Origin of the sequence: Streptomyces hydrogenans (assembly GCF_014656075.1) — a bacterium.
In the GTDB taxonomy this organism is placed as follows: Bacteria; Actinomycetota; Actinomycetes; order Streptomycetales; family Streptomycetaceae; genus Streptomyces; species Streptomyces hydrogenans.
This window is the reverse complement of record NZ_BNBS01000015.1, coordinates 1-56411: the sequence shown is the minus strand read 5'-3', so window position 1 is coordinate 56411 and position 56411 is coordinate 1. Positions and strand designations below refer to the sequence as shown.

Annotated in this window: 53 protein-coding genes and 6 pseudogenes (1 of these 59 running past the window's edge); 26 read left to right on the top strand and 33 right to left on the bottom strand. The window is 72.7% G+C overall.

The features are described 5' to 3' along the window. Together IE321_RS09425 and IE321_RS09420 are read left to right on the top strand one after the other, a co-directional pair. Positions 1-408 carry the 3' end of a S1 family peptidase gene (locus IE321_RS09425; protein ID WP_226652997.1) on the top strand. 453 nt of this gene lie to the left of the window's left edge, so only the last 408 of its 861 coding nucleotides appear in the window; its start codon lies off the left edge, out of view; its stop codon occupies positions 406-408. A 209-nt stretch (positions 409-617) separates the two neighbouring features. Further along, a complete protein-coding gene (locus IE321_RS09420) occupies positions 618-842 on the top strand; it encodes a DUF6458 family protein (protein ID WP_190222461.1) in 225 nt (74 codons plus the stop codon). Between the two features lie 51 nt (positions 843-893). On the opposite strand, the gene IE321_RS09415 is transcribed toward IE321_RS09420, so the two are convergent. The 3 genes from IE321_RS09415 to IE321_RS09405 form a co-directional block, all read right to left on the bottom strand. Next, positions 894-1880, bottom strand: a complete 987-nt coding sequence (locus tag IE321_RS09415) for a glutathione S-transferase family protein (protein WP_190222460.1) — start codon at positions 1878-1880, stop codon at positions 894-896. A 145-nt stretch (positions 1881-2025) separates the two neighbouring features. Next, positions 2026-2856 carry a DUF3050 domain-containing protein gene (locus IE321_RS09410; protein WP_190222459.1) on the bottom strand — a complete coding sequence of 277 codons (831 nt, stop codon included), beginning with the start codon at positions 2854-2856 and terminating at the stop codon, positions 2026-2028. Positions 2857-3263: 407 nt separating this feature from the next. Beyond that, entirely contained in the window at positions 3264-4097 is an 834-nt protein-coding gene (locus IE321_RS09405; protein ID WP_190222458.1) for a DUF2207 domain-containing protein, read from the bottom strand. Between the two features lie 414 nt (positions 4098-4511). On the opposite strand from IE321_RS09405, the gene IE321_RS09400 reads away from it, so the two are divergent. Next, positions 4512-5633 carry a hypothetical protein gene (locus tag IE321_RS09400; RefSeq protein ID WP_190222457.1) on the top strand — a complete coding sequence of 374 codons (1122 nt, stop codon included), beginning with the start codon at positions 4512-4514 and terminating at the stop codon, positions 5631-5633. A gap of 18 nt (positions 5634-5651) precedes the next feature. Here IE321_RS09400 and IE321_RS09395 read toward each other — a convergent pair whose 3' ends face one another. From IE321_RS09395 to IE321_RS09375, 5 genes are read right to left on the bottom strand one after another with little or no spacing between them, the layout of a single operon-like run. Further along, positions 5652-5822: a hypothetical protein gene (locus IE321_RS09395; RefSeq protein WP_158983523.1), complete on the bottom strand. Its 171-nt coding sequence runs from the start codon at positions 5820-5822 to the stop codon at positions 5652-5654. Continuing rightward, entirely contained in the window at positions 5819-7312 is a 1494-nt protein-coding gene (locus tag IE321_RS09390; protein ID WP_226652951.1) for a glycosyltransferase family 2 protein, read from the bottom strand. Before IE321_RS09390 ends, IE321_RS09395 begins: the two co-directional genes overlap by 4 nt. Then, complete coding sequence (locus IE321_RS09385) at positions 7300-7542, bottom strand: hypothetical protein (protein ID WP_190222456.1); 243 nt, start codon at positions 7540-7542, stop codon at positions 7300-7302. The genes IE321_RS09390 and IE321_RS09385 overlap by 13 nt, the downstream gene beginning before the upstream one ends. Then, complete coding sequence (locus IE321_RS09380) at positions 7539-8630, bottom strand: ATP-grasp domain-containing protein (RefSeq protein WP_190222455.1); 1092 nt, start codon at positions 8628-8630, stop codon at positions 7539-7541. The genes IE321_RS09385 and IE321_RS09380 overlap by 4 nt, the downstream gene beginning before the upstream one ends. Next, positions 8605-9678, bottom strand: coding sequence for a PIG-L family deacetylase (locus IE321_RS09375; RefSeq protein ID WP_190222454.1), 1074 nt, complete (start codon positions 9676-9678; stop codon positions 8605-8607). Before IE321_RS09375 ends, IE321_RS09380 begins: the two co-directional genes overlap by 26 nt. A gap of 161 nt (positions 9679-9839) precedes the next feature. Between IE321_RS09375 and IE321_RS09370 the strand changes: the two genes are divergently transcribed. From IE321_RS09370 to IE321_RS09355, 4 genes are all read left to right on the top strand, one after another. Next, positions 9840-11660 (top strand): PP2C family protein-serine/threonine phosphatase, encoded by a 1821-nt coding sequence (locus tag IE321_RS09370; RefSeq protein WP_190222453.1) that lies wholly within the window; start codon positions 9840-9842, stop codon positions 11658-11660. A 215-nt stretch (positions 11661-11875) separates the two neighbouring features. Next, a complete protein-coding gene (locus tag IE321_RS09365; RefSeq protein WP_226652950.1) occupies positions 11876-13585 on the top strand; it encodes an amidohydrolase in 1710 nt (569 codons plus the stop codon). Positions 13586-13659: 74 nt separating this feature from the next. Then, positions 13660-14418, top strand: a complete 759-nt coding sequence (locus tag IE321_RS09360) for a helix-turn-helix transcriptional regulator (RefSeq protein WP_190222451.1) — start codon at positions 13660-13662, stop codon at positions 14416-14418. A 184-nt stretch (positions 14419-14602) separates the two neighbouring features. Then, entirely contained in the window at positions 14603-15388 is a 786-nt protein-coding gene (locus IE321_RS09355; RefSeq protein WP_190222450.1) for a sulfite exporter TauE/SafE family protein, read from the top strand. 29 nt (positions 15389-15417) lie between these two features. Here the strand turns inward: IE321_RS09355 and IE321_RS09350 are convergent, their stop codons facing one another. Beyond that, on the bottom strand, positions 15418-16314 hold the full coding sequence (locus IE321_RS09350; protein ID WP_107063364.1) for an NAD-dependent protein deacetylase: 897 nt from the start codon (positions 16312-16314) through the stop codon (positions 15418-15420). Positions 16315-16539: 225 nt separating this feature from the next. Next, positions 16540-16950, bottom strand: coding sequence for a VOC family protein (locus IE321_RS09345; RefSeq protein ID WP_190222449.1), 411 nt, complete (start codon positions 16948-16950; stop codon positions 16540-16542). Positions 16951-17221: 271 nt separating this feature from the next. Here IE321_RS09345 and IE321_RS09340 point away from each other — a divergent pair, with 271 nt between their 5' ends. Beyond that, entirely contained in the window at positions 17222-18064 is an 843-nt protein-coding gene (locus IE321_RS09340) for a class I SAM-dependent methyltransferase (RefSeq protein WP_229916352.1), read from the top strand. 30 nt (positions 18065-18094) lie between these two features. On the opposite strand, the gene IE321_RS09335 is transcribed toward IE321_RS09340, so the two are convergent. Continuing rightward, positions 18095-18496, bottom strand: a complete 402-nt coding sequence (locus tag IE321_RS09335) for a hypothetical protein (RefSeq protein ID WP_043229926.1) — start codon at positions 18494-18496, stop codon at positions 18095-18097. 174 nt (positions 18497-18670) lie between these two features. Here IE321_RS09335 and IE321_RS09330 point away from each other — a divergent pair, with 174 nt between their 5' ends. Next, positions 18671-20302 carry a carboxylesterase/lipase family protein gene (locus tag IE321_RS09330; protein WP_190222447.1) on the top strand — a complete coding sequence of 544 codons (1632 nt, stop codon included), beginning with the start codon at positions 18671-18673 and terminating at the stop codon, positions 20300-20302. A gap of 183 nt (positions 20303-20485) precedes the next feature. Beyond that, positions 20486-21625, top strand: coding sequence for an MFS transporter (locus tag IE321_RS09325; RefSeq protein WP_190222487.1), 1140 nt, complete (start codon positions 20486-20488; stop codon positions 21623-21625). Between the two features lie 9 nt (positions 21626-21634). Here the strand turns inward: IE321_RS09325 and IE321_RS09320 are convergent. From IE321_RS09320 to IE321_RS09305, 4 genes and pseudogenes are all read right to left on the bottom strand, one after another. Beyond that, positions 21635-22243: pseudogene (locus tag IE321_RS09320) on the bottom strand (transposase). 9 nt (positions 22244-22252) lie between these two features. After that, positions 22253-22720, bottom strand: a complete 468-nt coding sequence (locus IE321_RS09315) for a hypothetical protein (protein WP_190222446.1) — start codon at positions 22718-22720, stop codon at positions 22253-22255. Between the two features lie 217 nt (positions 22721-22937). Beyond that, the gene (locus IE321_RS09310; RefSeq protein ID WP_190222445.1) at positions 22938-23240 is read right to left on the bottom strand and encodes a hypothetical protein; all 303 of its coding nucleotides are present in this window, start codon (positions 23238-23240) and stop codon (positions 22938-22940) included. 265 nt (positions 23241-23505) lie between these two features. Next, positions 23506-25503, bottom strand: coding sequence for an FG-GAP-like repeat-containing protein (locus tag IE321_RS09305; RefSeq protein WP_226652949.1), 1998 nt, complete (start codon positions 25501-25503; stop codon positions 23506-23508). A gap of 494 nt (positions 25504-25997) precedes the next feature. On the opposite strand from IE321_RS09305, the gene IE321_RS09300 reads away from it, so the two are divergent. From IE321_RS09300 to IE321_RS09275, 6 genes and pseudogenes are all read left to right on the top strand, one after another. Beyond that, positions 25998-26696: an alpha/beta fold hydrolase gene (locus IE321_RS09300; RefSeq protein ID WP_190222443.1), complete on the top strand. Its 699-nt coding sequence runs from the start codon at positions 25998-26000 to the stop codon at positions 26694-26696. 542 nt (positions 26697-27238) lie between these two features. Continuing rightward, a complete protein-coding gene (locus IE321_RS09295; RefSeq protein ID WP_226652948.1) occupies positions 27239-27631 on the top strand; it encodes a hypothetical protein in 393 nt (130 codons plus the stop codon). A gap of 89 nt (positions 27632-27720) precedes the next feature. Continuing rightward, positions 27721-27813, top strand: a pseudogene (locus IE321_RS09290) (IS5/IS1182 family transposase); the annotation flags it as partial. A 112-nt stretch (positions 27814-27925) separates the two neighbouring features. Beyond that, complete coding sequence (locus tag IE321_RS09285; RefSeq protein WP_190222486.1) at positions 27926-28648, top strand: hypothetical protein; 723 nt, start codon at positions 27926-27928, stop codon at positions 28646-28648. A gap of 529 nt (positions 28649-29177) precedes the next feature. Next, positions 29178-30317, top strand: a pseudogene (locus IE321_RS09280) (IS110 family RNA-guided transposase); the annotation flags it as partial. 128 nt (positions 30318-30445) lie between these two features. After that, positions 30446-32074, top strand: coding sequence for an IS4 family transposase (locus IE321_RS09275; protein WP_308076846.1), 1629 nt, complete (start codon positions 30446-30448; stop codon positions 32072-32074). Between the two features lie 184 nt (positions 32075-32258). On the opposite strand, the gene IE321_RS09270 is transcribed toward IE321_RS09275, so the two are convergent. Continuing rightward, positions 32259-32810, bottom strand: coding sequence for a hypothetical protein (locus IE321_RS09270; RefSeq protein WP_226652947.1), 552 nt, complete (start codon positions 32808-32810; stop codon positions 32259-32261). Between the two features lie 91 nt (positions 32811-32901). On the opposite strand from IE321_RS09270, the gene IE321_RS09265 reads away from it, so the two are divergent. Continuing rightward, a complete protein-coding gene (locus IE321_RS09265; protein WP_190222484.1) occupies positions 32902-33633 on the top strand; it encodes a transposase in 732 nt (243 codons plus the stop codon). 190 nt (positions 33634-33823) lie between these two features. Here the strand turns inward: IE321_RS09265 and IE321_RS09260 are convergent, their stop codons facing one another. The 4 genes and pseudogenes from IE321_RS09260 to IE321_RS09245 form a co-directional block, all read right to left on the bottom strand. Next, positions 33824-33985: a hypothetical protein gene (locus tag IE321_RS09260; protein ID WP_190222440.1), complete on the bottom strand. Its 162-nt coding sequence runs from the start codon at positions 33983-33985 to the stop codon at positions 33824-33826. Positions 33986-34091: 106 nt separating this feature from the next. Next, positions 34092-34887: pseudogene (locus IE321_RS09255) on the bottom strand (IS5 family transposase). A 65-nt stretch (positions 34888-34952) separates the two neighbouring features. Beyond that, positions 34953-35372, bottom strand: coding sequence for a hypothetical protein (locus IE321_RS09250; RefSeq protein ID WP_190222439.1), 420 nt, complete (start codon positions 35370-35372; stop codon positions 34953-34955). A 159-nt stretch (positions 35373-35531) separates the two neighbouring features. Continuing rightward, positions 35532-35636: pseudogene (locus tag IE321_RS09245) on the bottom strand (IS5/IS1182 family transposase); the annotation flags it as partial. Between the two features lie 83 nt (positions 35637-35719). On the opposite strand from IE321_RS09245, the gene IE321_RS09240 reads away from it, so the two are divergent. Next, a complete protein-coding gene (locus IE321_RS09240; protein ID WP_190222438.1) occupies positions 35720-36097 on the top strand; it encodes a hypothetical protein in 378 nt (125 codons plus the stop codon). Between the two features lie 152 nt (positions 36098-36249). Here the strand turns inward: IE321_RS09240 and IE321_RS09235 are convergent, their stop codons facing one another. Further along, on the bottom strand, positions 36250-36675 hold the full coding sequence (locus IE321_RS09235; RefSeq protein WP_043229913.1) for a hypothetical protein: 426 nt from the start codon (positions 36673-36675) through the stop codon (positions 36250-36252). A gap of 391 nt (positions 36676-37066) precedes the next feature. Between IE321_RS09235 and IE321_RS09230 the strand changes: the two genes are divergently transcribed. The 3 genes from IE321_RS09230 to IE321_RS09220 all read left to right on the top strand — a co-directional run bounded on the left by IE321_RS09230 (position 37067) and on the right by IE321_RS09220 (position 39484). After that, a complete protein-coding gene (locus tag IE321_RS09230) occupies positions 37067-37240 on the top strand; it encodes a hypothetical protein (protein ID WP_190222437.1) in 174 nt (57 codons plus the stop codon). A 1306-nt stretch (positions 37241-38546) separates the two neighbouring features. Further along, positions 38547-38987, top strand: a complete 441-nt coding sequence (locus tag IE321_RS09225; RefSeq protein WP_190222436.1) for a YunG family protein — start codon at positions 38547-38549, stop codon at positions 38985-38987. Continuing rightward, a complete protein-coding gene (locus IE321_RS09220; protein WP_190222435.1) occupies positions 38984-39484 on the top strand; it encodes a hypothetical protein in 501 nt (166 codons plus the stop codon). Before IE321_RS09225 ends, IE321_RS09220 begins: the two co-directional genes overlap by 4 nt. Positions 39485-39724: 240 nt before the next feature. Here IE321_RS09220 and IE321_RS09215 read toward each other — a convergent pair whose 3' ends face one another. Next, positions 39725-40774, bottom strand: a complete 1050-nt coding sequence (locus IE321_RS09215) for a TetR/AcrR family transcriptional regulator C-terminal domain-containing protein (protein ID WP_190222434.1) — start codon at positions 40772-40774, stop codon at positions 39725-39727. Positions 40775-40951: 177 nt separating this feature from the next. On the opposite strand from IE321_RS09215, the gene IE321_RS09210 reads away from it, so the two are divergent. Then, positions 40952-42193 (top strand): FAD-dependent monooxygenase, encoded by a 1242-nt coding sequence (locus IE321_RS09210; RefSeq protein WP_190222433.1) that lies wholly within the window; start codon positions 40952-40954, stop codon positions 42191-42193. A gap of 34 nt (positions 42194-42227) precedes the next feature. On the opposite strand, the gene IE321_RS09205 is transcribed toward IE321_RS09210, so the two are convergent. Further along, positions 42228-43268, bottom strand: a complete 1041-nt coding sequence (locus IE321_RS09205; protein ID WP_190222432.1) for a vWA domain-containing protein — start codon at positions 43266-43268, stop codon at positions 42228-42230. A gap of 189 nt (positions 43269-43457) precedes the next feature. Between IE321_RS09205 and IE321_RS09200 the strand changes: the two genes are divergently transcribed. After that, positions 43458-43871 (top strand): hypothetical protein, encoded by a 414-nt coding sequence (locus tag IE321_RS09200; protein ID WP_043228544.1) that lies wholly within the window; start codon positions 43458-43460, stop codon positions 43869-43871. Positions 43872-43916: 45 nt separating this feature from the next. On the opposite strand, the gene IE321_RS09195 is transcribed toward IE321_RS09200, so the two are convergent. The 5 genes from IE321_RS09195 to IE321_RS09175 form a co-directional block, all read right to left on the bottom strand. Beyond that, on the bottom strand, positions 43917-44528 hold the full coding sequence (locus IE321_RS09195; protein ID WP_190222431.1) for an HD domain-containing protein: 612 nt from the start codon (positions 44526-44528) through the stop codon (positions 43917-43919). Between the two features lie 253 nt (positions 44529-44781). Beyond that, the gene (locus IE321_RS09190) at positions 44782-45153 is read right to left on the bottom strand and encodes a hypothetical protein (RefSeq protein WP_226652944.1); all 372 of its coding nucleotides are present in this window, start codon (positions 45151-45153) and stop codon (positions 44782-44784) included. 73 nt (positions 45154-45226) lie between these two features. Next, the gene (locus tag IE321_RS09185; RefSeq protein WP_190222430.1) at positions 45227-45757 is read right to left on the bottom strand and encodes a P-loop NTPase family protein; all 531 of its coding nucleotides are present in this window, start codon (positions 45755-45757) and stop codon (positions 45227-45229) included. A 68-nt stretch (positions 45758-45825) separates the two neighbouring features. Further along, entirely contained in the window at positions 45826-47109 is a 1284-nt protein-coding gene (gene thrS, locus IE321_RS09180) for a threonine--tRNA ligase (protein ID WP_190222429.1), read from the bottom strand. Between the two features lie 186 nt (positions 47110-47295). After that, positions 47296-48117: a hypothetical protein gene (locus IE321_RS09175; protein ID WP_308076844.1), complete on the bottom strand. Its 822-nt coding sequence runs from the start codon at positions 48115-48117 to the stop codon at positions 47296-47298. Here IE321_RS09175 and IE321_RS43015 point away from each other — a divergent pair. Further along, positions 48094-48429 carry a hypothetical protein gene (locus IE321_RS43015; RefSeq protein WP_308076843.1) on the top strand — a complete coding sequence of 112 codons (336 nt, stop codon included), beginning with the start codon at positions 48094-48096 and terminating at the stop codon, positions 48427-48429. The two genes, IE321_RS09175 and IE321_RS43015, sit on opposite strands and share 24 nt — an antisense overlap. Before the next feature lie 166 nt (positions 48430-48595). Here IE321_RS43015 and IE321_RS09170 read toward each other — a convergent pair whose 3' ends face one another. After that, entirely contained in the window at positions 48596-49144 is a 549-nt protein-coding gene (locus IE321_RS09170; protein ID WP_190222428.1) for a GNAT family N-acetyltransferase, read from the bottom strand. Between the two features lie 156 nt (positions 49145-49300). On the opposite strand from IE321_RS09170, the gene IE321_RS09165 reads away from it, so the two are divergent. Further along, a complete protein-coding gene (locus IE321_RS09165) occupies positions 49301-50827 on the top strand; it encodes a serine/threonine-protein kinase (RefSeq protein WP_190222427.1) in 1527 nt (508 codons plus the stop codon). A 21-nt stretch (positions 50828-50848) separates the two neighbouring features. Here IE321_RS09165 and IE321_RS09160 read toward each other — a convergent pair whose 3' ends face one another. The 3 genes from IE321_RS09160 to IE321_RS09150 all read right to left on the bottom strand — a co-directional run bounded on the left by IE321_RS09160 (position 50849) and on the right by IE321_RS09150 (position 53723). Continuing rightward, positions 50849-51769, bottom strand: a complete 921-nt coding sequence (locus tag IE321_RS09160; RefSeq protein ID WP_190222426.1) for a hypothetical protein — start codon at positions 51767-51769, stop codon at positions 50849-50851. Positions 51770-51877: 108 nt separating this feature from the next. Beyond that, a complete protein-coding gene (locus IE321_RS09155) occupies positions 51878-53308 on the bottom strand; it encodes a polysaccharide lyase 6 family protein (RefSeq protein ID WP_190222425.1) in 1431 nt (476 codons plus the stop codon). Between the two features lie 79 nt (positions 53309-53387). Further along, positions 53388-53723 carry a hypothetical protein gene (locus IE321_RS09150; protein WP_190222424.1) on the bottom strand — a complete coding sequence of 112 codons (336 nt, stop codon included), beginning with the start codon at positions 53721-53723 and terminating at the stop codon, positions 53388-53390. Positions 53724-53937: 214 nt separating this feature from the next. On the opposite strand from IE321_RS09150, the gene IE321_RS09145 reads away from it, so the two are divergent. Next, complete coding sequence (locus IE321_RS09145; protein ID WP_190222423.1) at positions 53938-55218, top strand: hypothetical protein; 1281 nt, start codon at positions 53938-53940, stop codon at positions 55216-55218. Positions 55219-55237: 19 nt separating this feature from the next. Here the strand turns inward: IE321_RS09145 and IE321_RS09140 are convergent. Next, positions 55238-56411, bottom strand: a pseudogene (locus IE321_RS09140) (hypothetical protein); the annotation flags it as partial.

The window sequence follows — 56411 nt, the reverse complement described above, 5'->3', positions numbered from 1 at the left end:
GCCGGCACCAGCTTCCCCACCAACGACTACGGCATCATCCGCCACTCCAACGCCTCCGCCGCCGACGGGCGCGTCTACCTCTACAACGGCAGCTACCGCGACATCACGGCCGCCGGAAACGCCTACGTCGGCCAGTCCGTCCAGCGCAGCGGCAGCACCACGGGCCTGCGCGGCGGCACCGTCACCGGCCTCAACGCCACCGTCAACTACGGCAACGGCGACATCGTCTACGGCCTGATCCAGACCAACGTCTGCGCCGAGCCCGGCGACAGCGGCGGTGCGATGTTCTCCGGGACGACCGCCCTCGGCCTCACCTCCGGCGGCAGCGGCAACTGCTCCTCCGGCGGCACCACCTTCTTCCAGCCCGTGACCGAGGCCCTCAGCGCCTACGGCGTCAGCGTCTTCTGACCGGCCCGCTCCCACCCGCACGTCTCCCACGCGCCCACGCCGGAACCTCCGGCGTGGGCGCGCCCCTTGTCGGGCCACGGCGTGAACACGCCCTCTCACAAAAACCGGTGACGGACCGTGCGACGACCACCGATGACCGGTCGGCCGGATTGATCGCGGGACGCGGGGGTACGCGGAGCGCATCCAACCCACACGGGAGGAGAACCATCATGGGTCTGGGCATATGCATCATCCTGATCGCGGTCGGAGCCATCCTCACCTTCGCGACCGACTGGCAGGCGGAGTCGGTGAACGTCGATCTGGTCGGGCTGATCCTCATGGCCGTCGGCATCGTCGGAACCGCCGTCTACACCAGCATCCTGCGCCGCCGCCGGATGGTCGTCCCGCCCGTCGCCCCCACGGTCACCGAGGACGATCGGCGGGACCTGCTCTGACGTGCCCCCACCCGGAACCGACGGCCCGCCGGCGGCCCGACGGCCAAGCCGTCAGACGAGCGGCGGCACCGCCTCGGAGACGGGCGGAGGTCTGGGCGGAGTGCCCTCGCCGAAGGGCCGCCCGCCGAGCGCCTCCCGCCCGTGCGGCGAGAGCCAGCCGCGCGGGTCCGGGCCGCGCGGCACGATCCCGGTCGGGTTGATGGCGTGGTGGACGACGTAGTAGTGGGCCTTGATCTGCGCGAAGTCGATGGTGTCGCCGAAGCCGGGCGTCTGGAACAGGTCGCGCGCGTAGCCCCACAGCGCGGGCAGCTCGGTCAGCTTCTGCCGGTTGCACTTGAAGTGCCCGTGGTAGACGGCGTCGAAGCGCACGAGCGTGGGGAAGAGCCGGACGTCGGCCTCGGTGATGCGGTCGCCGACCAGATAGCGCCGCCCCCGGAGCCGCTCCTCCAGACGGTCCAGCCGCCCCCACAGTCGCGCGTACGCCTCGTCGTACGCGTCCTGCCCCCGGGCGAACCCGCACTGGTACACCCCGTCGTTGACGTCCCGGTACACGGAGTCGGCGACCTCGTCGATCTCGTCGCGCCACCGCTCCGGATACAGGTCCGGCGCGCCCTCCCGCTGGTGGGCCCGCCACTGGCTGCCCAGGTCGAGCGTGATCCGCTCGAAGTCGTTGGTGACCGCCTGGCCGCTCGGTACGTCGACGATCGTCGGCACGGTGACGCCGTTCGGGTACCCCGGCTCGCGCCGCTCGAAGGCCTCCCGCAGCCGCTCGATGCCGAGGACCGGGTCCCGGCCGCCCGGGTCCAGGTGGAAGGACCAGCTGCGCTCGTCGTGCAGCGGCCCCGCCACCCCCAGCGACAGCACGCCCTCCAGGCCCATCAGCCGCCGGACGATCGCGGCCCGGTTCGCCCACGGGCAGGCCCGGGCGATGACCAGCCGGTAGCGCCCGGGCTCCACGGGCCACCCGTCGCGCCCGTCCGCCGTGACGCGGCTGGTGAGATAGGTCCGGTCACGCTCGAACGCGCCCTCGCCGGCCATGGTCCGTCCTTCCTCGCGGGCGCCGCACGAACCTCACGCGGGCCCCGTTTCCAGCCCCCCGGTAGCGCGTACGCGCCGTACGCCGCGCCCCGCTGCTACCCGCGCCCGACCGGTGTACGCCTCGCGGCACCCGGTGATCGGGAGGTCAGGGAACGGGGGCCGGCCGCGGGGGAGCGGACGCGGGCCGGCTGTCGCAGTCCGCGAGGATCCCGTCCCAGAGCGCGACCCGGGCCGAGAGCGCGCGGCGGACCGTGTCGGCGCACTGGGCCCATCGCGCGGGGTCCTCACCGCACAGATCGATCAGCATCTGCATGGCCATGGGCGTGTGCTGCTCGCCGTCGACCTCGATGTGGCGGGCCAAGTAGTCCTTGAACAGGGCGAGTCGGTCGTTCGCGTCCTCGATCCGGACCACCTGCCCGAACATCTCGGGGATCAGGTCCTCACGGCCGAACGCGAAGGCCGCGGCCTGGCAGTGCACGGGCTCGTCCTCGATGATGCTCCAGGTCACGGCCATGAAATCGGTGGCCGCGGAAGGGACGTCGGCCGACTTCGCCGCCTCGGCGACACCGGTCCCGGTGCCGAGCGACCGCAGGAACCGGCTCACCGGACCGGTGTCGGCTCCGCTCCGGGCCATGCCGTCGAGATACAGCTCGAAGTGGCTGGTGTAGCCGTCGCCGAACGCGTCGCTCTCCTCGACCAGGACGATCTCGTTGATGAGCCGACGGCTCGCGGTCGGCCCGTTCGGCAGCCACGGGAGGTCCACACAGGTCAGCCGCCGCTGCAGAGACGTGAGCAGCGACATGAAGTCCCAGACCGCGAACACATGGCGTTCCTGGAACGTCCGCACCCGCTCAAGGGAGTTCAGCTCCCGGTAGACGGGGTGGCCGACGACCTCCCGGCGCACGGGCTCGATCGCCTCGCGCAGCGAGGTCAGGCCCGGGTGCGAGCGATCCCAGTGGTAACGGTCGGAACTCATGACGGCTCCAGAGAAACGGGGCGGCGTAGGGGCGTCCGCCGGGGTGCGACTCTCACGCTCCGACGGAGTGGCTCACGCTATGTGACGGCCGACCCGATCCGACGCCGTGGACCACGGGACCCCGCGAAGCCGCGCCAGCCCGGTGGCCGCATCCGAACGGTCCGGTCCCGCGCCCGGCAGAGGAGCGGCACGTGCCCCGGCCCGCCCGGTCTGCCCGAACGGTACGGGCCTGCCGGCGACGGTCCGGTCTCCTCGACCTCCTCGCGCCGCGACGCCGGCACCATAGGGTTCGGCCGCTTCCCTCCGTCGGACCGAAGCACCTCTTCGAGGGAGCCCGTCAACGGAGCATCGCTCGTGACACCTTCGGGGGAAGCCGCTCGCCTGTGGCTCGGGCGCGCGGGCGCCGGTCATTCGCCCCCGCAGCCGCCGCACCCTCCGCAGGAGTCGACGACGTCGTCCACCCAGGAGCCGTCCGGCCGGCTGCCGGTCCTGCGGGGCCGCGGCGCGGGGCGCGGCCGGTGCTTCGAGGCGAGCACCGCGCGGCGCGTGCTCTCCGGAACGGCGGCCCGCGCGCTCTCCACCCGCGCCCGGCAGTGCGCGTCGAGCGACGGCCATCGGCGTCGGTCGTCCCCGGGCCACAGCGCCGTCACCGCCGACAGGGCCATCCAGACGATCAGACACACGAGCAGCCACCCGGCCTGCCGCGCGTCCTCGTCGAACGGCACGGGTGCCTCGGTCACCACGACGTGCAGCCCCATGAAGAAGGCCGACAGGGCGGCGAAGGCCGCGATCAGGGGCCTGCTGAGACCGGTCGTCATCGACAGCCCCGCATACGGCTCCCGTTCCCGCAGGAGCGTGCGGAACGCCTCGAACCGGGGATGGTCGGGGATCTCGTGGACCTTCACACCGGGGGCGCCCCCGGCCCCCTGGACGAACGCGGTGAGCAGCGGGTCGCGCGGCATCCTGCCCGGGGAGGCGAGCCGCAGGCCGCCGTCGTCCGCGACCCCGAGGAAGCCGTCGGCGGCCAGGACGAACACCGCCGCCTCCGCCGCGTCCCGCGCGTCACCGGTCAGATACGCCGCACGGACCGGATCCACGCCCCGTTCCGTCATGGCACGCACCCTGCGCCGCGCTCTGCGGTCACGGGCGAGACAGTAGACGCCGCGCAGGACGTTGCAGGCGCCGAACACCAGCACCCAGAAGGTCAGGATTCCTTCGCCGTCGGTCAGCAGCCACTCCACCGTGTGCCCCCCAGCTCCCGGTGCGCGGCTCCCTGGCCGACCCGGCGGCGGTCGGCCGCACGGTGGCGTCCAGCGTAGCCGTGCGGCACTCGCCCGGGCAGAGGGGGCGTCCACCCGGTCGACGCTTCGGCCCTGGTGCGAGCGCGGTCCGACTCCGCGCGCGACCCGGCCCCGCCCCACCCCGCGACGGTCGGACAGTCGCCGCCCGTCCCGCGTGTCCGCGCCGGGGAAGAGGCAGGATGGCTTATGTGGTGATCTATGGGTACTTCGGAGATTCGGTGTGGAGCGGTGAGCCGTCGCGCGTTCGCGGCGGCGGTCATGGGGGGCACGGCGGGGCTGTTGCTCGGCGGCTGCTCGTCGGGTGCGACGGGGCCGTCGAGCCCGACGAGTCCTTCGGGGACGGGGGGCGGCGGCGTGGATGAGGAGGAGGCGCTGGCGCGTGCGTACACCTTCCTCGACCGTCGGGTCGAGGAGGCGGCGGGCGGCACCCGGCAGGGCCTGCCGCGCAGTTACACCGGCGGCTGGATGGAGACCCACCACTCCACCGTGGCCTTCACCTACGACGTCGCGCTCACCGCGATCGCCTACTGCGCGCGCGGGACGGACGCCGACCTGAGGCGGGCCGGAGCCCTCGCCGGGACCCTGCTCGCCCTCCAGGAGGGTGATGCCGCCGGTGACGGCCGGGTCCGCCAGTCGTACGTCTCGGGGAAGGTCACCGCGGCGGACGGACTGCCGGCCGTCGCCGCCGCCGACTCCTTCACCGGCGCGCAGGCATGGACCGGCCTGGCCCTCCTCCACGTCCACCGGGCGACGGACGGCGCCGCGTACCGGTCCGGCGCGCTGCGGCTCGCCGAGTGGATCCAGGACCACACGGCCTCCACGACCGGCACCCCGGGCCACACCGGTGGCGTCCCCGCCTCCGGTTCGCCCCTGACCTGGAAGTCCACCGAGCACAACGTCGACGTCGCCGCCTTCTTCCGCGGTCTCGCGGACGTCACCGGCGACCGGGCCTGGGCCGACCGGTCGGCGGTCGCGACGGGTTTCGTCGACGCCCTGTGGGACGCGGACGCCGGCGCCTTCTGGACCGGCACCGGCACCGACGGCGCCACCGTCAACCGCTCGCCCGTTCCGGAGGACCCGCAGAGCTGGTCCTACCTGGCGACCGCCGACGCCCGGCACGCCGGGTCCCTGGACTGGGCCCTCACCCATCTGGCCGCCGAGGACGGCGGGTTCAGCGGGGTGTCGGTCAGCGACGCCGACACCTCCAAGGTCTGGTTCGAGGGCACCGCCCACATGGCGGCCGCCCTCCGCCGCCGCGACGGCGAAGGCGACGCCGCGCGGGCCGGCGACCTCCTCGCCACCCTCCGCTCGGCCCAGGCCCACGCCCCGAACGCCGACGGCCACGGCATCGTCGCCGCCTCCTCGGACGGGCTGCGCACCGGTGACGGCGACACGCTGTACGCCAGCCTCCACACCGGGACCACGGCCTGGTTCGCGCTCGCCGCGCAGGGGGCCGACCCGTTCCTCCTGGAGTGAACCCGAGGGAATCCGGGGTCAGGTCAGCCAGAGGGCGCGGGCCGTCAGCAGGGCGGCGACGAGCAGCACCGCCAGCAGCTCCCACCAGAAGAGCCGCCGGTCGTGCCGCCGGTCCTCGCCGGTCAGCCCCGCCACGTGCCGCGCCAGATCCTCGTCCGCCCCCGGCCTCCCGGGTTCCGCCGCCGTCATCGTCCCGCCGCCACCTTCCCGGTCTTCTCGGTCTTGTCCCACTTCAGTTCCGCGTTCCGCCGCTCCTGCACCCAGGCCGCCACCAGGCAGGCCGCGAGCAGCGACCCGTACCCCACCAGGTGCAGCAGCACCGGCGCGAGGAACCGCGCCCGGGTTCCGGTGAGCAGTTTCGCGAGCCAGGCGAGGGGCAGGGCGAGGCCCATCCAGGCATAGACCACGATCATCAGGAGCTGGGGCGACCCGTCGTCCGTGAACAGTCCGGCCTTCTCCAGGAGCGGCAGGAAGACCGCGGGCAGCGCGGTGATCACGAGGATGCAGGTGGAGACGACGCCGGGGTAGAACAGCGCCTCCCGCCAGCACCGCCGGAAGGTGCCCGGGTCGACGGCCGCCGCCATCAGGATGATCAGCAGGTAGCAGACGAGGTTGATCACCCACAGCCAGTGGAAGAGCTGCCACGAGCGGTCCGAGTCGGTGAAGTAGAGGTAGAGCAGCGAGGCCGAGCAGACCGTCAGGAGCACCGGGGTCGCGAGGAGCGAGTACCAGATCAGTCCGAAGAGGACCGAGCCGAGCCGGTGCCCCTCCCGCCGCTTCCACGGCCGGAACCACAGGTGGCGGTAGCGGTGGGTCACCTGGAGGTTGCCCCGGGCCCAGCGCAGCCGCTGCTTCCACAGCCCGGTCAGGTCGCCCGGCTCCTCCGCCAGCACGGTGGCGTACCCGTCGAAGACGACCCGCCGCCCGGTCAGCTGGGTCTCGAAGGTGGTGACGGTGTCCTCGGCCAGCGTGGACGTGTCGATCCGGCCGCCGATCGCCTCCAGGCTCTCCCGGGTGTGCAGCTGCGCCCCGCCGGCCAGGCAGGCGAGGACGCCGAGGACGTTCTGCGCGCGCCGGGCGGCGGCCTGGGCGGTGATGTACTCGAAGGCGATGTAGCGGGTCAGGTAGTTGCCCTGCTTCCCGCTGCCCTCCTTGATGTACGCGGTGACGGTGCCGACCTCGGGGTCGGCGAGGTGGCGGGTCATCCGCAGCAGGGCGTCGCGGTCGAAGACGACGTCGGCGTCCATCACGAGGACGGCCTCGGCCCAGTCGTCGTCGAGGACGTGCGCGAGGCCGTGGTTCAGGGTGTGGGCCTTGCCCTGGCCGCCGTTCTCCCGGCGCAGGTGCACCACCTGTCCGGGGTGCCCGGCCATCAGTTCCCGCATGACCTCCGGGGTCGCGTCGGTGCTGGCGTCGTCGACGACCACCACCCGGACGCGGTCCGGCGGGTAGCGCATCCGGAGCAGCCCCTCGACGGAGGAGGTGAGCACCGGGGCCTCGTTCCAGGCCGGGATGAGGACGGCGGTACGGGGCGTGTGGAGCGGCCGGTCCTCGTACAGGTGCCGGAAGCGCTGGAGACCGACCAGCAGGAACTGGACGACGGCGACCACCAGCGGCACCGCCCCGAGGAGGACGAGGACGGTCGTGACGACGTGCAGGATCTGGCTCAGCGTGTGCACCGTTCCTCCGGTGTGGACCGTACGAGCGCCTCCGGGCCCGAGGGGAAGCGGCCCGCGGCCCGCGCCCGGTGGACGCCGCCGCCGGCCCGGACCAGGGGCGCGAGCGGAGCCGCGCCGACGCCGTCCTCGTCGAGCGGGGCCCGTACGGAGCCGTGCCCGTCGGAGTGGTCGGTGGGGGCGGGGAGGCCGGTGCGCGGCGGGGCCTCCGCCGCAGCCGCCCGGCCGGTCACGCCGCCGCCTCCCGGTCTCCTTCGACGGCCGGCGGGGCGGACTCGGTGACGTCGCCCATGTCGCCGAGTTCGCGCGGGGCGAGGACGACGTCCTGCCAGTGGCGGACGACCGCGGTCTCGCGCTGGAGGACGCGGTCCGGCAGCTCCATGCCGAGGAGCGAGGCGACCGCCCACTTCGGCATGTCCACTCCGGCGGCCACGGTCAGCGACATGCCGCCGGGCGGGCGGGGGTTGACCTCCAGGAGGGCGGCCTTCCCGGCCCGGTCCTCGCGGACCTGGACGTTGAGGACGCCGCGCAGCCCGAGGGTGCGGACCGTGTCCTCGGCGATCCCGGACAGCTCCGGCAGGTCCAGCACGCGCCCGGCCACGACGATGCCCGAGTCCGTCTTGTCCCGGGCGCGCGGCACGGCCGCGACCACCCGCCCCGCCGCGTCCGTCAGCACGTCGACCGAGTACTCGGTGCCCGGCAGGAACTCCTGGAGCAGGTACGAGCCGTCCTGCGGCAGCCCGGCCAGCTCCCCGGCCGAGCGGACGAGGACGATCCCGCGCGACCCGGAGCCGGTGCGCGGCTTGGCGATCGCGGGGAAGCCTCCCGCGGGCTCCGCCGCGCCCGGCGCGCCGACGAGCCGGGTGTCCGGCAGCCGTACCGCGCCCTGGCACGCCTCGGCGAGCCGCCACTTGTCCAGGCAGGTCTCCAGGGCCTCGGCGGAGGAGACCAGCACCCGCACGCCCGCGGCTTCGAAGGCGCGGGCCGCGTGGGCCAGCGCCACCAGCTCGGCGTCCACGGTCGGCACCAGGACGTCGATCTCGTGCCGCGCGCACAGCCGCAGCAGCGCCTCGGCGTAGCCGGGGGCGGCGCCGGGCGGCACCAGCATCCGGTAGGCGCGCGGGACGAGGTACAGCCCCGCGCCGTTGGGGTCCAGGTCCGCCGCGTACCGCTCGGCCGCGCCGTCCAGGGCGCGCAGGAAGCACACGCCGGACGGCCCGCCCGCCCCCGTGACCAGGACCCGGGGCGGTCTGCCCAGCGGCAGCGTCAGGTCGGGCACCGGGGCGGGCGCGGGGTCAGAGGAGGACGGGGTTGCGCTCATGGACGAGCTCCAGGGGTTCGGCGTAGCGGGTCTGGGAGAAGCGGCCCCAGTAGCGGGCGGTGGAGCGCAGCAGGTCCTCGTCGAGGTACCAGCGGCTGGACGCCTGCGAGTCGTGCGCCGCGATCGCGGCGAGCTTGGCCGCGACGTCGACCTCGCTCAGTTCGATGAAGCGGTTCGGCCGGTAGGACACGGTGGCCGACGGCGACTGGTAACAGGCGAGCCGGGCCACCTTGCGGCAGGCCACGAGGGTGGCCCGGTGCACGGCACGGTGGTCCTGGTGGGTGTCGCTCTCGGAATGCACGACGACGACGTCCGGGGAGACGTCGGCGACCGCGCGCTCGACCGCCTCCACGGTGGACCGGTCGTCCACCATGGAGCCGTCGGGGAGGTCCTCCATGCGGAGCCGGGCGCCCAGCGTCTCGGCGGCGCGGTGCGCCTCCTTCCGGCGCCGGGCGGGATCGCCCCCGTTTCCGCCGCCGGACATGGTGAGGACGGTGACGTCCCAGCCGCTGTGCGCGCGGCGGTGGATGGTGCCGCCCATGCCGATCTCGACGTCGTCCGGATGGGCGCCGACCACCAGCATCCGCAGTTGCCCCTGTCCGGAGCCCTCGACGCCGAGCGGGTCCGCCCGTTCCGCGACGGCCCGGGCGACGGCCACCGCCAGTCCCTCCGGGTCGGAGCGTTCGACCAGGTCGGCGGCGCGGCCGCGCAGGGCGGCGACCGCCAGCCGGGCGCTGGGGGCGTCGTCGGTGACGATCACGGGGATCCCGGGATGCTGGGCCCGCCAGTCCTCCAGGAACCGCCCCAGCGAGCCGTCGTCCCCGCCGAATCCGGTGTGCCAGACGGCCGCGTCCCAGAACCGTACGGGGGCGGGCGGGGCACCGCCGGCCCGCAGGAACTCCTCCGGCGAGCCGACGGTGTGCACCGAGGCGGCGCCGTGCTCGCGCAGGGTCCGGGTGAAGCGCGCGGCGGTCTCCGCGTTCCGTTCGCCGAGGAGGATGTGCGTTCCGGCGAGAGGGGAGGGCCCGGCGCCGCTCAGACCAGTCACATCCGAAGAATCGAACATTTCGGGCATATGGTGCACATTACAGTGTGAGGTCGATCTCTCCACCGGGACGAAGGCCCTGACCGGCGCGGCCCTCCGACCCCGGGCGACGAGACGGCGACCGAGCCCCGTCCCCTCGGCGGCCCACGGAAAGGTCCTGCCCCATGGAGCCCGTCCCCACCGGCCAGGACCCCCGATCGGCCCTGGACCGCCAGGCCCTCCGCGCCCTCCTCGACGCCCAGCGCGACCGCATCGGGGTCTACGCCCGGACCCGCCCCTCCAGGCCGCACGCCCCCGCCGACCCGTCCGCCGATCCGCCCCCACCCGTCCCCGCCCCCGTGCAGGAACTCCTCGACGCCTTCCCGGCGGCCGCGCTCCTCGTCGCCCCCCTCCTCGGCGCCGACGGCCGGATCACCGACTTCCTCTACCTCACCCAGAACACCCGCGCCGTCGCCTACTCCCGCACCCACGTCCCCGCCGCGTCGGTGTCCCACTGGTCCGGCCCGGTCCGCCTCTTCGACCGCTTCCCCGTCCTGGAGGACACCGGCCTGCCCCGCATGCTCGCCGACGCCCACCACGAACGCGCGCCCCAGGGCCCCGAGATCGTGGAGTGGTTCATCCCCCGGGCCGAAGGCCCCCCGGCCCGGCTCAGCAACGACGTCGTCGTCGCACCCTGCGGCGACCACCTGCTCGTCACCTGGGAGCCCGGCCACCGCGTCCGGATGGCCGTCGCCGCGCAGAAGCTCGTCCGCACCTGCTGGGCGGAGTGGAACGTCGCCGACGGCACCGTCGCCCCCTCCCTCGGCTTCGGCCACGTCCTCGGCCTCGCCCCCGGCGTCCCCGTCCCCGCCGACCTCCTCGCCCTCGCCGACCTCGCCGTCCCCGCGAGCCTCCCCGAGCTCTACCGCCTCCTCTACGACGTCTTCCTCCGCAAGCGCCGCTCCGAGTGCGCCCTGCGCCTGAAAGGCGGCTACGAGCGCGTCATCCGGGTCGTCGCCGAACCGGCACGGCCCCGCGGCGGACCGGTCTGGGCCGTCCGCGCCGTCCTCGTCGACATCACCGACGACACCCGCCGCCGCGCCCTCGCCGAAGCCGCCGGCACGGAGGCCCGCCGCCAGCGCGCCCGCGCCGAGGCCCTCGCCGAGGTCGCCGACTCCCTCCGCGAGGCCGTCCTGCCCCGCTCCCCGGGCGGACTCGCCTCCTCCGGCATCGACACCGCCGTCGTCTACCGGCCCGACTCCACCGGCTCGGGCGTCGGCGGCGACTGGTACAAGGCCCGCAAACTTCCCGACGGCCGACTCCTGCTGGCCCTCGGCGACGCCCGGGGCCACGGACTGGACGCGGTCACCCTCATGGCCAAGCTCCGCTACGCCCTGGCCGGACTCGTCTACACCGACGCCCCCGTCGAACAACTCACCCACTGGCTCAACGACATGGCCTGCGACGACGGCGTCGAATCCACCGCCACCGCCGTCATCGCCCGCTACCACCCCGAGCGCGGCCTGCTCCGCTGGACCTGCGCGGGCCACCCCCTCCCCGTCCTCCTCAGGGACGGCCGCGCCACCCTCCTGCCCGCCCCGCCCGGAGGCCCCGGACTCACCCTCGGCGTCCTCCCCGACCAGCCCTACTCCGCCTCGGAGACCCCGCTGGCCGAGGACGACGTCGTCCTGCTCTACTCCGACGGCCTGATCGAACGCCGCGCCACCGACCCCGACGAGGACACCACCCGTCTCCTCGACGCCGCCGGAGACCTCCTGCGCACCCGCCCCGCCCTCCGCGACCACGCCGGCCTCCAGGCGTACGCCGACGCCTTGGTGGCCCGCCTCGACGGCCCCCACCGCTCCGACGACGTCACCCTCCTCGCCCTCCGCCACACCACCCACCGCCCCTCCCCGGAAACCGACGAGCCGGAAACCGACGAGCCGGACACCGACGAGCCGGACACCGACGAGCCGGGAACCGACGAGCCGGAAACCGGCCGATAGCCCCGGCCGCGTCCGGCGTCCGGCGGAACCGGCAGGCCCGGTCGCACCGGGCGGTCCCGGGTGCGGACGCCCTGCCGAGGACAGGTGCACGGAGCCCGGCCGGGGCACCCGTATCGGTGGAATGACCGATGTGCGGCGGAGGCCCGCCCGGAGAGAGTCCTCGGAGATCGTTCACGGGTGCCCAGGGGGCGCCCGGTCTTCGAAAGGACCCTGCTGTGGGTACGTATGCGGATCTGGTCTTCGTCGGCGGACGGGTGGTCACCGTCGACGCGGAGTTCTCGGTGGTCGAGGCGCTGGCGGTGACCGGCTCGGTCATCAGCGCCGTGGGCACCCGGGAGGACGTCGCCGCGCTCATCGGCCCCGACACCCGGGTCGTCGACCTGGAGGGCGCGACGCTGCTGCCCGGCATCAACGACTCCCACCTGCACGGCTGCGCCTTCGGCATGGCGAGCCCGCCGCTCTCGGTGGAGGTCGGCCACTCCGCCGTCTCCTCGCTCGCCGAGGTCGCCGGGGCGGTGCGCGAGGCCGTCGGACGGGCCTCCGCGGGGCAGTGGATCACCGGACACGGCTGGGACACCGGCTATCTCGCCGAGTGCGTCGCCGACCCGTCCCGGCACCCCGCGCGCGGCGACCTCGACGCCGTCAGCCCCGACCACCCCGTCGTCCTGTACTCCTTCTCCGGCCACGCCACCTGGGTCAACTCCAAGGCCCTGGAGCTGATCGGCATCGACCGGCACACCGTCGCGCCGCCCGGCGGGGCCGTCGTCACGGACGAAGCAGGGGAACCGACCGGCCTGCTCCACGAGGGCGCGCAGGCCCTCGTGCAGAACGCCCTGCCGCCGCTCGACCGCCAGGAACGGACCGACGCGATCAAGTCCGCCCTCGCCACGCTCGCCCGGCTCGGCGTCACCAGCTACACCGAGCCCGGCCTCGGCCCCGGCGGCGACGGCATCATGCGCGGCGCCCTCGGCACGGAGACCCTGGAGGTCTACCGTCGGCTCCTCGCCGACGGCGAACTGACCGCCCGCGTCGGCGTCCTGCTCCTGCCCACCGGCATGGCCGGCACCGCCGAGGAGTTCGCCCGCACCCTCGACGCCCTCGACGTCGCGGGGGAGGACGACCCGCGCCGCCTCGCGATCCACGGCGTGAAGGTCTTCGCCGACGGCATCGTCCCCAACAAGACGGCCTGGATGCACGAGCCGTACGTCGGCGGCGGCTGCGGCTCCCTCTGCGTCGGCGGCGACCTCGACGACGACCGGATCGCGGAGATCGGCGCGATGATCCGGCACGCCCACGCAGCGGGACACCAGCTCGGCGTCCACGCCACCGGCGACCGGGCCATCGACACCGTCACGGACGCCTTCGCCGCCGCCGCGGCCGCGCACCCGCGCGACGACGCCCGCCACTACGTCATCCACGGCGACTTCCTCACCCCGCACGCCATGAAGGTGCTCGCCGCCCACGACTACGGCGTCAACATGAACCCCACCATCAAGTGGACCGTCGCCGACATGGAGGAGGAGTTCGTCGGCGCCGGCCGGGCCGCCTACGCCTGGCCCTACCGCGACGCCCTCGACGCCGGCGTCCGCGTCGCCAGCGGCTCCGACGCCCCCGTCACCCACCCGGACTGGCGCCAGGGCGTCGCCACGATGGTGCTGCGCGAGTCCAAGGCCGCCGGCCGGGTCAGCGGTCCGGAGCAGCGCATCGCGCTGGCCGAGGCGATCCGCACGTACACGATCGACGCGGCCTGGCAGGACTTCGCCGACGACTGGAAAGGCTCCCTGGAGACCGGCAAGGTCGCCGACCTGTGCGTCGTCGAGGGCGACCTGCTCGGCGCCGACCCCCACACCATCCCCGACATGCCCGTCGTCCTCACGGTCCTCGACGGACGGGTGGTGTACGAGGCCCGGCCCGCCGCCTCCTAGCCCGGACCTGTACGCAGCCCGGCCCGACAGGCCCCGCGATTGACGTCACCCGAACAGATGATCATCCTGGGGGGATGGCAGCACGGCACAGCACAGCGGACATCCTGGACGCCGCCGTCCACGTCCGCGAAGCCGCCAGGAGCGCCACCGCCGGCGCCACCGGCGTCGACACGGTCCTGGCGGCGCTGTCGGAGGTGGTCGAGCACGACCACGCCTCCCTCACCCGCTGGGACCCGGCGCTGGGCCGCCACACCACGCTGGCCGGGAGCTATCCGGCCGACGCCACGGCGTACATCGAGACCCGCCTCCACCGCGACCCGGTCTTCCCCGTGCTGCGCAGCCCGGCACGGGGCGGCCTGTGGCTCGGCGACGTCCCCGAGCCGCTCCTGGCCGCCTCGCCGGGCTTCCAGGACGTGCTCGCCCCCCTCGGCATCGAGGACGGCGTCGCCCAGTGCCTCTTCGCCGCCGACGGCCGGTACGTCGGCATGCTGAACGTCAGCATCCGCAGGCCGCGCGCCACCCCCGACCCGGCCCGCGCCGTGGTCACCCTGCTCACCGAGTCGCTCGCCGCCGCCGTGGACTCCCGCGAGGCACCCGCGCCCGCGGGGACGGGACCGGGTCCGCGACGGCCCGGCGGCCTGTCGCCGCGCGAGCTGGAAGTGCTGGCCGAGCTGACCGAAGGGCGCACCAACCGCCAGATCGCCGCCCTGCTGTACATCACCCCGCGTACCGTCGGGACCCACATCGAGCACATCCTCGCCAAGCTCGACCTCCCCAACCGGGCCGCGGCAGCCGCGCAGGCGGCGGCGTGGGGGATCACCTCGCCGCACTGAGCGGCCGCGGAGGGCGGGAGCGGCGGGGACCGGCGAGCGGCGGCGGGAAGCGGCGGAGGGAAAAGCGAGGAAGCTGCCGGGAGCATCGAGCAGCGGCGGGGAGCGGCGGGTACCGGCGAGCAGCGGCGGGGAACAGCGGGGAACGGCGAGCGGCCGCGGGGAGCGGCGAGGAGGCGGAGGGGACGTGGAGTGGACGGTCTGGGCGGGCCTGGCGGCGGGCCTCCTGATCTCGGTCGTGACCGCCCCCGTGGGGGTGTCCGGCGCGGTCTTCCTCCTGCCGGTCCACCTCAGCGTCTTCGGCGTGCCGAACCCGGCGGTCACCCCGACGAACCTGCTCTTCAACGTGGTGGCCGGCCCCGGCGCCCTCTGGCGCTACCGCCGTGACGGCGCCCTGCGCGGCCCGCTGGCCCGGCGGCTCGTCGCCGGCACCCTGCCGGGGGTGGTCGCCGGTGCGGTGATCCGCGTGTACGTCCTCCCGGGCCCGACCGTCTTCCGGCTCCTGATCGCCGCGCTCCTCCTCCCGCTGGGCGCCTGGCTCTTCGTGCGTACCCTCCGCCCGGCCCGCCACCGGACCGGCGCGGCCCGGGAACCCTCCCCGGGCGGTCTGACGGCCCTCGCCCTGGCCGTCGGCGTGGTGGGCGGGATCTACGGCATCGGTGGCGGATCCCTCATCGGCCCGGTCCTCGTCGCCCGGGGACTGCCCGTCTCCCGGGTGGCCCCGGCGGCGCTCGCGACGACCTTCGTCACCTCGGTGGTCGGCGCCGCCGCGTACGCCGTCCTGTCCCTCACCGGCTCGGGCGACATCGCCCCCGACTGGTGGCTCGGCCTGGCCTGCGGACTGGGCGGTCTCGTCGGCGGCTACCTCGGCGCCCGCCTCCAGCCCCGCCTCCCCGAACGCGCCCTCCGCCTGCTCCTGGCGACGCTCGCCACCACCGTCGGCGCCCTCTACGCCGTCCAGGCCCTCATCTGAAGGCCCCGTGACGCCGGGAGAGCCGACGGTCACCCCTCCGAGCGCTCCACGGCGATGCCCAGCCGCTCGGCGACCGAGGTGAGCGCCTTCCCGAGCGGCAGGGCGACCCGGGCCGCGGCGAGCGTGTCCCCCCGCGTCGCGTCCCTGTTGACGATCACCACGGGCGTACCGGCCTGAGCCGCCTGCCGGACGAACCGCAGCCCCGACATCACCGTCAGCGACGAACCCAGCACCAGCACCGACGCGGCGCCCCGCACCAGCTCCCGGCAGCGCTCCACCCGCTCCGCGGGCACGGTCTCGCCGAAGAACACCACGTCGGGCTTGAGCACCCCGCCGCACACCACGCACGGCACCACGTGGAAGTCCGCGACCTGCTCGTCCGTGAGGTCGGCGTCCCCGTCGGGATTGACCGCGGCGGGCACCGGATCGAACCCCGGATTGGCCTCCTCCAGGCGCCGCGCGAGCTCCCGCCGCGCGCTCACGTCCCCGCAGGACAGGCACACGACCCGGTCGAGACCGCCGTGCAGCTCCACGACCCCGTCGCTCCCGGCGGCCCGGTGCAGCCCGTCGACGTTCTGCGTGATGACCCCGGTCAGCAGCCCGGCCCGCCCGAAGGCGGCCACGGCCCGGTGCCCGTCGTTGGGCCGCGCCCGCCCGAAGGTCCGCCACCCGAGGTGGCTGCGAGCCCAGTACCGCCGCCGCGCCCGCTCGCCACCGGTGAAGTCCTGGTACGTCATCGGCGTGTGCCGGGCCAGGCTGCCGCCCTCGCCCCGGTAGTCCGGGATCCCCGACTCCGTGGAGATCCCGGCCCCGCTGAGCACCAGCACCCCGCCGCCCCGCACCACGTCGACCACCGGCTCCAGGTCCGTCGTCCCCGGCGGCAGGTCCCCGGTCGGTGTCCAGCTCAAAGTCGGCCGCATACGCATGCCGCCAGCGTACGGAACGAGCCGCCCGCTTTCCTTGCGACGGGCGCCGGGGCCGGGCGGGTGGAGGTGGCGACCGGACGCCGGCGCCTACCGGGCCGGGGCGCCGCCCAGCCGGACCGTGGCCCCGAGGCGCACCCGGTGGCAGTCTCGGGGCGGCCGCCCCCGCACGGGCCCGGCCCTCGTGCGGGGGCGGCCGGATCGCCGACGGGACCGGGCGGGACCGCCTCAGGTGGTGGACCAGTCCCGGGTGGAGAGCACGAGCAGATAGCCGTCCGGGTCCTGGAGCGTCACACCCCACGTGTCCCAGTACGGATTGTGGGCCGGGACGCGCTTGCCGCCGTGCTCCTCGATCCGGCGCACCAGCGCGTCGGGGACCTCCTCGCCGAGGTACACCACGAGCAGGTCCTCGGGGGTCGGCCGGGGCTCCATCGGGTCGGCCGGGTCGCGGACGAGTTCGAGGTGCCAAGCGCCGCCGGGCCAGCCGACCATGAGCAGGTCGTGCACGCCGGGCGTGCCGTCGGCCACGTGCCGGTACTGGACGTCCAGCCCGAGCCCCGACACCCAGAAACGTTCCGCCGCCTCCAGGTCGCGGGACGGGCGTGCGATGCGGATGTGGGCCGTGGCGTCGGCGGGCACGGAGACCTCCTGGTAAGGCGCGGCTCAGGCGAACCGGCGGGCGTCACCGAGCGTAGCGAGCCGCCGACGGCTCGCCCATCGGGCGCTGGTCCTACACCGGTCGGACGACCCGGCCCGGGGCCGCGGCCCGATCCGGAACCCCGCCCGACCACGACGGCCGGTCCGAGCCTCTGACGGGTCCGAGAGGGCGGTCGGCTCGCCGGCCCGCCCACCCCCCCGCCTCCCCTCCCGGAACCGTCGGCGTCACACCGGCCGACGGTAGGGTCGTCGGATGTCCGAAGCACCCGAAGCACCCGAAGCACCCGAAGTACCCGAAGTACCCGCGGTCCCCGAGACGTTCGACCGTGCCATGGCCGTGTGGCAGGAGTGGCAGGAGGCCCCGTGGGGGCGGCTGCGTTACGCGACCGCCGAGGCGAACCTCGTGCGGCACGTCGAGGTGCTCGGGGGCGGCCCGTCGCGCGTGCTCGACCTGGCGGGCGGTGACGGCGGGGACGCCGTACGGCTCGCGGCGCGCGGGCACCACGTGACGATCGTCGACCACGCCCCCGCGATGCTCGCCGCCGCGGCCGAACGGGCGGCGGCGGCCGGGCTGACGGAGCGCGTCACCTGCGTCGAGGGCGATGTGCACCGGCTGCCCGACGACCTCGCCGGCGGCGGCTTCGACGTGGTGCTGTGCCACAACCTCCTCGCCTACACGGACGATGCCCGCCACACCCTCGCCGCGTCCCTGGCCCCGCTGCGGCCGGGCGGCCTCTTCTCGCTGATGGCGATCAACCGTCACTCGCAGCCGCTGACCCTCGCCGTACGCGAACTCGACCTGCCCGCGGCGCTGGCCGCACTCGAATCCGACCGGGCCGGGACCCGGATGTTCGGCTCGTCGCTGGCCCTGCACACGGCCGAGGAACTCACCGGTCACCTCACGGACCTGGGGTGCGAGGAGGTGCGCCACTACGGCATCCGCAACGTCTGCGACCACATCACCGACGACGCCCGCAAGTACGATCCCGCGTTCTACGCCGACCTGGAGCGCCTCGAACTCGCCCTCACCGGCCGCCACCCCCACATGCACACCGCGCGTCTCCTCCAGCTGATCGGGCGGAAGAGCGCGCGGTGAAGCGCCGCGCCGCCGGGGCGCGGACGGAGGTCACGCGTCGGCGGGCTCCGCGAGCCGGTCCAGTTCGCGCATCGCCTGGGAGTGCGCGCTCATCCGGCGGCTGACGATGCCGGTCGTGAACAGGGCCACGCCGGCGATCGAGACCGGGAGGGACAGCCCGAGGACGGCGAGCGCCTCCGGCCAGTCGCGCTCGGACTGGCACCAACTGCCGCGGGCGACGCCCTGGTTGGCGGTGGAGCGGTCGGTCAGCAGGCGCGACTCGCACTGGGCGGGGTGCTTGTCGTCGGGCTTCCGGTCGACCTCGTACGACGTGAGCAGCAGCACCGCGCACCAGGCCCACAGGAGCGCGGCCACGCCCAGCAGCCCCAGACCCCACTGGCTCGTTCGTCGGGCACGGTCGCGGAAGTCGAGGTCGAAGTCACGTGATCGCATGGCCGACGAATCTAGCAGCGGGCCCCGACGGGCCGGTGGGCGACGTCCGTCCGGGGCGCATTGACAACACCAGTGCGTGGATCGCGGTCGTCCCGGTGTTGGACGGGGCGGGAGCCGGGACGCGAAGCTGATCTTCGTCACCCCACCTCCCCACCCGTGAAACGAGGCCGTCCCATGGACGACGTTTTCGAGACGACGAACGGTGCGGTCCGGGGATTCCGGCCCGCGGAGGACGTCGTCGCCGCGCTCGGCATCCCGTACGCGGCACCCCCGTTCGGCGCCGCCCGGTTCCGCGCGCCGCGCCCGGCCCCGCCGTGGCGCGGAGTCCGGGACGGCACGGCCTTCGGGCCGGTCGCCCCGCAGTCGGCGGAGCTTCCCGGCGCGCCCTCCTGGAGGCCCGGCGACGAGGACGTCCTCACCGTCAACGTCTGGACCCCGACACCCACCACCGACCCCCTGCCCGTCCTGGTCTGGATCCACGGGGGCGCCTACACCTTCGGCTCCTCCGCCCAGCCCGACTTCGACGGCACAGCGCTCGCCCGCACCGGCCTCGTCGTCGTCACGCTGAACTACCGGCTCGGCTTCGAGGGCTTCGGGCACGTCCCCACGGCCTCCCGATCCGGCTTCGGCTCCGGCCCCGACGCGCCCGTGTCCGCGGACTCCGACGCGCACGTGTCCACGGACTCCGAAGCGGACGCCGACTTCGAGGCGGACGCCGACGCGGAATCCGACGGCACCGCCCCGCCCGACAACCGGGGGCTGCTCGACCTGGTCGCCGCCCTGCGCTGGGTCCGCGACGACATCGGGGCGTTCGGCGGCGACCCGGGGAACGTCACCCTCGCCGGCCAGTCCTCCGGCGCCACCGCGGTGGCCTGCCTGATGGTGATGGAGCAAGCCCGCGGCCTGTTCCGCCGCGCGATCGCGCACAGCCCCGCCAGCCCCTTCCACACGCGGGAGATCGCCGCCTCGACCACCCGCGAGATCGCCGCGGCGGCAGGCTGCGAAGCCACTCCGGCCGGCCTCGCGTCGGCGACGCCACAGGCCCTGGTCGCGGCCTCGGACCAGGTGGTCGACGCGTACCGGCACGACCCCTCCTCCGGCTCCCGGCACTACGACCCCTCCCTCTTCGCCCCGGTCCTCGGCGGCGCGACCCTGCCCGTCGACCCCCTCACCGCCCTCGCGGCGGGAGCGGCCCGGGACGTGGACCTGCTGCTCTGCCACACCACGGAGGAGTACTGGCTCCTCGACGCCGTCGGCAGCTGCGCGAAGCTCACCACGCACGCGCGCATCGACCGCTTCGCCGAGGACTTCGGGCTCGCCGGGGACGTGGTCGAGGGCTACCGTTCCGCACGGCCCGGCGCCCCCGTCCGCGACGTCCACCTCGCCCTCTTCGGCGATCTGCTCTTCGGCGAGTTCACCCACCGCCTCGCCGAGGCCCATGCCGCCGGCGGCGGGCGCGCCCACCTCTCCGTGTTCGACCGCCGTCGCGGGGGAGCGGACCGTACGCCCGTCCGGGCCTGGCACTGCGCGGACATCCCCTTCGCCTTCGGCAACCTCGACGACGACCGCCTCTCCTTCCTCATCGGAGGCGCCCCCGGCCCCGAGGACCACGAACTGGCCCACCGCATGGTCCGCGCCTGGTCCGGCTTCGCCGCGACCGGCGACCCGGGCTGGGCCCCCGTCGCCGGCACCACGACGCGGACCGCCCACGTCTGGGCGCCCGCGGACCAGCCGGCGGCGGACCGCCGCCCCGTCCCCGACCGCGCCCTCTGGGCCACGACCGACTTCCCCGTCCTGCGCCCCTGAACGCGCACCCGGAGGCCTCGACGCGGCGTAAACCGGTTGCGGCGCAAACGCCGGGCCCGGTGAGCTGAACCCATGGACGGTGCCACGGAGGACACGCGACGGTCACGGCGAGCACTCCGCGCGTCCGGGGACGCGGCACCCTCGGCAGCGCCGTGGCGAAGCACCGCCGTGCTCCTCGCCCTCATGCTGGCCGCCTTCACCTTCAACACCGCCGAGAACCTGCCGGTCGGCCTCCTGGAACGCGTCTCCGAGAGCCTCGATGTGCCGCTCCCGACCGTCGGACTGCTGGTCACCGGTTACGGCCTGACGGTCGCGGTCGCCTCCGTGCCCCTCGCCCACCTCGTGCGGAAGGTGCCGCGCCGCCACGTCCTCTCGGGCGTCCTGGCCGCGCTCGTCGTCTCCAGCGCGGGCGCCGCGCTGGCCGCCTCGTACGGGCAGCTCCTCGCGGCCCGGCTACTCACCGCGCTCGCCCAGGCGCTCTTCTGGGCCGTGATGGGTCCCGTAGCGGTCGGCCTGTTCGCCCCCGGGGCCCGCGGGCGCGTCGTGGCGGCGCTCTCCCTGGCCGGCTCACTCGCCCTCGTGCTCGGCGTCCCCGCCGGGAGCCTGCTCGGCCGCACCACCACCTGGCAGGTGCCCGTCGCCGCGCTCGCGCTCCTGGGACTCGTCTCCCTGGTGACGGTCGCCGCCCTCCTCCCGACCGCACGGCCGGAGGAGGAGGCGGCGGCCTACGGGACGAACCCCGACCGCCGCGCGTTCAGAACCGTCCTGGCGGCCGGATTCCTCTCCTCCGCGGGCGCGTTCGCCGGATTCACGTACCTCGTGACGTACCTCGGCGACGTGAGCGGATTCTCCCCGGGCGCGACCGACACCCTCCTCGTCCTCCTCGGCGTCGCCTGCCTGGCCGGCGTCGGCGTCACCGGCGCACTGCTGGACCGCTTCCCCCGCCAGGCGCTCACCACCGCCGTGACCGTCCAGGCGACCGGCATGCTCGGCCTCTACGCCACCGGCCCGCACCAGGGCGCGGCGGTGGCCTTCCTCATCCTGATGGGCGCCGCGCTCGGCCCCGTCTTCATGGCCACCCAGAACGCGATGCTCCACTGCGCCCCCGGCCGCACGGACCTAGCCCTCGCCGCGAACTCCGGCGCCTACAACGCCGGCATCGCCGCAGGCGCCGCCCTGGGATCAGCCACCGTGACCCTCGCCGACCTCCGCACCACCTTCCTCACCGGCGGTCTCCTGACCACAACCTCCTGCACACTCCTCCTCCTCCTCCTGACCCCCCGAGTCCGGCTCCGCCCGTCCAACCCGCGCGCGATCACCTAGAACGTCATCTCATTTGGCGATCCTGCGATAGCGGATAAGGGTGCAGGCGATGCTGGTGAAGGCGAGGAAATGGTCGGCTTTGCGTTCGTAGCGCCGGTGGATGCGTCGGCAGCCGGCGAGCCGGGCCATGGTTCGCTCGATGGTCCAGCGGTGGCGGCCCAGCGGCTTCGAGGACTCGACACCCTTGCGGGCGATGCGGTGGGTGATGCCATGCTGACGTAACCATCGCCGAGCCGTACTTGCCCCGGTCCATAGGATTCGGACCTGTCAAGTCCCCGTTTTCAAGGCCCGTATGTTCACCGAGTCGATCGCGCAGCGGGTCCAGTCCAGCTCGCCCCGGGCGCCGAGCACCACGCGGTGGAGCTTGGCCTACACCCGGGCCTTCGACCATTCGCTGAACCGTCGATGGGCTGTTGCCCCTGACAGCCCGAACGACGCTGTCGGAAGCTGCTGCCATGTGCAGTCCGACGTGGCCACGAACACGATCGCGGCCAGCACCTCCCGGTCACCATGCCGACGCCGGCCACCGCCCTGAGGCCGCGACGGCGCCTCCGGCATCACCCGCTGGAACAGCTCCCACAGCTCATCCGGCACCAGCCGCTCCACAATCCCCACGATCTGTCGCGCCTACGCCTCGCTGGAGCAGATGGTCTCGGTCCAGGTCGCCTGGAGGTCACGGCAGACAAGGGTGAGGGTGCCGTCCCAGCAGGCGATCTTGTGGCTGCAGCCGTCCCTGTGCGGCAGGATCTCGTCGAGGATCACCGTCCCGAGGTCCGCTCCCCGATCCTCGTCAACGGGATCGATGATGAAGCTGGATACCCCTGCGTAGCGGATCAGCAGGTCCTGGTCGTGCTTCCAGCAGTTGTGCTGGAACTCGACCTCCATCTCCTCACCGCCGACGCCCCGGACAGCCCGGAGCGTCAGGTCCTTCACGCATCGCCTGCTGCTGAAGTCGTAGTGGTCCGGGTCCGTGGCGAAGGCCCGGGCGCCTGGCGGCAGGTCACCGGAGATCGAAGGCAGGTGGCTCAGGTAGCGAGCCGGGTCCAAGACCCCTGACAGGTCGCCGATCTGCGCATCGAGATTGACGTACTCCATCGACCTTCGCCCCCGCTCATGACTTCCCACCGGCCGACGAAATCGTCGCACAGACACGCCAAATGAGATGACGTCGTGGAGCGCTACTCGCGCAGGATCAGTCTGCATGGGAGCTCGAATCCGGCACGGCCGTAGAGAGCTGCCGCTTGCCCTTCCTGACGCGGTTGGCACGCCCTTGGCCCTGCCACGAAGCCATCGCGTCGCCATGCCGGCACGTTCACGGGAGGAGTCCTTCGTTCACGGCTCGGTTGTGGAGGCGCTGGTGCCACTCGTTGGCTTCCGGTCCTGGGGTGGTGGTCAGGACGGGGTTCGGGCCGGTCTCGATGAGATGGAGGAGCGTCCAGGCGACGCCGTAGCAGTCGTCCGGGCCGAAGCAGGCGACGAGCGCACGTGCTTCCTCTTCTGTGACCGGCTTCTGAATCGCTTCGAGCTGTTCCACGCGCCTTTCGATCTCTTCTTCGCTCGCGTCCCAGTCGGGGAGCGGGCCGTCGGTGACGAACGTCTGCACTTCGGGTCTCATGCGCGCATGATGGGCCGCCCTCGCCCTCATGAGCAAAGCGTCTTAGCTGGTCAGGTCGCCGTCATGAGCCATCGCGCCACTACGGTCGCCGTTTTCGCCACCGGCTGCGCCGCCCCCCCCACGCCGTCCCCGTCCACGACACGACCGGCCTTGCCGCCGAGGCCGGCTCTGAGGTTCCTGCCTCGGCAGCGAGGAGAGCGGCACGCGGAAGGCGTCGGGCCGCGGGGGAGACGAGTCGCATCGCCCCCGCGGCCCGGTGGGAACCTCAGACGCAGCGTCCGTCCATCCAGTTGGTGAGGCCCGGTGTCCACGAGGTGGCCAGACGGGTCACGTCGGCGTCCAGCGCCCGCTGCCAGGCGGCGTAGTTGCCGGAGGCCGGCGGCGGCGGCTCCTGCCAGCCGATGGCGTCGTACCAGGCGGGGTGGCCGGTGAGGGCCTTGGAGAGACCTGCGGCGGCGATCCGGTCCTTGAGGTCCAGCTCCAGGTCCGCGTCATGCGTGTAGATCATGATTTCCTGGGACGCGATGCGTTCCTTGATCGGGTCGAGCACCTCGCTCCAGGCCGTCTCCCGGACCGACGGGTCGCTGCTGCGGAGAATCTCCTTCGTTTCCGGCTTCACCTCCACCAGCACGACCATGCCGAGGGCTTTGGCGCTGTCGAGCCACTCGCGGAACGTGTACACGGTCTCGCCCGCGTAGGGGCCGCGCGTGATGGTGCGTCCGTTGAGCGGGTTCGACCCGCTCGCCCACGTCAGCTCCGAGATGGGGGCGGACGATCCGGTGAGCCCGTAGGTGGTTCTGTTGTGCCACATCACGGCCTTGGTGCCGTTCTTGGTCAGCCGCAGATCGGCCTCCACCCCGGCCGCACCCCAGCTCTTCTCCTGGGCGAGGCCCCTGGGGTGGTTCGCCGCACGGATCTGGTCTTCCTGCCAGCCATCCGCCTCGGTGGGCCACCCGCCGTGCCCGAACACCGCGGGACAGTAGGGCAGCGGGGTGGGGCTGGTGTACCCCTCCATCATGTGCACCTGACTGAAGGTCCAGTTGCCGGGCTCGGACTCCCAACTGTGCAGGGGATCGTCGAGGTTACCGTCGGAATCGGCGGTGAAGGTGATCGTCTTCACCCGTCCGTCGGCGTAGCCGTAGAGAGTGGCCAGGTCGTCGCGGCCGTCCCCGTTGTAGTCACCGGTGAGGATCTTCATCCGCGAACGATCGTACGAGCCCGCCGGGCGGGTCAGCATCTCCCGTCGGGCGCCGAACTTTCCGTCCGTGCCGAGACGGAAGCCGATCACCGCGTCGTGTCCGTCCGCGTAGTCGTACCACGCGGCCAGATCGTCACGGCCGTCACCGTCGAAGTCACCCGCGTGCAGACTCGCCTGCCGGAACGTCCAGCCCGTGGACTCATAGCCGTGTACGGGCTCGGCGAACCCGCCGTCGGTCCTTCCGGCCCAGTACATCAGCTTCACGCTGCCGTCCCGGTACCCGTACAGCGCCGCGAGATCGTCGCGGCCGTCCCCGTTGAAGTCACCGGTGGCGAACTTCATGCGGTTGACGTACCAGCCGTCGGCGGCGACCCGCTCGAAGGAGGAGGTGTGCGGGCCGAAACCACCGTCCGTGCGAGCGAGCATCGTGAAGAGTCTGTCGTTGCCGTTTCCGTAGGCGTACCACACGGCGACGTCGTCGCGGCCGTCCCCGTTGAAGTCGCCGGCCTGCACGGTCATGGCGTCGAAGTACCAGTTGCCCGGCGCCGCGGTCCAGGAATGGAGAGCATTCCCGAATGTGCCGTCTCCACGGCCGAGCCAGGTCAGCAGGGTGACCCGGCCGTCCTCGTAACCGTAGAAGGCCGCGAGGTCGCCGATACCGTCTCCGTTGAAGTCGCCGGTGAGGCGCTTCATGTTCTCGACCCAGTAGTTGCCCGCGGGCGTCTCCCAGCCCACCCCGGGCGCGGCGAAAGCGCCGTTCGAGCCCGCGAGGAAGGTGCGTACGGCGTCGTGCCCGTCCGCGTAGTCGTACCAGGCGGCCAGATCGCTGCGGCCGTCCCGGTTGTAGTCGTGACGGGCACCGGTGCCGGCCGACCGGACGCCGGTCCCCGGCCCGGCCACCGCAACGGCCGGCGCTTCCGCCGGGCCGTCGAATGCCGCGGCCGTCCCCGCCGGTTGCTCAGGCGTGGCGGTCGCGCTACCGGCGCCCGTGGACAGGCCGAACAGAGCTAAGCACAGCGCGGCCGCGCCCGCTGCTATGGAAGGTCTCCTCATCCAGCTCTTCACATCCCTTGCCGTAGAACGAGAGAAAGAAACGCACCCCTCGGCGGGGTGCGTGGGGAGGGAGTCCCGTCCGGCCGGATCGTTCATCCCGCCACAGTCGTGGGGAAGATGACGATCCACGCCTGCGGCGGGCCGCGGATCATTAGATCATTCAAGATTCTTCGATCGGGCTATCTCCTTTGGCTCGGGGCCTGTTGAGCCTGGCGGACGGCGAGGAGCGGCTGGTGCCGGGTGGGCCGGCGCGTCCTCACGCAACTACCGGTCTTCGGCGCACGTGCGGGTCGTCCTCGACGCCGGGCACGACACCCGTGACGGCCTCCGCCACACGGTCCAAGCTGTCGACCACAGGCGCGACCAAGGTCTCTCCTCATAGTCGAACCCGCCTCTAAACCGACCCTGACCTGCCAGGACGCAACGCCTGCTCCGCAAAGCGCCGCAGAGTGAGTGCCGAAAGTATTTCCGGAGCGACTGTTTGGTCGCTTCGCTAGGGTGCGGCCATGGTGAACTACGTGCTGGTTGCAGGTGCGCGGCTCGGATCGTGGGCGTGGGACGAGGTGGTGCCGTATCTGGGAGCGGCCGGCCACGGCGTCTACCCGCTGACGCTGTCCGGTCTCGCCGAGAAGCAAGGCGTGCCGGCCGGGCAGCAGACCCACGTGCAGGACATCGTCGACGAGGTCGAGCGTCTGGATCTGCGCGAGGTCGTCCTGGTGGGTCACAGTTACTCGGGTATCCCGGTCGGTCAGGCCGCCGAGCGGGTCGGCGACCGGCTGGCAGGCGTGGTCTTCGTCGACTCCAGTGTTCCGGCCGATGGCGAAGCGTTCGCCTCCTCCTGGCCGGACGGCGGGGCGATGCTGAGGGCGTCGCTCGCCGACAACGGGGGATTCTGGCCGGTCGCACCGGCGACGCACTTCGAGGACCACGGTCTCACCGATGAGCAGATCGCACGGATCGTTCGCGGCTCGACGCCGCACCCGGGCGCCACGCTGACCGAACCCGCCGTGCTGGAACGGCCGCTCGATCACCTCCCGGCGACGTACATCAAGTGCACGCTCGGTGACCCCGAGCCGAGCGACGACGTGGCAAAGCTCCTGGGCGGCGAGGACTGGCGGCTCGTCGAGATGGACACCGGCCACTGGCCGATGTTCTCCCAGCCGCGCGAACTGGCGCAGATCCTCCTCGACACGGTCGGCGAGTGACCGCGGCTCCACGCTTGCGGACTCCTCCTTCCGGGACATGACGGTCCTGGAGCAGAACGATCGCCCGACAGCCCGTGACTGCGCCCGCACCCTGACGGAAGTGGGCCGACCCGGCTCGGCCCGACCCGGCTCGGCTCGGCCCGACCCGGCCCGGCCCGGCTCGCGTTTCGTCCCGCGTCGTTGGTTCCGGTGCTGCGGCCGCCGGGACCCGGACCGTGTGGGGAAGGACCTGTACGCGGCGAGCCGGTGGGCCACGGTTCAGCGGGCCATCTGTTCGGCTTCGCTGACGCCACCGGGCGTGAGCGGGACGACACGGTGATGCCCGCGACGACCACGTCGGCCAGTCCCGCCTCCATACCCCTGCGCGGGGCCTGCCGGCACGATCCAGGCCAAGCCTGTTCGATTCTCGTGCGCAGGGGTATGCCCTGCTCTGCCGACCATACGTCAGGGCGCGGACCGGACCGGATCTGGCTGATGGGGGAACCGTGCGCACTCGCGTGTCCGGACTGGGCTTCGGTCCGATCCGAGGGGACTACGCCCTCATGACCTTGTTCGCGGGCACCCTGCTGCAGATACTCCGGGGATTCCTGCTGATCGCCTGGGTCGTCATGGCCGGTTTCACCGTGTTCACCCCCGACCAGGTCGACGGGAACCTCGCCTGGACGACTACGGTGGTGATCACGGTCTACGCCGTGAGGTTTGGATGGCTTGGGCTGACCGCCCGGCTCGGCATGAACCGGTGTTACCTCCTGATGGAGGGGGTGGCCGTGACCAACCGCTTCGGCCGGGTGACCGATTCCGTGGCCTGGAGCGACGTGACCGGTATTCAGCAGACAACGGTCGTGGAACTCTACATGGGAGCGCATCGCATGGAGATCCACCGGAACCAGTCCGCCAAACCCCTCACGTTCCTGGCACCCGGCGTGAAATCATGACTGGTGGAAGCGCTGCTCACCGAGGGCCGCCGCGCGGGAGCTCTGCAGTGAGGGGCACCGGGTTCCCGGGCCGTGGCCACTTGCTTGGGCGAGCGCTGCAGCATCCGCCCCGCGTCGTCCGCAAGGGCGTTGAGTCCTCACATTGGCTGGGTCGGCACCGGTGGGTGGTCGTGAGAACCGTGCCCTCCGGGCCGGCCGGTTGCCGAAGTTCCCCCGCCGCTAAGGGCTGTCCCGTAACGCTTCGGGTGTCCCGGCTGCTACTTGTGAGGCGGCAGGGGACATGATGACCTCGTGATGTACAGCTCGCAGGCACCTCCGACCCGGATCCCGGGCTATGACGGCGGTCCCCTCCACCACCAGCCCGACCTCCTGGGTGAGCACCTGTTCTGGCTGGGCCACCTGCACAGCTACTACTCCGAGAGCGAAGAGGCTGAGGAGTTCGTCGGCGATGCGGACGAACAGGAGGCTGGCGCCTTGCAATCGCGCCTACTGGGAGGCAACACCTGGCCCACCTTCATGGTGCCGCTCGCCGGCGACCATCGCCTGTATGTGGTGTATCGCGCCTTCGCGGAGGACGAGGGCATCGACTACCTGCTGCACCACCCGAGCTGGGATGCTGCCGAGCGCCTCGCCCAGGACGAAGGGCACTTCATGGGACCCGGCCTGTCCTGGTCCGAGCTGATCGCCGCAGCGGACAACGGCCTGCCGGGCGGCAGCACCACCGACCCCCACGCCCGACTGCTACTTCTGATGCCGGCGTTCGGCGATGATGCCGTGCCGGGCAGCGCCGTCGAGCGCCTGGGCGCGGCGTTGCGCGCCCGCACCCGAGTCGAGGCGCCCGAGCAACTTGCCGCGGTGCTCCTGGAGGATCAGGGGCCATGTGGTCCCGCGCACTGGACTTCGGCCGAGGGAAGCTACCCGATCAACGACGGTGACTACTCCTTCCGCAACCCTGCTAATCACTTTGCCTGGCCGGCCACGCGTCTGGCCCGAGTCGCCGCCGCCCTGACACCCTGACGGCCCGACCGAGGGACGAAGAGTAGGTCCGCACGAAGAGCCGCCCGATCACGTCGGGCATTGCCTGGAATGATCAGGTCGTGTCTGGTGTGATCACGGCGTCCGAGCCGTCCTAATCCGGTGATAGCGGCAGCTCTGAGAGACGTACGCCCGGCCTGTTCGAGCAGCAGAGGTTGGCCGTGATGGCGGTCACGTGAGTGCCGGGCTGACGCCTTGAGTCGTCCGGGGACTTGATCCCTATATCCCGAGCGGTGATGCCCGACGCTCTCGTGACCGTCACCATCGTCAACACTGCCCGCTTGATCACTCGTTGGTGTCTGTGGTGCGAGCCCGCTGCATGGTGACCCCTCGTAATGCCCGAGCCGTTTTAGCTCCAACGCAGACCGGGGCCCGTGCGGTGAGCTGGTGCCACGAACAGCTACTGAGGTGGCGGACCGGCTTCGTGTCGAGTCCTTGGATTAGGTCGCTGCGTGGTTCCGCATGAGCTCGTGACCAGCACGAGAACCCGAGCACGGGGAGGGGAAAGATCTTGTTTTACTGCGGCATCGACTGGGCGGAGAAGACGCACGACGTCGCCCTGGTCGACGACAGCGGCCAGTTGGTGGCCAAGCGGCATATCACCGATGACGTCGCTGGCTACAAGATCCTGCTGGATCTGCTCGCTGAGTACGGCGACACGGAGGAGGCCCCGATTCCGGTCGCGATCGAGACATCCCGGGGCCTGCTGGTCGCGGTGCTGCGGACTAGCAAACGACACGTGTTCGTGATCAACCCGATGGCCGCGGCCCGCTACCGAGACCGTCACTCCGTCTCGCGCAAGAAGTCCGATCCGGGCGACGCCCTGGTCCTGGCCAACGTGCTGCGGACCGACATGCATGCTCACCGGCCGCTTCCCCAGGACAGCGATCTCGCCCGCTCCGTCGCCGTCCTCGCCCGCGCCCAGCAGGACGCGACCTGGAACCGCCAGCAGATCGCCAACCAGCTCCGCTCCCTGCTGCGCGAGTACTACCCGGCCGCTCTCGCGGCCGTCGAATCCTGGAAGAACGGGCTTTGCCGATCCGAGGCCCACCAGCTCCTCAGGCTGGCCCCGACGCCGGCCAAGGCTGCTCGGCTCACGCGCACACAGTTACAGGCCGCGCTCAAGCGGGCCGGTCGTCAGCGGGGCATCGCCGCCGACGCCGAGCGGCTGCTTGAGGTCTTCCGAACCGAGTGGGCCCACCAGCCGCCGTTGGTCGAGGACGCCCTCGGCAAGCAGATGCTTGCCCTCCTGATTCAGCTGGAGGCGGCCTGCACCGCAGCCGACAACCTTGCCGAGGCGGTCGAAGAGGCATTCCCGCAACACCCGGACGCTGAGATCATCCTCAGCTTCCCCGGCCTCGGTGCCCAGCTCGGCGCCCGGGTGCTTGCCGAGATCGGGGACGACCGACAGCGGTTCGCCGACGCCCGCGGTCTGAAGGCCTACGCCGGCGCCTCGCCTATCACCCGGGCGTCTGGCAAGAAGTCCAGCGTCACCCGACGCTGGGTGAAGAACGACCGTCTCAACCATGCCGGATACCTCTGGGCGTTCTCCGCGATCACCGCCTCGCCGGGTGCCAAAGCCCACTACCGGCGACGACGCGACAACCACGCAGACTGGCACGCCGCCGCCCAGCGCAACCTCTTCAACCGCCAATGCCACGAAGTTAGCGCCGCGGCCGCCGCGTCAAGGGCGGGTCCAAGATGGGTGGCTCTGGCAGTGCAGAGCGTGATCCCCGGGTAGGAGGAAGTCGATCAAGACGTTCCTGAACAGGGGATCCGTTGTCGAGTCAGTCCTCCACGTTCACCATGACGCGTTCTGCGACAGTTGCCGCAGGCGCCTTCGCGCCGGGACACCTTGGCGGGCTGACTCAGCACATACCGTTCGAGCTCGTTGACGACGTCCTCGAACAGACCAGAACCGTTCAGGTACGTGTCCGTACGCTTCCGTCGCGGGTCGGCATCTACTTCATCCTGGCCATGGGACTGTTCCCCACGCTCGGATACCGGCGGGTGTGGGACAAGCTCGTGGCCGGCCTGTCGGACCTGGACCTCTGCACTCCCTCGGAAGCCGCCCTGCGACAGCTGCGCCGACGTCTGGGGCCAGAGCCGATGAGGGCTCTGTTCGACGTTCTGGCGGTGCCGCTGGCTCGACCCTCAACGCCCGGCGTCAGCTATCGGCGCTGGCGGACAGTAGCGTTCGACGGCTGCAGTTCCCTCAAGGCTCCCGACCTGCCACGCATCCGGGCTCTGCTGGGCAAGGTCCGCCACCACTGGGGCATGTCCGGCTACCCGTCCTTGAGGCTGACCGTCCTGTGCGAAACCGGGACCCGTGGGCTGCTCGGTGCGGTCTTCGGCCCGTCCGAGAGCGGAGAAACCGTCCAGGCAACCCAGCTGCTGCCCAGGCTGACCCCGCAGATGCTCCTCCTTGCAGACCGGGCCTTTGACGGAGACGACTTCCTGCGCGCCGTCGCCGGCACCGGCTCTCAGTTCCTGGTCAGACTGTGTGCCCATCGACGCCCTGCGGTTCTGGCGGTTCTTCCCGATGGGTCCTACCTAACCCGTTTCCACGGTTTGCGTGTCCGCGTCATCGACGCCGACATCACCCTCACCACCAGCAGCGGACAGCGCATCACCGGCCGCTACCGGCTCGCGACGACGCTCTTGGACCACCGCCACGACCCCGCCGAGGTTCTGGTCCGTCTCTACCACGAGCGCTGGGAGATCGAGTCGGCCTTCTACTCACTGCGACACACCCTGCTGACCGGACGGGTCCTGCGTTCCCAAGAACCGCGCGGACTCGAGCAGGAAGTATGGGCTCTGCTCACTCTCTATCAGGCGCTCCGCATGGCGATGGTCGAGGCCGTCGAGGCCGTGCCCGGGGCCGACCCGGACCGGGCAAGCTTCACCGTCGCCCTTCAAGCCGCCCGCGACCAGGTGATCCGCGCCGACCACGTCCTGCCGGCCTCGTCGGACCACGCCGCAAGCGGCATTTCCACTGCCGTCTTGTCCGCGCTGCTGCCGCCCAGGCGGTCACGCACCAGCGCCCGGAAGGTCAAGTGCCCGACCTCCCGCTATCCGGCGAATCCGACCAGTGAGCACCCCCTGACCAGCCAAAACATCACCATGCTTGCCGTCGAGATCCACGCCCAGCCCCCGTCATCCGCAGCACCCGGACGGAGCGGGCAACGCAATCAAGTCCTCCAGCACATGCGAACCGAACCCCACAGGTCTTGGCATGCGCGCGAGCTGGCCACGGCCCTTGGCTTCCCCCACTACGACAGCTTCTGCGTCCAGCTGGGTCGCTGGACAAGGGAAGGTCTTCTCGAGAAGGTCTCGAACGCGACCTACAAGATCGCCTCCGACTGCCTACCGTCTCAGCGTTCGCCTACCGACAGACACCGCCCTTGACGCGGCGGCCGCGGCGCTAACTTCGTGGCATTGCTTCAACCGCATGATCGGCCAGCTCTATCACTGCCTCCAGCAAGACGAGCGCTTTGACGAGGCACTTGCTTTCCCATCTCCGCCCGACGAGGTGGGCACAGCGCCCGCCTAACCAGAGGTCGGATCTCACCGGCACAGGTAAGGAGCATGCCTAGCGGGTCAGGCGGCCCAACACGGCACGGAACCTCTCCCGCCCTGCAGCGACGCTCGCGTCCCACAGACCTGAGGCGTCACCGCGCAGCGAGAGGGTCTGGAGCCGTCGTTCCTCGGCGAGGAAGCGGGCCCCTGGCACGTTCTGGTCGAGCATGCCCATTGCGGTGAGCACCGCATGGCCGCAGGACACCGCGTCGTCAGCGTTTCCCGAGCTGTGGGCCAACATGGCATACCGCAAGCAGAGCGCAGCGAAGAAGGCGTAGATGTCGGCGACATCGGTGATCCCCTCCTCGTTCGGCTGAAGCTCCGGGAACCGCTCCAACTGGCGCACGCCGTTCGCCGCGTCGGCGAGCGGCCGGTCGGCATGCCAGAGATCGCGAACAGACTCCGCATAGAAGTCCAGGTCGGCTTCGCGCCCCGGCTCGCCGGCCCTCAGGCCCACGAACAGTGGCGCCATGCGTTCGGCGCAGGCGGCGACATACAGGCGGATCGCCTCGCCGCCCCCGTCATAAAGTGCCTCCGCGACGGCCCCCTCCACCAGCTTCTCCACGTCCCACCCTCAATCCCGTTCGAACAGATCGACAGGCTACACAGCGGGCTGAAGAGCGCAGCTTGACGAGTTCGGACCCTGAGGTGTCTGGATAGCCCCGTTCAGCGGGTTGAGCCCGCGGAAGTTCGGCAAGTTGCTAACCCAGTTGCGCCGCGAGGGTGTCGACGCCGGTGGGCGGGGTCGGCCGTGGAAGCTGTCGCTGGAGGACCGGGTGCTGCTGGTCACCGCGTACTGGCGGACGAACCTGACCATGCGGCAGCTGGCCCCACTGTTCGGGGTGTCGAAATCGGCTGCTGACCGGGTGATCGATGACCTCGGGCCGAAGCTCGCCCTACAGCCCCGCCGGCGGTTCGCCACGGACACCGTGCTGATCGTGGACGGCACGCTGGTCCCCACCCGCGATCACGAGGTGGCCGAGCAGTCGAAGAACTACCGCTACTCCACCAATCACCAGGTGGTCATCGACGCCGACAGCCGCCTGGTCGTGGCGGTCGGCCGGCCGCTGCCGGGCAACCGCAACGACTGTCGGGCCTGGGCGGAATCCGGTGCGAAGGCCGCGGTCGGCAACGCCACGACGATCGCTGACGGCGGATATCCCGGCACGGGGCTGGTGATGCCGCACCGCCGCCGAAGGGGCGAGGAACTACCTGCGTGGAAGCAGACCCACAACAAGTCCCACAAACAGGTCCGAGCCCGCGTTGAACACTGCTTCGCCCGCATGAAGACCTACAAGATCCTGCGTGACTGCCGCCTACGCGGTGACGGCGTCCACCACGCCATGCTCGGCATAGCCCGCCTGCACAACCTCACCATCGCCGGATAGGCGAGACCGCCCAGGGACGAGCACGTCGCGTCCAGTCGGAAGATCATTTAAGGGACAGCCCTTAGGCAAGCTTCGTACTGCTTAGCCTTCGTCGTTATAGCCGCAGTCCATAATGGCTACCACCGGCTGGCGCCTCTGCTCAAGGCCTGAGCCGGTTCTGCTGTACGTCGAAGCAGACCAGCCTCATGGACTACGCAGCGGCTGCTGCAAAGGCAGACGCCTCCTCGGCCGTCCTCCACCGCATGGGGAAGTTGATCAGCGGCCCCCTGGCCTCGCCGATCAACAGTCCGGTGGACCAGGGCGAGGAGTCCTCCTCGCCCTCGGTGAGGTCGCACCACCGCTCAAGCAGCACGGCGACTTCGGCGAATTGGGGCCGGGGTCGAGCTGTGACTTCGATACCCCGAACAGCAGGGCCGGTTGGCGCATGATCAGGCTAACTGATCGTTTCAGAATGAGGTTCATAGGCGTCGCAAGCAAATGATGCTGCAGGCGAGTTGAAGCAGCCCGAGGTGGAGGTAGGCGCGTATCTCGTAGCGGATGCGGAGGCGTTTGAACTGGTGGAGCCAGGCGAAGGTCCGTTCGACGACCCACCGTGTCTTGCCCAGTCCGGAGCCGTCCGAGACGCCGCGTCGGGCGATCTTCGGTGTGATGCCGCGGGCTCTGAGGATGCGCCGGTACTTGTCGTAGTCGTAGCCGCGGTCGGCGAACAGCCGACCCGGCCGGTGGCGAGGCCGCCCCCGGACTCCGCGGATGCGGGGGATCGCGTCCAGCAGGGGCGTCAGCTGGGTGACGTCGTGCCGGTTTCCGTCGGTCAGCGAGACGGCAAGAGGGGCGCCGTGCCGGTCGATGATCAGATGGTGCTTGCTGCCCGGCCGCGCACGGTCGACCGGCGAAGGTCCGGTGTGAGCCCCCCTTTCAGGGCCCGGACGTGCGAGCCGTCGATCGCGCAGTCGTCCATGTCCAACAGACCCGCCCTGCGCAGCTCGGCCAGAAGAACCTCGTGCAGTCGGGGCCAGACGCCGGCCTCGGTCCAGTCCCGCAGCCGCCGCCAGGCCGTCACCCCACTGCAGCCGGTCCGCTCGGCCGGCACGTCCCTCCAGCTCACATTCTTGCGCAGCACGTAAACGATGCCTCGCAAGGCGGCACGGTCGTCCGCGGGCAGGCGTCCGGGATACCGTGTTGCCGCGGCGGACGGGGTGGCAGCAGTGGGGCGACGCGTTCCCACAGCTCATCAGGCACAAGATCATCTGACACCCGCACCACTCTGCCGCCACCAGCCCCGACCGCCAAGCCCCGACGCTGAACTCACCCTGGAACGATCAGTTGGAGTCTGAGCGCAGTCCCAAGGCGCTGTGCTGAATCACGCCGGCCGGGGCATCAGCAGAGCGTGACTTTCGACGGGCCAACTCCACCAGCCTCGATCGGAGCTCCGGCGCTGGTTCGCCAAGCACAATGGCAGTGATCACCAGCTCAAGCATGACGCAGTCATAGGCGTCGTCCGTGCCTCCGTAGCGTTCGCCATCACGCTCAACCACGGCACTCGCGATCCGCCATCCACCACTATCAACCGGTGCGAAGGTCGCCGCGAAGACTCCGTAACCGGTCCAGCTTCGATGGAAGAAGACGACCTCACCCTCTGTAAAGACGTCCCACTTCTCGTCCATGTCCTTTGCCCCGTAGCCATGCTGGATTCGCTCCCAGTCCTCATCTGACCAGATCCGCTGAGGCAGCTCCGACATCGGCCGAGGATCTGATATCGGCTGGACGCGACACATGGACCGAGTTACACGCTTGTCAGCAGGCATGGAGCGATCTTACGGACGAGGTCGAGCTCGACAGCAAACTCCTCGTCACCCTCATTGTGAAACGAGCTCGTTAGTCCGCAGTATGCGACCTGCGGCATCGGCGCCCTCTCGGCGCAACTGCGCCACCAACTTGCCGAAAGCGCGTGGGCTCAGCCCGGTGAACGGGGCTATCCAAGACGGCTCGGACGCCGTGATCACATCAGCCCTGCGTCGATCATTTCAGTTGCCGGACCCTCTGCCCGCGGCCGATCCTTGCCGCCTGACGAGCAAGGAGGGGCGGGATGGGACTCGTACTGTTTCCCGGAGATGGTGACGTGAGCAGTCCGGACATCGACTGGTCCTACAGCGGCTTCTCCGCATTCCGCACGTGGCTGTCCCAGGCCGAGGGCTTCGCCCTCTCAGACATGTGCGGCTTCGGTGGCGAGCGCCCGTGGAGCAGCGTCTCCACCACGTTGGAGCCGCTGCTTGACCACCCGGACGATGCCGGACCCGACCTCACGCCAGCCCAATGCGCGGCCATGCTGCCCCGCCTGGAAGCGATCATCAACCAACAGGACGACAGCGATCCGATCGCCCGCAAGCACGCCGGCGAGGTCCGTCGGCTGATCGTCGTGATGAAGCTCTGCCTTGAGAAGGACGTCGCCCTCCTTTTCGGCTGATGTCGATCAAGACATCCTCGTCGAGAGCGACCCGTACTTGCGGGACAGCCCTTGAGACTGCCCCGCAGACAGCACGGCCCGCCGAGGAGCCCAAGAGCGTTTGCTTTGCCGGTGATCCGTACGGGGTGCCCGGGGCGCGGAGGACTCGCTGGTCAGGAATCCTCGCGGGGTACCGGGCGGAGCACAGGGTCGATCGTCGTCAGGGTGGAGTGGAGGCGTCGAGCGCCACGGGCGGTGCGGGTATCGGGGGTGGTCGACAGTTCCTCGGTCAGGCGCACGGCCTCGTCCAGGTCGTCCGCGAAGATGCTGAAGACGTCGACGACGGCGGTGTGGATCCAGTCCGCGTGGTTGTCCTGGGCGACGGCCAGCGCGGACGCGACGATCGTCAGTCCGGCCCGGTCCTTCCGGCGGAGCAGGCTCTCCGCGGTCCGCCGGGTGACGTACGTGTCGCCGGGGTCGAGCACCAGCGCCAGCAGTGGCTCCACGGCTTCCGGGGTCTCGGCGAACGCCGCGAGTCCGTGACCGGCATCCGCCCGGTCGCGCCAGTCCTCGCTCCGCGCCAGTGCGCCGAGCGTCATGACGGCCGAAAGCCGCAGGTCATTGTTGATGGGTCCACCCCGTCGTGCGCCGCCCCTGCCGTGATCCGCGTCAAGGTATCACCGGGTCGTCCGGCCGGGGCCCGACGACGGGCCGGGGAGGAGGCGGCGGGCGGTCACCAGGTGGGTTGCCGCCGGCGCCCCGTGGACGCCGGCCTCGCCGATGAGTGGGCCGCCCAAGGCGCGGTGGGCCGTCCAGCCCTGGGCGCGGCGGAGCCATGCTGGGCCTACGGCCGGTCCGTGGGCGGGGTGGACGCGGTCGACGGAGCCGTCAGGGAGGCGAATGCACGGGGAGGCGACCGCCTGCGCGCAGGGCGGATCACCCGCGCACAGATCGCCGAAGTCGATCACCTCGCAGAGGGTGCCCTCCCGCGTGGACGGGGTCCTCGCCGTCCTGCCGCCCGTGGGCGACGGCATCGCCTTCCGATACGAGCGCGGCGAGGTCGACTACCGCCGCGTCCGTCCTGACGGATGCTGCCCGCACGGGAAGGCCCTGCCGTGGGCGGAGTCCGCGATGGCCGCCCGCGAGGTGGGTAGGGGCGGGTGAACTCCCGCGCGCCCAAGCCGTCCGCGTGGCCGCTCCTGTCGAGGGCAGCGGGCTGGAGCGCACCGGCGAGGCAAGCGCCCGCATGGACACGGGCGTCGTTTGCCGGCGCAGGGTGGGCCACCTGGAAGTGGCTCACCCGCGCCCTCGACACGTGGTGCACGGGACAGGGGAGTGGTTGGTCCCGGCCTGGTGGGGCCGGGGCCACCGCCGTTCGTCAGGAACCCGATGGAGGCGGTGGCGGAGGTGGTGGCACGGTCGGCTTCGGGGGGATGCGGGGGCGGTTCGGCGGCAGGGCCGCGGGTGGCGGGGGCGGTGGGGGAGGCGCCGAGGGCGGGCCGCCTGCGCGGGGGCGAGCGGTTCGCGTCGGCGGTGCGGCCGGTGGCGGGGGGAGCGGTGCCGGTGGCGGCGGTGTCTCCGTGGGTGGGAGGACAGGGCCGCCGGAACGGAGCCGGGCGATGGTGAGTTCGCGGCGGCGGCGCGCGTCCGGGGCCTCGTCGCGGGCGAAGGTCAGCCGGATGCCGCGCCAGCCGGCGCTCTCCGCGATGACCGGCCGGTAGCCGAGCGCGTGCCCGATCGCCTCGGCCCGCTGCTTGCTCGCCGACGTGTAGCCGCGCCGGAACATCAGCTGGACACGGGCGGCGCCGTCGAACCGCCTGCGCATCTCGTCGTCATCCACGGTGCCCGTGCTCCCCTCCGGTAGAGAACGGCGGATCGGCCCGCTCCGTGATCCGTCCGCACCGGGATCCTCGCACGTCCTTGCCGCATCCGCCGACGTGCGTCCGCCCTCGTTCCTCCGGCTCGACGAGAGGTCGTGTTAGTGATCTGTTGATGCCCGTCGGCACGATGGTGACCACAGGACGGGGCGCCCCAGGGAACCCCGTCCGCTCCGCCGGAGACCTCACCGGCAGGTGGGTCATGACGGGTTGTCCCCGCGCGGGCGGGGGAGCTCGGCGGGCGGCCCGTCGACGGTGGAGCGCACCGAGGACCGGGCGGTCCGGGACGGAGGGGTTCCGGGCCGCCCGCCCGTGCCTCGGCCGCCGCGCCCGTCTCTCGGCCACCGTCTCTCGCCCCTCCTCCTGCACCTCGGCCGTCGCGCGCGTCCCCCGGTCTCCGTACCTCGCTCCTTCACCCGTACCTCGCTCCTTCACCCGTACCTCGGCCACCTCACCCGTACTTCGTCCCCGGAGCCCGTACCCCCACCCCTTCACCCGTGCCCCGGCCCCGACCCGCGCCTCGGGCCCCTTGCCGGTCTCTGGACGATGCGCCTCGGCGTCGGGTGTCAGTGCCGCCTGACAAGATCGCCGGCATGACGCCCTTGCTTCTCTCCGACATCGAACGAGCCGTCCGCGACAGCTGGAGCGCCGAGACGTGCACGCCCGAGTTCCGGTCCCGCTGGACCGAGGACAATCCGGCCCGCGACCAGTGCGGGGTGACCGCGATGGTGGTCAACGACCTGCTGGGCGGCGAACTGCTCCGCGGTGAGGTGCACGTCGACGGCGCGCGCGTGGACTATCACTGGTGGAACCGCCTCGGGGAGGGCGTCGAGGTCGACCTCACCCGCGAGCAGTTCGGCCCCGAGGAGACCGTCACCGCCGGCACGGTGATCCCGCGCCCGCCGTTCGCGGAGTGGCGCAGGCTCCACGACGAGTACACGCTCCTGCGCGAGCGGGTACTCCGGCGGCTCGGCGTGGCCGCCGAAGCCGACGGGGCGCGCGGCCCCGGGATGTCCGGCGGCAGCACGGCATGACGTCCACCGGGGGCGTGGTCGGGGGGCTGCGTGCGGCGATGGCCGAACTGGCCACGCCGGCGCGCGTGTACGTGGCGGCCGGCCGGTTCACCGAGTCGGAGCCCGATCTGCCGGAGCTGGCCGGGCGGATCGGTCTCCTGCTGGCCGAAATGGCGGCGGACGAGGCGTGGCGGCGCTTCGCCCCCGGGTACGTGCCGCCGCCCGTCCCGGAACTCTGCGCCGCGCTGGAACCGTTGGAGACGCGCGAGGCCGCTCCCTTCCTGGTCCGGCTCGCGACCGTCGACCTGTACTGGCCGAGCCACCGGCACCTGTCCGCCGAGGTCGCCGCGCGCGCTGCGGAACGGGCGGTCTCTCTCCTCGGCCCGGACGGCAGTTGGTGGACCAACCACGACGAGGCGTGCGGCGCCGTGAACGGCGTCTCCCCGTTCCTCGACAGCGTCGTCGCCGGGACCGACGGCGAGCACTTCGTCGTGGCCCTTCAGGTCGCTCCCGACTGAGGGGTGCGGGGGCGGTGTCCGAGGAGGGTTCGGCTGCGGCGGTCACCTCCCGACCGAGACCGACACCGACACCGACACCGAGATCGGGACCGAGACTGAGGCGGAGATCGGGACCGGGACCGAGGCAGCGGTCGATCCGGATCGAAGGCGCCGCCAGTGGTCAACCGGACCCGGACCTGGCCTCACACCCACCCCCGGCCCCACCCCACACCCAGACCCGCCGGCAGCCCCGTGACCGGCTCAGCCGCCGGACGTGTCGCCCTCCCCCAGGAGGACGGCGAGCCCGTCGAGGAGGCGCTGGAGGCCGAACTCGAAGAGCCCGTCGAGGTCCAGGTCGTATCCGGACTTCGCGAGGCGGGCGAGGCCGGGGTAGCGGCCGCCGTCCAGGGTCGACTGGAAGGCGGACTCCTGGGTGTCCATCCACTCCTCGCTGTCGAGGCCGCTCTGCGCCTCCGCCTCCCGCTCCGTCTCCAGGTTCTGGGCGAGGCCGCGGATGTAGTTGAGCAGCGTCAGGTGTGCGGTGAAGGCCGTCTGGTCGTCGAGTCCGCGGGCGTGCAGGGCCTCCAGGACCCATTCGCTGTACGCCAGCGCCGAGGTGATGAGCTGCGGCCGGGTGAGGGACAGGGCCGGTGCCAGCCAGGGGTGGATCCGGAACAGGCCCCAGAGCTGTCGGGCCGCCACCTCCAGGGCCTCCCGCCAGCCCGGCGGCGGTTCGGTGGGGAGGGGGCGCTCGGCGATGGCGGCGTCCATCATCCGCACCAGCAGGTCGTCCTTGTCGGTGACGTGCCGGTACAGCGACATGGTTGCCACGCCGAGCTCGGCCGCGACCCGGCGCATGGAGACCGCCGCCAGCCCCTCCGCGTCGGCGACGAGGACGGCGGCGCGCACGATCCGCGCGAGCGTGAGCCCCGTCTGGCCACCGGCCGTCGCGTCGGACGGTGCGCCCGGGCGGGCGGGGGCGGCGGAGCGGGCGGGGCGCGCCGCGCGGCCGACGGGGGAGGCGGGGGCATGGGCAGGGGAATGCGCTGGGGTGGATGCGGGCGTCGCCGCGGCCTGGTTCGTCGGCACGGCCGTGACGACCGTCCCGACGCCCGGGACGGCGTGGACGACGCCCTCGCGGCGGAGCTCGGTCAGCACCTTGGTGGCCGTCGCCATGGCTACGCCCCACTGTCGGGTGATCTCCCGGGTGGAGGGCACCCGGTCGCCCGGTGCCAGTTCCCCCGCCTCGATCCGTCGCCGCAGCTCGCCGACGATCTGGCTGTAGCGCGGTACCGCTGATCCGCCGCCCACCGATACTCCTCCGCACTAGTGCACCTGGATGCGGTCCATCCTAGCCCTCAGCGGCCGGGGGTCCCGTGTGTCACCCCGCGTCAGTCCTGGTGCACTAGTGCGTAGCAGTGTAATCGCCCTTCATTCCCGGTGGATTGGCGCTTGCGCACTAGTCTGCGTACGGCGTACATTCGCTGCATGACGAAGAACGAGATCCTCATCAGCGGCGCCGGCATCGCGGGAACGGCGCTGGCGTACTGGCTACGCAAGGCGGGCTTCGCGGTCACGGTCGTGGAGCGGGCGCCCGAGCCCCGGCCGGGCGGGCAGACGGTGGACCTGCGGGGCGCCGGACGGACCGTCATCGAGCGGATGGGCCTGATGGACCGGGCCAAGGCGATCACCGTCGACCAGCGGGGCCTGGCCCTCGTCGACGGGAAGGGCAAGGTCACCGCGCGGGTGCCCGCCGACAGCTTCGGCGGCGAAGGGATCGTCTCCGAGATCGAGATCCTCCGCGGCGACCTCGCGCACCTGCTCCACGAGGCGACGCTGCCGGACACCGAGTACCTCTTCGACGACACCATCACGGGCATCGACCAGGACACGGACCCGGACGCCGTCACCGTCACCTTCGAGAAGGCGGCCCCGCGCCGCTTCTCCCTCGTCGTCGGGGCCGACGGCACGCACTCCGTCGTCCGCGCGCTCGCCTTCGGTCCGGAAGAGGAGTTCGCCCGACCCCTCGACCTCTACACGGCGTGGTTCACCGCCCACGACGACCTGGACCTCGACAGCTGGTACCTGATGCACAACGCGCCCGGCGGCCTCGTCGCCTCCGCGCGCCCCGGCCGGCTGCCCGGCGAGATCAAGGCCGGCTTCAGCTTCCGCTCCCCGCCGCTCGCCTACGACCGCCGGGACGTCGAGGCCCAGAAGGAGATCGTGGCCCGGCGCTTCGCCGGGGTCGGCTGGGAGACCCCGCGCCTGCTGCGGGCGATGCGCACCGCCCCCGACTTCTTCCTCGACTCCATGGCACAGGTGCGACTCGACAGTTGGTCGCGCGGCCGGGTGGCGCTGCTCGGCGACGCCGGCTACTGCGCCACTCCGCTCACCGGCCTCGGCACCAGCCTCGCCCTGGTCGGCGCGTACGTCCTCGCCGGTGAGCTGGCGGCCGCGGAGGGCGTCCATGACGCCGCCTTCCGCCGCTACGACACGGTGATGCGCCCGTACGTGACCCAGGCCCAGGAGCTCCCGCCCGGCGGCGCGGCCGGCTTCGCCCCCACGGGCCGCCTCGGCATCCGGATGCGCGACCTGTCGATGCGCTCGATGACCCGCTGGCCGATGCGGTCGCTCATGGCCGCGCAGTTCGCGAAGGCCGGCGACATCGCCCTGCCGGAGTACGCCCTCGGCGCGCCGCGCCCGGTCGGCGCCCGAGGTGCGGGGCGCTGACCGGGCGGGACGGGGGCCGGTGCGTGCGGGACGGTCAGTGCATCAGCAGCAGACGGGTCTGGGGCGCCAGCTTCCGGTTGACGCTGGTGCTCTGCACGAAGATGGTGAAGTCGGCGTTGTGGTCGGGCTTGACGCGCACCTCCTCGTCGGGGAGGCCCAGCAGGGCCCGGGCCTCCGGTCCCGTGAACACGCGGTCGGTCTTCCGCTCCAGCACCGCGATCCGCTTCCGCGCCTGGATCTTCTCGGACTTGCTCAGCTGGTAGTAGGCGCAGCCGGTCTTGTACGTGTGACCGGACTCGGTGACCCACTCGCGGATCGCCGCGTCACGCGCCACCGGGATCAGCTGGTACGCGGACGCGTCGACCGGGGTGAGGCCGGCCGCCTCGATGGTCTCCTTGTTGACCGCCTCCGCGCCCACGGAGAACACCGCGCGCGAACCCCGGATACCCTTGGTGCGGCCCACCATGAACTTCTCCGTGGCCTGCTGGATGACCTGCCCGGCCTCCTCCAGGCCCCGGGTGCTGGTGGCGTCCCAGATGGCGACGTTGTCCTTCGGGAAGCCGCACTTCATGGCCTCGCGCTTGCCCATCTGGTCCGGCACGAGCACGGCCAGCGTCCAGTTGTCGGCCTGCCGCTCGATCATCTCGGCCACGGCCGACACCAGGACGCGCGGCGTCCGGCTGGGCGAGTCGGGGCTGCGGTGGCTGGCGTTCTCCTGCCCGTCGGTCAGCACGAACGTCAGGAAGCTGTGGTCGCCGTACAGCTGCGCGGTCTGCGCCAGCTCCCGCTGCGACTTCAGCGCGGCCGCGAGCAGCGCCGTCATGCCCCCGACCCGGTACATCTCCTTCAGGGACGGCATCCGGAGCACGTCCTTGTCGTAGATGACGCACTTCACGTCGTCCGCGAACACGTACACCGTGACCCGGGTCTCCTGGTCCAGCTCCCGCGACCGGCGCGCGAGGTACGCGATCTGCTGATCGGCCACCTCGACGACCTTGCCCCGCAGGTGCGACATGGACGAACTGGCGTCCAGCACGAGTGCGACGTGATTGATGTAGTTCTGGTTTCCGGACATGGCCAACTCCCCGTCTCTGCCGACTTGATATCCCTACTGTTTCACCCGGCACTGACAATCGGCCCGAGCCCGGGAACGCCCCCGCCGCCCTGGCCGAGCGGCCCGCGAACCCCACCGGCCGATCGCCCGGAAGCCTCGTCGGCGCGGTACATTGAACACGTTCAAGTCCGTCGGTTCCTGGGGGCGACCATGACAACCACACGTGTCACCACGCGCGAGTACGTCCACCCGTGGCAGTTCGCGCTCGCCGTCTGCGCGGTGGTCGTGCCCCTGCCGCCGGTCGTCATCGAGCGGGGCGGTTCCTTCGTCCTGCCCTTCGTGGCCGCGACCACCGCGCTCCTCGTCGTCCCGCTGCTCCTCCACGCCCGCCCCGACATCTTCCCCGGGGTCGCCGCAGCCCTCGCGGCGCTGCTCCTGCCGTGGTCGGTCTTCGCCTCCTTGGTCGGGATGTTCGTCTTCTTCCCCTCCGTGCCGCTGCTGGTCCTCGCGGCGGCGGCGGACCCGCGCCGGCGCCCGAGGGCCGCCCGCCTCATGGCGGCGACCGGCCTCGTGCTGACCGCCTCGGTGATGTCGTCCTGGTGGAGCCCCGCGTACTACGGGTAGGAGCGGCCCCGTCACGGGAGCGGCCGTGGCGGGGCCCTCGGCGGCTCAGCGAGGGGGCGCGGCCTCGGTGGAGAAGGCCGCCTGGAAGGCCAGCCGGCGCCCCGCGTCCGCCCCGAGACGGGCCAGGACGTCGTCGACGGCGAGGAACTCCTCCCAGGGTTCGCGGCCGGTCGCCTCGGCGAGGGCCCGGACGAGCCGGTCCTCCAGGTCGGTGACGCGCTTGTCCTTCCACACCTTGTCGGCGGTGCTGACGAGCAGGTCCTCGACGGTGGCGGCCGGGTCGTCCCAGGAGGCGTGGGTGGCCGCGAACCGGGCCCGCGCGGCCGCGACCCCGTGCCGGAGCAACAGCTCCCGCCCGGCGGCCTCGTGCGCGGAGCCGCCGCCCACGAGTTCTCCCGGGTGCAGCACCTTCCCCACGTCGTGGGTGGCCGCGCCGAAGAGCACGGCGTCCCGGTCGAACACCAGGTCCGGACAACGCCCCCGCACCCACTCGACCAGCTCGACCGCGACGTCGTGAACCGCCCGCAGATGCGCGGCCAGCCGCGGCGGCGCCCCCAACTCCCGCAACAGCGCCGCCACCTCGGGCGGCAGCGCCCGCAACGGCGGGTCGCTCGGACCGTCCAGGGCGCGCGACAGCGGATCCAGAGGCGAGGTCATCCGGCGACCCTACCCAGCGCCGGAACGAGGGCCACCCCCGTTCCGGGCCGCTCCCGCCCCCGCTGATGCCCCCGTTCCGGGCCGCTCCCGCCCCCGCTGATGCCGCCGTTCCGGCCCGCTCCCGCCCCCCGTCGATGCCGCCGCTCGGGCCGGAGCCCCCGTACGCGGTGGCCCGGGCGCGGAGGTGCTCCGGCCGCCCCGGGCCGACAGGTTCCACCGGGCGCGGCCGGACGTGCGAGAGCCCAGGCCGTCGCTACCCCGCCCTCTCGGCGCTCCCGAAGGCACGCGCGATCCAGCGGTCCAGGCGCGCGCCGAAGCCCGTGGCCGACGTGATGTCCGAGGCGGGGAGGGCTCCCCCGCCGTCGGCTCCGTCGAGGAAGTCCACGTCGGCCCAGCCGCCTCGGAACAGCACCACGGACAACACCGCGTCCCCCGCACCGGACACGACGATCCCCACCGAGTCGGGGTCGAGTGCCCGGGCCCGGTCGGTCTCCAGCGGCTGCGGCCACGGCGCCTCCGCGTCCCGCCACGTCAACCGCCCCACGTCGAGCCCGGCCGCCTGCCACCCGCCGCGCCGCCCGGCCAGAACGGCAGCGGCCTCGTCGAGGTCGATCACTCTCTCCATCCCCGGATCCTCGCCGGAGGGGACGCGGCCGCGCACCCGAATAGTGGGCTGCGCAGCGCACCCTCCAGCCCCCTCACCCGCGCTCCAGCTCCCGTGCCAGCCACGTACGGGCCTCCCGGCCGCTGCGCAGCCGGACGACGTGGACGCCGAGCGCGGCCGTTCCGGCGATCTGACGGGCGTAACGGGGGCGGTTGTGGCGGTGTTTGCGGATCGCGGTGCGCAGCAGCGACCGGCGTCCGAAGAAGGCCCTGTTCCAGGTGAGGCGGCGTGCTTGCGCGCTGGTCTCCCGGCCCGTGAGCTGGCACAGGCTCCGGGACACGATCCTGCGCACGACCAGGGGGAGCGGGAGGTCGAGCCAGACCAGCACGTCGGCCCGGTGCCAGACGACGTCGGCGAGCTTCGAGTAGTTCCCCTCGACCACCCACGCGTCCTCCCGCGTGACGCGCTCCGCCGCGGCGCGGAACGCGTCGAGGGGCAGCGGCTCGGCGCCGGCGAACAGGATGTCGTCCAGGTCGGTGTGCGGGAGCCCGAGGGAGGACGACAGCGCCCGCGCCATCGTGGACTTCCCGCTCGCCGGTGGCCCGAACAGCGCTACCTTCCGCACCCCTGATCCCTTCCTCGACACGTGCGTTCCCCGCACACCATGATCCCGCTTCCCCTTCCCGAGCCCCGTCAAGCGGTCGGGGGCCGGGAGGGCGGGTCGAGCCGGTCGGGGTCCTCCGCCCGTTCCGGCGGCTCGGGGCCGTCCCACAGTCCGGTGCTGTGGGACGCCACGAGGGCGCCGATCCGGGTGAGCAGGTCGTCCGCCGGGAGGGCCGCCGGCCGCCGGCCGTCCCGGAGGCGGACGGACACCAGGCCGGCGGCGGCCTCCCTGGCGCCGATGACGGCCTGGTACGGGACGAGGCGGGCCGCGCGGACGCGGGCGGCGAGGGTGCCGCGGTCGGGGCCGGCCACGTCGGCGCGCAGGCCCAGGGAGACGCACCGGTGCGCGAGGGCGGTGGCGTGGGGGAGTTCGGCGTCGGAGACCGGGAGGATCGCCAGCTGGGTGGGGGCCAGCCAGGCGGGGAAGGCGCCGCCGTGCCGCTCGACGAGGTGGGCCACGGCCCGCTCGACGCTGCCGACGATGCTGCGGTGGACCATGACCGGGCGGTGCCGGGCCCCGTCCGCGCCGACGTAGCGCAGGTCGAAGCGTTCGGGCTGGTGGAAGTCGACCTGGACGGTGGAGAGGGTGGACTCCCGGCCGGCGGCGTCGGTGACCTGGACGTCGATCTTCGGGCCGTAGAACGCCGCCTCCCCCTCCTCCGCCTCGTACGGCAGCCCCGAGGCGTCGAGCGCCTCGGTCAGCAGGGCGGTGGACCGCCGCCACAGGTCGGGCGCGTCCACGTACTTGCCGCCGGGTCCGGGCAGCGAGAGCCGGTACCGACCGGGGACGATGCCCAGTGCCTCGTACGCGCTCCGGATCATGCCCAGCGCCGCCCGGGCCTCCTCGGCGACCTGCTCCAGGGCGCAGAAGACGTGGGCGTCGTTGAGCTGGATGGCCCGCACCCGGGTCAGCCCGCCCAGGACCCCCGACGGTTCGGAGCGGTACATGCCGCCGAGCTCGGCCATCCGCAGGGGCAGCTCGCGGTGGCTGCGGGAGCGGGACCGGAAGATCAGCGCGTGGTGCGGGCACAGGCTCGGCCGCAGCACCACCTGCTCCCCGCCGAGGTCCATGGGCGGGAACATGTCGTCGCTGTAGTGCGCCCAGTGGCCCGAGATCTCGTACAGCTCCCGTTTGCCCAGCACGGGCGAGTACACGTGCTGGTACCCGGCCCGCCGCTCGGCCTCCCGGACGTACTCCTCCAGGGCGTGCCGTACGGCGGCGCCGTCGGGCAGCCAGTACGGGAGTCCCGCGCCGATCAGCGGGTCGGTGTCGAACAGGCCGAGCTCGCGGCCGAGTCTGCGGTGGTCGTGCACGGTGGTCTCCTCGCGGTCGAGGGGCGGGCGACCACGGCACGAAGCCCCGGGGCACTCGCCCCGGGGCTTCGGACTGAGACAACGGTCAGCGCGCCGGGACACTCTCCGGCGTCGTCGTCTCAGCGGCATGCTTCATGCGGGAGACGGTAGCGGGACGACGGGACGCCCGCATCCGCGTTTTCGGTCCTACGCGCCGCCCTCGACGGGGAACTCGCCGTCCTCCGGGAACTCGCCCTCGGGGAACTCCTCGTCGCCCGGCATCATGGCGCCGGAGAAGGCGCCCATCAGATCCTCCGGCTTCAGCTCGGTGGCTCCGGCGGGGGCGGTCGGCTTGGTGCCGCCGCTCAGCTTGAGCCCGAGGCCGAACTTCTTCACCTTCGCGTTCTCGGTCAGCTTGGCGAGGTCGACGTACACCTCGGTCAGCTCGCCGTTCTTGAGCGTGAAGTCGGCCGTGACCTTGGTGTCCGGGGCGTCCTTCAGGTCCGCCCCCGTCGGCAGCTCCACGCCGGGCGGGAGCTCCTTGGCGAGCGGACGGATCTCCCCGAGGAGGTCCGTGATCAGCGTGCGGAACGGCGCGGTCGCCGAGATGTGCTCGGTGCCGTCCTCGCCGCCGGCGGTCGTGAACTCGACGTCACGGGCGACGACCTCGCGCAGGGCCGCCAGCAGCTTCTTCTGCGTCTTGGGGTCCAGCGACGGCTCGGGCGACGCCTTGGCGTCGGCGTCCTCGCCCAGCTGCTCCTGGCCGGCCTTCTCCAGCTCCTTGTAGTCGAACTTGACCCACTCGCCCTCCAGCACCTTCTTGAAGGCGCCGGCCTCCTCGGGAAGCTCGTCGGCGGGCGGCATGGGGCTGCCCATGGCCTCGCCGAGCTTCTCGACGTCGGCCCGGACGTAGGCGTAGTCGCCGATGAGGCGGTACTCGAGCAGGTCGCCGTCGGGGGTGCTGAACTTCATCGCCATCCCGACGAAGTCGTCCTCCTCGGACTCGTGGATCGGCTTCTTCGACTCCATCGTGACGCTGATCTTGGCGCCGCTGATCAGCTCGGCGGCCTCGTCCGGGATCTCCTCGCCGGGCTCCGGGTCCGTCCCGGCGTCCAGCTCCTTGAGCGTCTGGGCGTCGACGTCGAGGTCCAGCTCGAAGGAGAGCGAGGTCTCCTTGCCGAGCTTCTCGAAGGCCTGGTCCAGCTTCTTCCCGGCGGACAGCTGCTCGACCGTCCCGCAGGCGGCCGAACCCGCCAGGACGGCGCCGACGACGGCGGTGGCGGTGAGGGTCTTGCGTATGGCGCTGATGATGGTCTCCTCGAGGGTCCGATCACGACGTGATCACCAACGGAGACTCACAGCCCACCCATAGGGTTGTACGGCCGGAGCGATCTTCACGTCACTTCGACGACCGCGGCCCGAAGCGCCGCTTCCGGTCACGCCCCCGACGCCTTCCCGTCCTTCGCCGGCCACCTTCCCCCACCGCCCCGAGCCCGGGCGGCGTCGCTCAGCGGGCCGAAGGCACCGCGTCCCGCACGCCGAACCACTGCTCGGCCCCGTACTCCTCGAAGCGTTCCAGCTCCGTGAAGCCCAGCTTCGCGGCCAGGCGCACGGCGCGGTCGTTGTCGGTCCGGGTGGTGAGCACCACGGGCTCGCCGGGCAGCGTCGCGGCGAACCAGTCGAGGGCCGCCGCGCACGCCTCGGCGGCGTACCCGTGCCCCCAGGCGTGGGGCAGGAAGAGGTAGCCGAGCTCGGCCTCCCCGCCCTCCGGACGGACGTGTCCGGGGCGGTCCGCGCCCCGCCGGTCGAGCGTGATGATGCCGATCATCGCCCCGTCGCGCTCGACCACGAAGAGGCCGGGGCGCCGCCCGGGCACCTCGGGCATCGCGCGGTCGAGCTCGTCGCGTGGTCGCGCGCCCCCCACGTACGTCCCCACCTCCGGCGAGGCGAACAGCTCGACGAACGCCGACCGGTCCGGGGTCCCGGACTCGCGCAGCACGAGCCGTTCGGTCCGTATCGGGGCGGGCGGCCAGGAGTCAGGTCCGAGTTCAGTCATGACGCGCAACCTACCCCAGGGCCCGCCGGAACGAGCCGAGTTCACACCCGCCGAACGACACCGGGGCCCGCCGCGCGACGCACGGGCCGCCTCCCGGCCCGGCAAGATCCACCATCCGCCCGTGGACGCGGCGGCGGCCGCACTACAGTCGGCGGCGTGGACCCACTGAGACCAGGCCAGGACCCCGCGCGCATAGGCGACCACATCCTGCTCGGCCGGCTCGGTGCGGGCGGCATGGGCCAGGTGTACCTGGCGCGCACACCGGACGGCGGGACGGTCGCGCTCAAGGTGATCCGGGAGGAGATCACCGAACACCCGGAGGTGCTGGCCCGCTTCCGCCGGGAGGTCGCGACGGTCCGCACCGTCCGCGGCCCGCACACGGCCCGGCTGGTCGACGCGTCGCTGGACGAGGCCCCCTACTGGCTCGCCACCGAGTACGTCCCCGGACCGACGCTCCGTCAGGCGATCGCCGCACAGGGGCCCTTGGGTGCGGAAGCGGGCCGCACGCTCTTCGCCCAGCTCGCGCGGGCGCTGGAGAGCGTCCACGCCTACGGCGTCACCCACCGGGACCTGAAACCGCAGAACGTCATCCTGGCCGCCGAAGGCCCCCGGCTCATCGACTTCGGGATCGCGCGCGGCCCGGACGACACGGCCCTGACCCGCACCGGCGCCGTACCGGGAACCCCGGGCTTCACCGCGCCCGAGGTCCTCCTGCGCAACGAGACGTCCCCGGCCGCCGACGTCTTCGCGCTCGGCGCGACCATGGCGTACGCGACGACCGGCCGGCCCCCCTTCGGCGACGGCCCCGCCGAAGCCGTCTCGTACCGCGCGGTGCACGAGGACATCGACCTGCCGGACGGCACGGACGGCTCCGACGACCTGCGGGCACTGATCCGCGCCTGCGTGGCCAAGGACCCCGGGGAACGGCCCGGCACGGCGGAGGTGATCGCGCGCTGCGCCGCGCCCGCCGACGAGGCCCTGCCGCCCACGGCCCTGCCGCCCACGCGCCTCGACCCCGCCCCGCCCGCGGCCGGGACCGTCGCCCCGGCCCGCGTCCGGCGCTCCGGCTGGGGCACGGTGGCCCTGGTCCTGCTGCTGACGGGCGCCGCGGGCACGGCGGCGTGGCAGCAGGGCTGGGGAAGCGCCGCCCCCGACACCGGTGCGAGCGGAGCCCGGGGCGGGCCGGTCACACCGGACCCGACCCGGCCGGACACGGAGAAGCCGGACACGGAGCAGTCGGCCCCCTCCCCCCGGCCCGTCGAGGCCGTGTCCGCCTCGGACGTCCGCTGGTCGCTCTCGAAGGACCCGAAGCAGGCGAGACTCGGGGCCGGCGCGTGCGACCGCCCCCCGGAGGCGGGCCCGTCCGGCAGCACGTCCTCGACCTCGGTCACGTACGCCTCGGGCGCGGCGTCGATCGACGTGAGCTTCGCGTTCCAGGGCGACCACCGCTACCGCCTCGTGGTCGGGGTGAAACCCCCCGGAACCCGGGGCTTCGGCCACACCTCCCGGCCGGTCCGCCTCGGCACCGCCGAGAAGTCCCTCACCTACCCCCGGGACTTCCCCGGCGCCCCGCCCGTGACCGCGAGGACCGGCGACTGGACGGTGGTCGTCTACGACGCCGAGAACGACGACAGGACCCGCTGGAAGCGCTTCGGCTGCACCGGCTTCCGCGCGGTGAAGTGACCGGGAGGCGGCGGGCGCGCCTCAGGCGCGGGTGAAGCCGGCCTCCTGGGCGAGGCGGTGCCACCGGGGCTCTCCGCCGGTCAGCGGCCAGCACCAGGTGGGCTGTTGCCCGGTGTTGAGGTCGCGCAGGCGGCGGGACAGTTCGGGACCGGCCTCGGCGGTGCCGTCGGGGACGGTGGGGCCGTGGAGGGCACGCAGCCCGGCGAAGCGGGCCAGCTCGTGCTCGTAGGCGGTCACGGCGTCCCGGGTGCGGGCGGCCAGGTCGTCGGCCGGCAGGGCGCGGTGCAGTTCCAGGAGCGGGGGCTCGACGGACTCGGCGATCGCCGCGGCGAGGCGGGCGTGCCCGTCCAGGATCAGGTGGCAGTCCAGGCCGCTGACCCACCAGAGCAGGACCGGCGGCAGAACGCCGTCGCGTGCCTGCTTGCGGTACGCCTTGACCCGGCCGTCCCCCGCGTCCGGCATCGGGCGCAGGGGCAGCACCTCCCACCCGCTGTTGTGGTGGAACCAGTCGACGAGGCCGTCCGGATGTCCCTCGACGAGCATCGTGTCCCAGTGCTCGGCCTGCGAGGTCCGCGGGTGCCGCCAGCTCAGGAGGCGGGGCGCGGGCCTCAGCAGCCAGCGGCCGTCGTGCAGGGGGCCCTCCGGGGTGCCGGCCAGGAGACCCGCGAAGCGGTGCGCCCACCGCTCGGGGCTGCCGGCCAGGGCCCGGGCCTCGTCGGCGCGCGGGGGCGGGACGAAGGAGCGGTACGCGTCGGTCCGCCGGAAGTCCACGTCCTGGAGGTACGCGTCGACGACGGCGAACAGCACCGGCCGGGAGCCCTGGGCGAGCAGCAGCCGCCGCCCCGCGCCGAAGACGCACAGCCCCGGCCGCGGGCGGTCGCCCACCTCCAGGGCCAGGCCCTGCCACGTACCGTCGTCCCCGGTGAGGTCACTGCGCCGCATCCGGCCAGCGTAGACGCGCCCTGGGGCCGCGGCCGGTGGCGGGTGGCTCCGCCCGCGTTTCCGGGCGTCGCGGCCGGCCCCGTGGCTGCGGGGCCGGCCGCGGGGGCCTCAGGCCGCGTTCGGGCCGACGTCGGTCGTCGTCAGGGGACGGCGGACCGGTGCCAGGGTCGAGTACTCGTCGGCGCCGACGTCGCGGGCGGTGCCGCGCGCGTGGCCGTCGGCGTCCTCGGGGACGGACAGCGAGGTGAGGGTGGCGGCGTCGACGGCCGGGCTGCCGGCGGTGAGCCGGCTGATCCCGTCGGCGTCCTTCCGGAGCAGCGGGTCGACGCGGCGGAAGCCGCCGGCCGGGATCGTGCCGTTGGCGGCGGTGCCCCACAGGATGTTGCCCTGCCAGGTGAAGCCGCTGGTCGTGCCGAGGTTGACGAGCGTGCCGCCGGAGGCCACGAGGATGTTGTCCGCGACGACGACGTCGCGCGGCTCGTGGGTCCGGCTCTCGCCCGAGAGCGTCGCCGCGTTGCCGACGAGCGTGTTGTGCGCGATGACGGCCCGGTCGCAGGCGTCGTTGCCGCGCCGCTCCTCGGTGGTCTCGCCCTCGTGGTGGTCGCGAGTGGTGCCGCTGCCGATGACGATGCCCCGGGAGGTCGTACCGGCGATGTGGTTGTTCACCACGAGGTGGTCGTTGCCGTACAGGCGCACGCCGTTCTCGCCGCCCAGGATGTGGTTGCCCGCGACGGTGGTGACGTTGCCGTGCCGCAGGACGATGCCGCCCTTGCTGTCGCGGAGCGTGTTGTAGCGGATGGTGTTGCCGGAGGACTTGACCGAGATCGCCTCGGGGTCGCCGTCGCACCGCTCGAAGAGGTTGTACTCCACGAGGGCGTCGGCGACGGACAGGGCGCGGTGGCTGACGCCCAGGCGGATCGCCTCGCCGCCGTTGGCGCCGGTGTAGGAGTGGTCGGCGAAGTAGTTGCGGAAGACGTGGGTGCGCTGGGCCATGGCGGTGGTCCCCGGCCCGTCGATGACGAGGAAGATGCCCTGCGACGTCCGGTGGTGGAAGTAGTTCCGGTCGACCTTCACGTCGTCGCCGCGGACGGTCACCCAGTCGAGCCCGGCGCTGTCGGCGAGCTTGAAGTCGTTGCGCGTCAGCCGGATGCGGGAGCAGTCCGCCGGGACGGCCAGCGTGGTCGTCTGCCGGAAGGCGAAGCCGCTGAGCGTGATGTTGCTCGACGCCGACAGCACGAAACCGGCGCTTCCGTTGAGCACGGCACCGCCACGGCCGGCGGACACGATGGTGATGGGCGCGTCCGTGGTCCCGTGCTTCCCCGTGATCCGGATGCCGGCCGAGGGGACGGTGTAGGCGCCGTCGGCGAGCACGATCCGGTCCCCGGGCCCGGCCGCGTCGATCGCCCCCTGCAACGCGGCGATGCTGCCGACGTTCACGGTCCCGGCCGCCGCGGCCGTTCCCTGCGCCAGCCCTGACAGGGGCACGGCCGCCGCGGCCGAGCCCATCAGCGTCCCCTTGAGAAACGTACGTCGTCGCATGATGCCTCCTGGTGTGGTCCCCTCCAGCTTCGACGCCGCCCCTGCCGTCTCGCTGACGCCCCGCTAACGCGCGCCCCCGTCAGCACCTGCGGTGCCACCACGCCGACTCCGGGTCCGAGGCGGGCTCGTGGTGCGTCCGTCGGAGCAGTACGTCGTCCAGGCGCTCGACCCGCACCCGCAGTTCGGCGGCGGCCCTCGGCGGCAGTCGCGCCAGGGCCTCCTGGAGCCGGTCGCGGGCCCAGCCCCCGCCGCAGCACGGGCAGGTGAACTCGGCCTCCCACGGGCGCCACCGGCGCACCGTGCCGTGGACGCGAACCGACCAGACGCTCAGCGCGACGCACACCACGCCCGGTGTCATCCGGTCCCGCTCCAGCACGCGGACGGCCGCGTTCGCCGCCCCCGACAGACCGGGCACATCGCGATAGCGCAGCCAGGGGCCGCGCCCGGCACGGCCACGCGGCCGGAGCGAAGAGGGAGTTCTACGCGGCACGGGCCCTTCGCACATCGATCACGGCGGCATCCTCGCACACCGCGGACCGGCCCCGGACCGGCCGCCGGTGAGTCCCGGGGCCGGCCCCGGTCCGGTCCGCTTCGGCCCGGACGAGGCCCGGGGCCTAGGGTGCTGCCGTATGAAGATCGAATCTCTGCTTGAGGATCTGGACGGCGCCGATCCGGCGCGGGCCGAGGCCGCCGCCGCGTGGCTCACGGCTGAAGGCGGGTCCGTGGTGACGGAGTTGCTGGCGGAGGTCGCCGCCGTACGGGGATCGGCCGGGCTGAAGCCGTACACGCGGGCCCTCGGGCTGATCGGACCGCCCGCCTTCGACGCGCTGGTGGAGGCCGGGCGGCGCGAGGAGGTGGCGGGCTGGCTGCTGGGGCGGTTGCTCACGGCGTTCGACGAGCGCTGCGCCGACCGGTACGCGGCCCTGGCGTCCGACCCCGACTACAGCACGTCGGGCAACGGCTTCTCCGGCCTCCTGCGCCTGACGACGGAGTCGGAGGCCGGCCTGCGGGCCCTCGTGGAGTGCTACGCGCGCGGCCGGGTCGCCCCGTACAAGGCGGACGACTACGCCCGCCGGACGCACGCCTCCTTCCGGCCCCGGCTGCGCGCCCTGCGCCGCGACCCGGCGGAGTCGCCGCGGACCCGGCGGGGTGCGATGGCCGCCCTCGTCGCGGGGGGCGGCGCCGACGCGCTCGACGAGCGGGACCGCGCCGCGATCGAGCGGCTGATCCGGGTGAAGATCCCGCACGAGACGCCGGCCGCCCCCTCGAACGAGCTCAGCGGCTGGTGGATGGCCGTGCCGGCGACGTCGTACGAGGGGCTCTTCACGGCCCTGGACCTCCACGACCCCCGCCCCGTGACGTGCGCCGCGGGCGAGGCGGCGGTCGAGGGGCGCGAGCTCCAGGTGCCCGACGGCGGGGAGACCGGCGGGACGCGGTCCGTGGGGCGGGTCTTCATCACCCCGGAACTGGACGGCTGGCGCCTGGTCTTCGGCCCCTTCGACCTCCTCGTCGGCGACTTCTGGGACGGCATGGTCGAGACGGTCGAACGCGTCAGCGCGCACTGCGGTCAGGCCCAGTTCTTCTTCCTGGACGACGCGGGCGGCTCCGACGTGTGGCTCGTCGCCGAGGACGGCCGGGTGATTCGCCAGTTCGCCGCCGAGAGCGAGCCCGAGTGGGAGGGCGACCCGCTGCCCTGGGAGACCCTCGCGGTCGACGACCCCGACTTCGACCCCGAGTACGACGACGCCCCGCCCAACGCGGGTACGGCCGGAGCCCGTTCCGCCTGCGCCCACCTCTCCGTCGACCCGAACGCGGTCGGGCCCGGCACCGAGGCGCGCGGCCACGGCTGGCTGGCCCTGACCGCGCCGGGCGTCGGCCACGGGGCGTTCCCGGGGCGACTGCCCCTCTGACCCCCGCGTCCCCGGCACGTCAGTGCCGGTCGCTCAGGTCCGTCTCGTGGGCCTGCTCGCGGACGTCCGCCTCCGGGTGGCGGCGCAGCGCGATCAGCGCGGTCCGGCAGGCGTCCGGCCAGCCCTGCCGGAGCCCGAGGGCGTTGGCGAGGGCGACGGCGAGCAGGCCGGGGACGAGGCCGCCGTCCTCGCCGAGGGTCCGCGCGACGGCGAGGGCGGCGGTCGGGTCGCCGAGGGGCGCGCCGTAGCGGTGGGCCTCGTCCAGGTCCTCGGCGGCCAGGACCGCGAGCACCGGACGGCCCTCGATCACGGCGGACAACTCGGCCACGGCAGCATCCAGTTCCGCCTCCGGCGCCGTCAGGTCGACAGCGCGGGCGAGGAGGCCGACGCGGGCACCCGTGACCAGCGGTTCGTCCGCCAGCTGCCGGGCCAGGCGCGCGCAGGTCCGGTGGTCCAGGCGCCGCGTGTCGAGGAGGGACCGCAGGCGGCGCAGGGCCGGCAGGTCTCCGCCGCGCCCGCCGCCCTCCGGTTCCCCGGCCGCGACGAGCGCCAGGAGCCGCGCCACGACCTCGTGCAGCAGGCTGCCGGGCTCCGCGCCCCCGAGGGGGTGCGGCAGCTCCGACCCGGCCAGTTCGGTCAGGCCGCTGCTCACCTGCCACACGTTCCCCGGCCTGGTGAGGTCCGTGTAGGCGTCCACGAGGGCGGTGCCCGCCGCGGGCGCGTACCGCGCCCAGAGGGCGAGTTCGGACAGGGCGCGGTACGCCGTCTCCTCCTGGGCGACGAACGGCAGCCGGGCCACCAGCTCCCCGAACCGACCCCGGTGCGCCGCCGCCAGATCCGCCGGCCGCACGTCCAGGAGGGCGACGCGGGCGGGTTCGGGACCCTCGGCCACCGTCGACTCCAGCAGCGTCCACAGCTCCTCGGTGAGCGGCAGGACCGCGGCCAGGCCGACGACGGCGGCGCGCACGTCGGGGTGGACGCCCGGCGTCCGGCCCACGGCGGTCAGGAGCGCGGTGGCGTCCGCCGGGGGCAGATGGCGGGCGGCGAGCCGCGCGGCGGCCTTCCGTACGGAGACCTTCACCCCGCTCGGGCGGGTCAGGACGTCCTGGAGCAGGGCCGCGACCCGGGTGGGCCGCGCGTGGGCGGCGGCCTCGGCCGCGGCCGACCCGGCCGCCGCGGCCCGGTCGTCGCCC

Bases quoted from the DNA above. Each gene is read 5' to 3' on its own strand.
- IE321_RS09420 (WP_190222461.1), top strand. From the start codon at position 618: ATGGGTCTGGGCATATGCATCATCCTGATCGCGGTCGGAGCCATCCTC.
- IE321_RS09415 (WP_190222460.1), bottom strand. From the start codon at position 1,880: ATGGCCGGCGAGGGCGCGTTCGAGCGTGACCGGACCTATCTCACCAGC.
- IE321_RS09410 (WP_190222459.1), bottom strand. From the start codon at position 2,856: ATGAGTTCCGACCGTTACCACTGGGATCGCTCGCACCCGGGCCTGACC.
- IE321_RS09395 (WP_158983523.1), bottom strand. From the start codon at position 5,822: ATGACGGCGGCGGAACCCGGGAGGCCGGGGGCGGACGAGGATCTGGCG.
- IE321_RS09380 (WP_190222455.1), bottom strand. From the start codon at position 8,630: ATGAGCGCAACCCCGTCCTCCTCTGACCCCGCGCCCGCCCCGGTGCCC.
- IE321_RS09370 (WP_190222453.1), top strand. From the start codon at position 9,840: ATGGAGCCCGTCCCCACCGGCCAGGACCCCCGATCGGCCCTGGACCGC.
- IE321_RS09360 (WP_190222451.1), top strand. From the start codon at position 13,660: ATGGCAGCACGGCACAGCACAGCGGACATCCTGGACGCCGCCGTCCAC.
- IE321_RS09350 (WP_107063364.1), bottom strand. From the start codon at position 16,314: ATGCGTATGCGGCCGACTTTGAGCTGGACACCGACCGGGGACCTGCCG.
- IE321_RS09340 (WP_229916352.1), top strand. From the start codon at position 17,222: ATGTCCGAAGCACCCGAAGCACCCGAAGCACCCGAAGTACCCGAAGTA.
- IE321_RS09335 (WP_043229926.1), bottom strand. From the start codon at position 18,496: ATGCGATCACGTGACTTCGACCTCGACTTCCGCGACCGTGCCCGACGA.
- IE321_RS09330 (WP_190222447.1), top strand. From the start codon at position 18,671: ATGGACGACGTTTTCGAGACGACGAACGGTGCGGTCCGGGGATTCCGG.
- IE321_RS09325 (WP_190222487.1), top strand. From the start codon at position 20,486: ATGCTGGCCGCCTTCACCTTCAACACCGCCGAGAACCTGCCGGTCGGC.
- IE321_RS09315 (WP_190222446.1), bottom strand. From the start codon at position 22,720: ATGGAGTACGTCAATCTCGATGCGCAGATCGGCGACCTGTCAGGGGTC.
- IE321_RS09310 (WP_190222445.1), bottom strand. From the start codon at position 23,240: ATGAGACCCGAAGTGCAGACGTTCGTCACCGACGGCCCGCTCCCCGAC.
- IE321_RS09300 (WP_190222443.1), top strand. From the start codon at position 25,998: ATGGTGAACTACGTGCTGGTTGCAGGTGCGCGGCTCGGATCGTGGGCG.
- IE321_RS09295 (WP_226652948.1), top strand. From the start codon at position 27,239: ATGACCTTGTTCGCGGGCACCCTGCTGCAGATACTCCGGGGATTCCTG.
- IE321_RS09285 (WP_190222486.1), top strand. From the start codon at position 27,926: ATGTACAGCTCGCAGGCACCTCCGACCCGGATCCCGGGCTATGACGGC.
- IE321_RS09250 (WP_190222439.1), bottom strand. From the start codon at position 35,372: ATGTCGGAGCTGCCTCAGCGGATCTGGTCAGATGAGGACTGGGAGCGA.
- IE321_RS09240 (WP_190222438.1), top strand. From the start codon at position 35,720: ATGGGACTCGTACTGTTTCCCGGAGATGGTGACGTGAGCAGTCCGGAC.
- IE321_RS09235 (WP_043229913.1), bottom strand. From the start codon at position 36,675: ATGACGCTCGGCGCACTGGCGCGGAGCGAGGACTGGCGCGACCGGGCG.
- IE321_RS09225 (WP_190222436.1), top strand. From the start codon at position 38,547: ATGACGCCCTTGCTTCTCTCCGACATCGAACGAGCCGTCCGCGACAGC.
- IE321_RS09220 (WP_190222435.1), top strand. From the start codon at position 38,984: ATGACGTCCACCGGGGGCGTGGTCGGGGGGCTGCGTGCGGCGATGGCC.
- IE321_RS09210 (WP_190222433.1), top strand. From the start codon at position 40,952: ATGACGAAGAACGAGATCCTCATCAGCGGCGCCGGCATCGCGGGAACG.
- IE321_RS09205 (WP_190222432.1), bottom strand. From the start codon at position 43,268: ATGTCCGGAAACCAGAACTACATCAATCACGTCGCACTCGTGCTGGAC.
- IE321_RS09200 (WP_043228544.1), top strand. From the start codon at position 43,458: ATGACAACCACACGTGTCACCACGCGCGAGTACGTCCACCCGTGGCAG.
- IE321_RS09195 (WP_190222431.1), bottom strand. From the start codon at position 44,528: ATGACCTCGCCTCTGGATCCGCTGTCGCGCGCCCTGGACGGTCCGAGC.
- IE321_RS09190 (WP_226652944.1), bottom strand. From the start codon at position 45,153: ATGGAGAGAGTGATCGACCTCGACGAGGCCGCTGCCGTTCTGGCCGGG.
- IE321_RS09175 (WP_308076844.1), bottom strand. From the start codon at position 48,117: ATGGAGTCGAAGAAGCCGATCCACGAGTCCGAGGAGGACGACTTCGTC.
- IE321_RS09170 (WP_190222428.1), bottom strand. From the start codon at position 49,144: ATGACTGAACTCGGACCTGACTCCTGGCCGCCCGCCCCGATACGGACC.
- IE321_RS09160 (WP_190222426.1), bottom strand. From the start codon at position 51,769: ATGCGGCGCAGTGACCTCACCGGGGACGACGGTACGTGGCAGGGCCTG.
- IE321_RS09155 (WP_190222425.1), bottom strand. From the start codon at position 53,308: ATGCGACGACGTACGTTTCTCAAGGGGACGCTGATGGGCTCGGCCGCG.
- IE321_RS09145 (WP_190222423.1), top strand. From the start codon at position 53,938: ATGAAGATCGAATCTCTGCTTGAGGATCTGGACGGCGCCGATCCGGCG.